The organism is Nostoc sp., assembly GCF_036917235.1.
In the GTDB taxonomy this organism is placed as follows: Bacteria; Cyanobacteriota; Cyanobacteriia; order Cyanobacteriales; family Nostocaceae; genus Nostoc.
In genome coordinates this window covers 1-55,620 of sequence record NZ_JBALDU010000032.1, presented here as the reverse complement: position 1 = coordinate 55,620, position 55,620 = coordinate 1, and the positions used below count along the sequence as shown (strand labels likewise).

General features: G+C 42.3%; 45 protein-coding genes and 1 pseudogene. 19 read left to right on the top strand and 27 right to left on the bottom strand.

Annotation, left to right across the window (positions count from 1 at the left end; all coding sequences use genetic code 11):
* Positions 1-209: 209 nt before the first annotated feature.
* From V7K44_RS10200 to V7K44_RS10190, 3 genes are read right to left on the bottom strand one after another with little or no spacing between them, the layout of a single operon-like run.
* Positions 210-956, bottom strand: a complete 747-nt coding sequence (locus V7K44_RS10200; RefSeq protein ID WP_196526974.1) for an NUDIX hydrolase — start codon at positions 954-956, stop codon at positions 210-212.
* Complete coding sequence (locus V7K44_RS10195) at positions 917-1,516, bottom strand: nicotinate-nucleotide adenylyltransferase (RefSeq protein WP_334931103.1); 600 nt, start codon at positions 1,514-1,516, stop codon at positions 917-919. Before V7K44_RS10195 ends, V7K44_RS10200 begins: the two co-directional genes overlap by 40 nt.
* 58 nt (positions 1,517-1,574) lie before the next feature.
* On the bottom strand, positions 1,575-2,990 hold the full coding sequence (locus V7K44_RS10190) for a nicotinate phosphoribosyltransferase (RefSeq protein ID WP_334931101.1): 1,416 nt from the start codon (positions 2,988-2,990) through the stop codon (positions 1,575-1,577).
* A 454-nt stretch (positions 2,991-3,444) separates the two neighbouring features.
* Here V7K44_RS10190 and V7K44_RS10185 point away from each other — a divergent pair, with 454 nt between their 5' ends.
* Positions 3,445-3,597, top strand: coding sequence for a hypothetical protein (locus V7K44_RS10185; protein ID WP_334931099.1), 153 nt, complete (start codon positions 3,445-3,447; stop codon positions 3,595-3,597).
* A 133-nt stretch (positions 3,598-3,730) separates the two neighbouring features.
* Here V7K44_RS10185 and V7K44_RS10180 read toward each other — a convergent pair whose 3' ends face one another.
* The 6 genes from V7K44_RS10180 to V7K44_RS10155 form a co-directional block, all read right to left on the bottom strand.
* Positions 3,731-4,351 carry a Uma2 family endonuclease gene (locus V7K44_RS10180; protein ID WP_334931097.1) on the bottom strand — a complete coding sequence of 207 codons (621 nt, stop codon included), beginning with the start codon at positions 4,349-4,351 and terminating at the stop codon, positions 3,731-3,733.
* 59 nt (positions 4,352-4,410) lie between these two features.
* On the bottom strand, positions 4,411-5,949 hold the full coding sequence (locus tag V7K44_RS10175; RefSeq protein WP_334931095.1) for a trehalase family glycosidase: 1,539 nt from the start codon (positions 5,947-5,949) through the stop codon (positions 4,411-4,413).
* 530 nt (positions 5,950-6,479) lie between these two features.
* Positions 6,480-9,269: a malto-oligosyltrehalose synthase gene (gene treY, locus V7K44_RS10170; RefSeq protein ID WP_334931093.1), complete on the bottom strand. Its 2,790-nt coding sequence runs from the start codon at positions 9,267-9,269 to the stop codon at positions 6,480-6,482.
* Positions 9,270-9,714: 445 nt separating this feature from the next.
* Positions 9,715-11,562: a malto-oligosyltrehalose trehalohydrolase gene (gene treZ / locus V7K44_RS10165; protein ID WP_334931091.1), complete on the bottom strand. Its 1,848-nt coding sequence runs from the start codon at positions 11,560-11,562 to the stop codon at positions 9,715-9,717.
* Positions 11,563-11,782: 220 nt separating this feature from the next.
* Positions 11,783-12,181, bottom strand: coding sequence for a thiol-disulfide oxidoreductase DCC family protein (locus V7K44_RS10160; RefSeq protein WP_334931089.1), 399 nt, complete (start codon positions 12,179-12,181; stop codon positions 11,783-11,785).
* 114 nt (positions 12,182-12,295) lie between these two features.
* On the bottom strand, positions 12,296-12,901 hold the full coding sequence (locus V7K44_RS10155) for a Uma2 family endonuclease (RefSeq protein ID WP_334931087.1): 606 nt from the start codon (positions 12,899-12,901) through the stop codon (positions 12,296-12,298).
* A gap of 387 nt (positions 12,902-13,288) precedes the next feature.
* Between V7K44_RS10155 and V7K44_RS10150 the strand changes: the two genes are divergently transcribed.
* The 4 genes from V7K44_RS10150 to V7K44_RS10135 all read left to right on the top strand — a co-directional run bounded on the left by V7K44_RS10150 (position 13,289) and on the right by V7K44_RS10135 (position 17,060).
* Entirely contained in the window at positions 13,289-13,813 is a 525-nt protein-coding gene (locus tag V7K44_RS10150; RefSeq protein ID WP_334931085.1) for a calcium-binding protein, read from the top strand.
* A gap of 382 nt (positions 13,814-14,195) precedes the next feature.
* Positions 14,196-15,245: an aldo/keto reductase gene (locus tag V7K44_RS10145; protein ID WP_334931082.1), complete on the top strand. Its 1,050-nt coding sequence runs from the start codon at positions 14,196-14,198 to the stop codon at positions 15,243-15,245.
* Between the two features lie 180 nt (positions 15,246-15,425).
* On the top strand, positions 15,426-16,004 hold the full coding sequence (dps, locus tag V7K44_RS10140; protein ID WP_334931080.1) for a DNA starvation/stationary phase protection protein Dps: 579 nt from the start codon (positions 15,426-15,428) through the stop codon (positions 16,002-16,004).
* A gap of 339 nt (positions 16,005-16,343) precedes the next feature.
* A complete protein-coding gene (locus V7K44_RS10135; protein ID WP_334931078.1) occupies positions 16,344-17,060 on the top strand; it encodes a pirin family protein in 717 nt (238 codons plus the stop codon).
* A gap of 343 nt (positions 17,061-17,403) precedes the next feature.
* Here V7K44_RS10135 and V7K44_RS10130 read toward each other — a convergent pair whose 3' ends face one another.
* The 6 genes from V7K44_RS10130 to V7K44_RS10105 form a co-directional block, all read right to left on the bottom strand.
* Positions 17,404-18,897: a catalase gene (locus tag V7K44_RS10130; protein WP_334931076.1), complete on the bottom strand. Its 1,494-nt coding sequence runs from the start codon at positions 18,895-18,897 to the stop codon at positions 17,404-17,406.
* Between the two features lie 202 nt (positions 18,898-19,099).
* Positions 19,100-20,473: an alkaline phosphatase family protein gene (locus V7K44_RS10125; protein ID WP_334931074.1), complete on the bottom strand. Its 1,374-nt coding sequence runs from the start codon at positions 20,471-20,473 to the stop codon at positions 19,100-19,102.
* 264 nt (positions 20,474-20,737) lie between these two features.
* Positions 20,738-21,967 (bottom strand): metabolite traffic protein EboE, encoded by a 1,230-nt coding sequence (eboE, locus tag V7K44_RS10120; protein WP_334931072.1) that lies wholly within the window; start codon positions 21,965-21,967, stop codon positions 20,738-20,740.
* A 143-nt stretch (positions 21,968-22,110) separates the two neighbouring features.
* Entirely contained in the window at positions 22,111-23,043 is a 933-nt protein-coding gene (gene eboC / locus V7K44_RS10115; RefSeq protein ID WP_334931070.1) for a UbiA-like protein EboC, read from the bottom strand.
* An 88-nt stretch (positions 23,044-23,131) separates the two neighbouring features.
* Positions 23,132-24,040 carry a TatD family hydrolase gene (locus V7K44_RS10110; protein ID WP_334931068.1) on the bottom strand — a complete coding sequence of 303 codons (909 nt, stop codon included), beginning with the start codon at positions 24,038-24,040 and terminating at the stop codon, positions 23,132-23,134.
* Between the two features lie 138 nt (positions 24,041-24,178).
* Entirely contained in the window at positions 24,179-25,060 is an 882-nt protein-coding gene (locus V7K44_RS10105; protein ID WP_334931066.1) for an EboA family metabolite traffic protein, read from the bottom strand.
* A gap of 475 nt (positions 25,061-25,535) precedes the next feature.
* Between V7K44_RS10105 and V7K44_RS10100 the strand changes: the two genes are divergently transcribed.
* The 4 genes and pseudogenes from V7K44_RS10100 to V7K44_RS10085 form a co-directional block, all read left to right on the top strand.
* The gene (locus V7K44_RS10100; RefSeq protein ID WP_334931063.1) at positions 25,536-26,738 is read left to right on the top strand and encodes a 3-dehydroquinate synthase; all 1,203 of its coding nucleotides are present in this window, start codon (positions 25,536-25,538) and stop codon (positions 26,736-26,738) included.
* A 96-nt stretch (positions 26,739-26,834) separates the two neighbouring features.
* Positions 26,835-27,755 carry a hypothetical protein gene (locus tag V7K44_RS10095; protein WP_334931061.1) on the top strand — a complete coding sequence of 307 codons (921 nt, stop codon included), beginning with the start codon at positions 26,835-26,837 and terminating at the stop codon, positions 27,753-27,755.
* A 283-nt stretch (positions 27,756-28,038) separates the two neighbouring features.
* Positions 28,039-28,284: a type II toxin-antitoxin system Phd/YefM family antitoxin gene (locus V7K44_RS10090; RefSeq protein ID WP_334931059.1), complete on the top strand. Its 246-nt coding sequence runs from the start codon at positions 28,039-28,041 to the stop codon at positions 28,282-28,284.
* An 89-nt stretch (positions 28,285-28,373) separates the two neighbouring features.
* A pseudogene (locus V7K44_RS10085) lies at positions 28,374-28,589 on the top strand (Txe/YoeB family addiction module toxin); the annotation flags it as partial.
* 1 nt (position 28,590) lies between these two features.
* Here V7K44_RS10085 and V7K44_RS10080 read toward each other — a convergent pair.
* Positions 28,591-29,289, bottom strand: coding sequence for a YdcF family protein (locus tag V7K44_RS10080; RefSeq protein WP_334931057.1), 699 nt, complete (start codon positions 29,287-29,289; stop codon positions 28,591-28,593).
* A 312-nt stretch (positions 29,290-29,601) separates the two neighbouring features.
* On the opposite strand from V7K44_RS10080, the gene ctpB reads away from it, so the two are divergent.
* A complete protein-coding gene (gene ctpB / locus V7K44_RS10075) occupies positions 29,602-30,942 on the top strand; it encodes a carboxyl-terminal processing protease CtpB (RefSeq protein WP_334931055.1) in 1,341 nt (446 codons plus the stop codon).
* A 148-nt stretch (positions 30,943-31,090) separates the two neighbouring features.
* Complete coding sequence (locus V7K44_RS10070; protein ID WP_334931053.1) at positions 31,091-32,059, top strand: glycosyltransferase; 969 nt, start codon at positions 31,091-31,093, stop codon at positions 32,057-32,059.
* A gap of 110 nt (positions 32,060-32,169) precedes the next feature.
* Here V7K44_RS10070 and V7K44_RS10065 read toward each other — a convergent pair whose 3' ends face one another.
* Positions 32,170-32,745, bottom strand: coding sequence for a Uma2 family endonuclease (locus V7K44_RS10065; RefSeq protein WP_334931052.1), 576 nt, complete (start codon positions 32,743-32,745; stop codon positions 32,170-32,172).
* A 45-nt stretch (positions 32,746-32,790) separates the two neighbouring features.
* A complete protein-coding gene (locus V7K44_RS10060) occupies positions 32,791-33,114 on the bottom strand; it encodes a hypothetical protein (protein ID WP_334931050.1) in 324 nt (107 codons plus the stop codon).
* A 153-nt stretch (positions 33,115-33,267) separates the two neighbouring features.
* Between V7K44_RS10060 and V7K44_RS10055 the strand changes: the two genes are divergently transcribed.
* A complete protein-coding gene (locus tag V7K44_RS10055; RefSeq protein ID WP_251959533.1) occupies positions 33,268-33,963 on the top strand; it encodes a response regulator transcription factor in 696 nt (231 codons plus the stop codon).
* 691 nt (positions 33,964-34,654) lie between these two features.
* On the opposite strand, the gene V7K44_RS10050 is transcribed toward V7K44_RS10055, so the two are convergent.
* The gene (locus V7K44_RS10050; protein WP_094350942.1) at positions 34,655-34,939 is read right to left on the bottom strand and encodes an Npun_R1517 family heterocyst differentiation transcriptional regulator; all 285 of its coding nucleotides are present in this window, start codon (positions 34,937-34,939) and stop codon (positions 34,655-34,657) included.
* Between the two features lie 866 nt (positions 34,940-35,805).
* Between V7K44_RS10050 and V7K44_RS10045 the strand changes: the two genes are divergently transcribed.
* The 4 genes from V7K44_RS10045 (at position 35,806) to V7K44_RS10030 (ending at position 41,735) form a co-directional block, all read left to right on the top strand.
* Entirely contained in the window at positions 35,806-36,162 is a 357-nt protein-coding gene (locus V7K44_RS10045) for an NAD(P)H-quinone oxidoreductase subunit M (RefSeq protein ID WP_334839779.1), read from the top strand.
* A 583-nt stretch (positions 36,163-36,745) separates the two neighbouring features.
* The gene (locus tag V7K44_RS10040; RefSeq protein WP_334931047.1) at positions 36,746-39,004 is read left to right on the top strand and encodes a protein phosphatase 2C domain-containing protein; all 2,259 of its coding nucleotides are present in this window, start codon (positions 36,746-36,748) and stop codon (positions 39,002-39,004) included.
* 361 nt (positions 39,005-39,365) lie between these two features.
* Positions 39,366-40,940 carry a CHAT domain-containing protein gene (locus tag V7K44_RS10035; RefSeq protein WP_334931045.1) on the top strand — a complete coding sequence of 525 codons (1,575 nt, stop codon included), beginning with the start codon at positions 39,366-39,368 and terminating at the stop codon, positions 40,938-40,940.
* A 147-nt stretch (positions 40,941-41,087) separates the two neighbouring features.
* Entirely contained in the window at positions 41,088-41,735 is a 648-nt protein-coding gene (locus tag V7K44_RS10030) for a hypothetical protein (protein WP_334931043.1), read from the top strand.
* A 316-nt stretch (positions 41,736-42,051) separates the two neighbouring features.
* Here the strand turns inward: V7K44_RS10030 and V7K44_RS10025 are convergent, their stop codons facing one another.
* From V7K44_RS10025 to V7K44_RS09990, 8 genes are all read right to left on the bottom strand, one after another.
* Complete coding sequence (locus tag V7K44_RS10025) at positions 42,052-43,434, bottom strand: PrsW family glutamic-type intramembrane protease (RefSeq protein ID WP_334931041.1); 1,383 nt, start codon at positions 43,432-43,434, stop codon at positions 42,052-42,054.
* A 123-nt stretch (positions 43,435-43,557) separates the two neighbouring features.
* Positions 43,558-43,683, bottom strand: coding sequence for a hypothetical protein (locus V7K44_RS10020; protein ID WP_334931039.1), 126 nt, complete (start codon positions 43,681-43,683; stop codon positions 43,558-43,560).
* A 187-nt stretch (positions 43,684-43,870) separates the two neighbouring features.
* Entirely contained in the window at positions 43,871-44,473 is a 603-nt protein-coding gene (locus V7K44_RS10015; protein WP_334931037.1) for a DJ-1/PfpI family protein, read from the bottom strand.
* A 218-nt stretch (positions 44,474-44,691) separates the two neighbouring features.
* Entirely contained in the window at positions 44,692-45,144 is a 453-nt protein-coding gene (locus V7K44_RS10010) for a nitrate reductase associated protein (RefSeq protein ID WP_334931035.1), read from the bottom strand.
* A gap of 81 nt (positions 45,145-45,225) precedes the next feature.
* Entirely contained in the window at positions 45,226-45,684 is a 459-nt protein-coding gene (locus V7K44_RS10005) for a phosphate-starvation-inducible PsiE family protein (protein ID WP_334931033.1), read from the bottom strand.
* Positions 45,685-45,980: 296 nt separating this feature from the next.
* Entirely contained in the window at positions 45,981-48,179 is a 2,199-nt protein-coding gene (locus tag V7K44_RS10000; protein WP_334931031.1) for a molybdopterin oxidoreductase family protein, read from the bottom strand.
* A gap of 337 nt (positions 48,180-48,516) precedes the next feature.
* Positions 48,517-50,019, bottom strand: a complete 1,503-nt coding sequence (locus V7K44_RS09995; protein ID WP_334931029.1) for a NarK family nitrate/nitrite MFS transporter — start codon at positions 50,017-50,019, stop codon at positions 48,517-48,519.
* 293 nt (positions 50,020-50,312) lie between these two features.
* On the bottom strand, positions 50,313-51,932 hold the full coding sequence (locus tag V7K44_RS09990) for a ferredoxin--nitrite reductase (protein WP_334931027.1): 1,620 nt from the start codon (positions 51,930-51,932) through the stop codon (positions 50,313-50,315).
* Positions 51,933-52,453: 521 nt separating this feature from the next.
* Between V7K44_RS09990 and V7K44_RS09985 the strand changes: the two genes are divergently transcribed.
* From V7K44_RS09985 to V7K44_RS09975, 3 genes are all read left to right on the top strand, one after another.
* Complete coding sequence (locus tag V7K44_RS09985; protein WP_334931025.1) at positions 52,454-52,867, top strand: QcrA and Rieske domain-containing protein; 414 nt, start codon at positions 52,454-52,456, stop codon at positions 52,865-52,867.
* Between the two features lie 363 nt (positions 52,868-53,230).
* Positions 53,231-54,532, top strand: a complete 1,302-nt coding sequence (locus V7K44_RS09980; RefSeq protein WP_334931107.1) for a HEAT repeat domain-containing protein — start codon at positions 53,231-53,233, stop codon at positions 54,530-54,532.
* Positions 54,533-55,285: 753 nt separating this feature from the next.
* Positions 55,286-55,620 (top strand): hypothetical protein (locus V7K44_RS09975; protein ID WP_334931024.1); only part of this gene is annotated, 335 nt, incomplete at its 3' end.

Here is a 55,620-nt window from a genome sequence, read left to right as displayed (position 1 = left end):
ACAAGCCGCAGTTGTTCAATCAGAGAACTACCCATAATTTTCCTCCCCTCAACACTTGCAATTTTACCTGTTTTAGGGAATGAATCAGCCCTGCCCTTAAAAAGGGGGACTTATAAACCTCTTTTACCCCCTTTTTAAGGGGGTCGCCGCAGGCGGGGGGATCTTAACCGAAGGGTATTGCAGAAATTTGGACTCTGTAAAGTGATTGGTTAAATAAACACCAAAGGTTTATCTTTTAAGGGAGCAAAAGCTTCAGCGTCAAACTTATACAAACTAGCTGGACGACCAGCACCCCGTGATACCTTAATTCCGGTATCGCATAAAAAACCTAACTTGAGTAGACGCGCCCGAAAATTAGAATAATCGGAAAAGTTATCACCTAAAACTGTGGCGTATAACTGATATAAATCATTCAAGGTGAACATTTCTGGCAAGACTTCAAAAGCCACCGGGCTATACTCTAATTTATTTCGCAACCGCCTATGTCCATAAGCCAGAATTTCATTATGGTCAAAAGCTAATTGCGGCACTTCTTTGACTGGATACCAAGCTATGCCAGTCATGCGATCGGCAATCAATTCGGCTTCTTCAAATCGCACTAGGGCAAAGTAACTAACTGATAGATAACGCACACCATAACTATCAGTTGCTTCCCGTGGATCGCGATTCGGCCCGCCAAATGTATAGAGTTGTTCTAAATAGAGATTGTTGACCTTAATTTTCTCTGCCATAATGCGATAGGCGGCATCTTCTAAAGACTCTCCTGGACGTACCAAAGTACCAGGAAGACTCCAATGATTTAAAAATGGTTCTTGCTGTCGCATTACTAAAAGAACTAACAGCCGATTTTGTACAGTATCTACAGAAAAAATTACATTATCAACACCAACCTTGAAATCGGCCAAAGGTTGTTGGTTTAACGGAGTTGGTATCTTTTTTTGTGAACGTCCTGGCATTCGTACAAATGCTCTCGATTAATATAGGCAACTACAGGGGCTGTGAGGGCTTGGGGATCTCCATGTTCGCGGTACGCTGTTGAGGAAACATCTAGACCGGTCAGACTAGCGATCGCAATTTTCCCTCCCAGCTTTTGCACTACCTCTGAACTAGATTCATCTATTGCATATCCGGGTCGCGGTACAATCAGTAGTTGTACTTGCTGTAACAAATCTTCAATGCGATACCAACGTGGTAGCTGACTCAGTAAATCTGAACCAACGATCATCGTTAATTCAGCGTCTTCACCCCAAGTAAGCTTCGCTTTTTCAACTGTTTCCAGCGTTCTGAAGCTACTCAATTCTTGTTCCAAAGCAATATTATGCCGTGGTGCGTCTATATCCGCAATCAACAGTCGCAACATTGCCGCCCGATGCTCTAAGGGTGTTTGATGGGACTTAAATGGATTATCCGCCGCCCAAACCGCTACCCAATCATAACGCTCAGACAACCAACTCAGAATTTTTTGATGTCCCGCAGTTGGTGGATCGGCACTAGTACCAAACAAAGCAACTCTCATAATAATTCGTAATTCGTAATTCGTAGTTCGTAATTAAGACATACCGAAAGAGTAATTATTACCTCTGTGTACTCAGCGCCTCTGCGGTTCGTTTCTTCGTTTCCTCTGTCAACTGTTGCAGTGCGGCAGAAATTTCCACTTCTACAGCCATCGGATGATCCAAACGCCGTGTTTCCTGTGGCAAACTGGCAACTGAGGCGGCGGTACGCTGACGAATTGTTGCCAACGACTCCAACGGCTGCACCCGTTCACCTTCTTGTACTACCAACTGCAACAAAGGTTCTTCATCCAGAGAACTTTCACCTAAGAGTCCCAATCTGTCTCCTTTTACCTTACCTCCCGTAAACGAACGAAAAATCTGCTTGCGCCCTGGATAAGTAACCTTACCACTCGACTGCTTCATCACTGGGATGCCATCAATGTCTACAAGTTTATAAACTCCATTAACAGGCGAACCTGTAACTAGTCGCGTTCCCAGTCCGTAACCATCAATTTGCGCCCCAGCAGCTTTTAATCTGGCAATTTCCCACTCGTCCAAGTCGCCACTAGCAAAAATTGGTACACCGGGAAGGAGCGATCGCACCTGTTTTGATAAGGTAACTAAATCTCCTGAGTCCAATCTCACTCCTGTCAATTGCATTTCCCCGGAATTTACTTTTTCGGCCAAGCGCTGGGCAGCAGCAATGGTATCGTAAGTATCAATTAGTAATGGCGCACCCGGAAAATAGCGATGAAATGCACTAAAAGCTTGTTCTTCAGTGCCTTCTATTGCTGATAACGCCATCACCAAGGCGTGTGCCATCGTACCACTTGGCTGTTGTCCCAGTTGTAGCGCTGCTAACACATTGGAAGTGGAATCTAACCCACCCGCCAACGCCGCTCGCGCCGCCCACAAAGACCCTTGGGGACTAAATGCCCGTCTTGTACCAAATTCTAAAAGTGTTGCTTTTTCCCCCGCTACATCCCGCAACCGTGCTGCTTTTGTGGCAATCAAAGTCTGGTAATTAATCGTATTCAGGAGATAAGTTTCCACTAGTTGGGCTTGCCAAAGGGGTGCTTCGATTCGCAACAGTGGTTGATTGGCAAACACAGCCGTCCCTTCCGGTACTGCCCAAACATCACCCGTAAATTTTCCCTCAGCTAAAAGTGACCAAAAGCGATCGCTTGCGTGAGCAAAAATTCCTGTTGTCTGTAATGCCGCAATTTGCGCAGCACTAAAGCGGATTTTGGCTAAATATTCCAATGCTTGCGTTAGCCCCATTGCAATCAAATAACCAAAACCCTCTGGCAATCGTCTGACAGACAATTCAAAGCTTGCCCGTCGTTGTTCTATACCTTCGCCTGTGTAACAAGCTGCCATTGTTAACTGGTAAAGGTCGGTCAGCAAGCTGTAGTCATCGGCAGAAAGGTTTAGTTCCTGGTTCTGCTGGCTTTGCTGTTTATATACATAGTCCAAATCTGGCAAAGTTGTCATGCAAGAGCTTCCTTACAAGATGCTTCTTTTATTTATGGTAAATATTACCATAAATAATGTCAACTCCCTGCAAGTATATTGTCTGAGATTGCCGCAGAACAGTAGGTTTATCGGTAGCTTAATACTAACTTCATAAAATACTTAATGTTTTTTAATAGTGATAGCGCGCAATAATGTTAATTAGAGCGGGTGGTAAATCAAGGAAAATAATATGCTGTCAGAGAAAGTTTGTTTTGCTTCGTTATTTTCCCAAATGGGTTGAAAGAAACAACTATGTTACAATTAGAATCAAAGAGAAAAGTTTGATTTTTTGACAAGCTAAAGTATTGCGAAGTTATCTGAATAAACATTGCATATATTCTCAATATATTGAGAATATGAGCAAGGCTTGAATATCAGTATTAGAGTATAGGTAGCACAATTAAAGCGACTCGAAAAGAAGGAGTCCAATATTATGGCTATTTCCAACATCATTGCGAACGTAACCAAGTATATTTCTGAAGCTGCAATGCGGATTTTTGGGCCTAATGATGACGCTTATCCTGCGACAGGCGTACAACCGTTTACAGGTGAACCTTACGATAAGCGTAAAGATGATAATAATTAGGTGCTGATACGGTCTGTGAAAAATATTTATGAACAAAAAGATTCCCGACTTCTTCAATAAGTCGGGGATTTGATTTTCTCGGTGGAGAACCAATCAAATAGGATTGCTATAGTTGCGTTGCAATTGACATAAACTACTTAGTAACAGATTGTCCAGCCGAAAATATTTGTTGTGCCGTTAGTTGTAAGTTGGGAAAGATTAAGGAGATAAGTCGATCGTTGTTTTGAAATAATTGTTTTTGATACTCATCCTCTCTTAGGTTGCAAATTGTCACCGTTGGCTGTTTGGGTTTGCCAATATATTCTCTGCCACCAATACCTAAATAATCAACAATCCAATATTCAGGAATTCCTAACAGGGCGTAGTCTTCGGCTTTACGGGCGTAATCGTTCTGCCAGTTTGTGCTGACAACTTCAGCAATCAGTTTTATTGAGTTTCCTGATGTAATTACAGGTTGTTGTTGCCATAATGGTTCATTAATTAATTGAGTTTGGTCTAACACAATCACATCGGGACGAAAAGCTGTTTCTGTTCCTAAGAGTTTAATTAGACAGCGATGGGGAATAAAGTAGCTTAGATCCTGACGATCAATTTCTACATTCAGCTTTCGCCCAATCAATGCAGATACTTGCTCGTGTGGCCCGGTTGGTTCCATCTCGATTAATTCACCATCAATTAGTTCATAGCGATCGCACTCACCGTAATGGTTAATAAATTCATCAACGGTTAGAATTTTTGAGGCTGATTGAACCATTGTGATTATTCCTCGCGATCAGAATTCAGGACGGGCTAAACCAGTCCTGAATTCTTACTTTAAACTTTTTTCTCTCCGAACGCTAAGAGTTCCAGAATCGCTCCATTTGTCCAGCCGAAACCAACTTCGTTAGAACTATATCCAAAGGAAATATCGTCGGAAACGTTTGCAGAACAGCGTTCAACATCATATTTCTCAACTAAGGTATTGTGACGCTCAAATTCTTTAACTACCATAGCCAGGAATTTATTGGCAATGCGATCGCCTTCTATATGATAACCATAGCGGTAAAGTCCCTGGACGGCTATTAACGTCAATGGTGCCCAGCCAAAAGGTGCATCCCACTGGTTTCCGGTGACATGAGTACTGGTAAGAATTCCGCCTGGGGCTTCAAACAAAGAGAGATTTTCTGCCACTCGCTGGGCTTGGGTTGGAGAAGCAATTCCCAGCCACAGGGGATAGAATGTGGTAGCAAATTCGTAGCAACGGCGTTTTCCACTCTGGAAGTGATAGTCGCAATAGAGTCCTCGTTCTTGATTCCAGAGAAATTGATCGATCCGATCGCGCCGATATGCACCGCGATCGCGCCATTGTTTTTCTAGTTGTTCGTTCCCTAAAATCGCGTTAATTTGCGCTAAGTCTTGTTCTACCTGATATAGCAAACTGTTGAGGCACACAGGGGCGTAATGGAGGATATCAGCACTGAAGGGGCCAAATCGGTTGGTGATATCAAAGCCGGACTCGCGCATGGTGCGATCGGCCTTGTAAAATAGGTGGGTCAGTTTGTCATTTTCCCGATCGTAGTAAAGATCAACGTCGTAATCTTCAATCTCAAAGGTTTGATAATATTCCTTGACGCGATCGTAGTGGCTTTTTCCCTCGTCATCTCGCTCGGAGAACACAACTTCTGGCGCGGGGCCTTCGCCAAAGGCATAAAATCTGGATAAGCCGGTTCCGGGATTCAAATGGGGCGGTACTACCCAGTAATAGTAAAATTGTTCTAGCAGTGGTACGGTTGATCTCAACCACTCTTCATCCTGAGTGTGCTGGAATAATGCCAAAACCATCATGCTAAGGACGGGGGGTTGCGATCGCGACAGCATATAAGTCCGGTTGGCATTGAGGATAGCGCCGTAATGCTTCACCTGGTACAATAATTGGTCAACCTGGTTTTGTGCTAGCTCCCATTCTTCATCGTGCAAAAGTCCCAGTAATATAAAGTAGCTGTCCCAGCCATACATTTCGTTAAATCGACCACCTGGTACGACATAAGGGCCTGGTAGGTATAGTAACCCATGCTCTTTAATCGCTTCGACTTCCGAGGGCAAAGTGCGAATTTCTAGCTGTTGCATATCTTTTGAAGATAGCGATCGCTCCAACACAGTCTGAATGTCGGGACAATCTTCTAAGGGTGAAATGTAGACGATCCAGGGAGTATCGGTTTTGTGGTCTAGCTTGGTGTCTTTTGCAGATTGTAATAAATGTTCGTGCGATCGCGTTAAAGTTTTCCACGTTTTTTTGATATGGAGGCGCACAGCCTCAATCTGCGCGGTGGTAAGTGCTGGTGGAGTGTCGATAGCTGGAGTTGGAGTAGTCATAATTCATCTCAAAATTCAAAATGGGGGCTGGGGAATAGAGGCTAAGGACTAAAAACAGGGAGTAGCGCTATCAAGGTGAGTCTGGATGAGACTGCAACTTCTATTTCATTACTAGCTCAGAACTCGCAACTTCGAGATCAGTAGTTGGAATCTTCAGAATTTTAAAAGAACATGAACAAATACGAAATTCAATCTACATATCACCTCGATCTGGCTAGATAGGGAGCAAGAGAGTAAGAGTTTGTTCTGAAGGTTTCGCTGTGATTTTAAGTACTTCCAGATCCCCCCTAGCCCCCCTTAAAAAGGGGGATTTAGGGGGATCTATAACGTTTTACTACCGACAAGAGGACTTTTCAAACACCCTTTCAGGCAGAAGAGTTTTCCCCTCTGCCCTCTACACTTTTCCCCTCTGCCTCTTTTGCCCAAGACCCCTCAATAGGGAAAAGGTTAAAGGGTAAAGGTTAAAGGTTTTTTCTTTCCCCTTTCCCCTTCCCCTTTTCCCCAAAACCCGACAAGTATTGCAATACCCCTTAATCACTGACTAACAACGCAACTGGAAAATGGGCTAGGGCTGCTGCGATAGATAAGGTTTCTGTAGACTTTAAGGATTGCTGAGTTAGGACGTTTTTCCAGGTGTGAGAAGTTCCAGAGGGTAGTTGCAGATGCGTATCTTGCCATGACTCGCCCAAGGGGTTTTCTCCTGGCTGGATGAGGCTAGTTAAAAAGCGGGGCGCGATCGCGATCGCTGTTTGATTCCCCTCGCGCCGTGCAAAGGCGATAATGTGATTGGCGTAGGTTCCCTGAACTTCTAACGGCAAGTAGTCGCCATCCTGGAATAATGAGACATAGTTTGTTCTAGCTTGGAGTAATTGAGCCGTTAAAAACAGTTTGATTCTACCGTCTGTTTTGTCGTTCAGTAACTCCTGAATTAGTCCGAGAATATCTGTTTTTGCCTGTTCGCGGATGGCGCTTAAGTAAGTACGTCGCTGTTCAAAATCCACGGGACGGCGATTGTCTGGATCGACTAGACTCAGTTCCCAAAGTTCCGTTCCCTGGTATAAGTCGGGTACGCCAGGGGCGGTAATCTTCAGTAGAGTTTGGGAAAGGGAATTGAAGATTCCATACTCTGCAATTCGCTGTTGAAAGGGACGAAAGGCTTCTAGAAATTCTTTGGAGATGGCGGGATCGAGTACTTTCTCAATAAAGGAAGTACAAGCTTCTTCATACTCGCTATCAGGTCGTAACCAAGCTGTATGCACCTTCGCTTCTCGAATTGCTTTAATTATATAGTCCTTCACTCGTTCCACGAAGGATGCGTGTTCGTGTTCGGCAAAAGGAAACGCCCCCACTAGGGTTTGATAGAGAAAATACTCATCGTTGCGATCGGGTATAGCGAACCCGTGGCGAACGCTACGATGTCCGCGATTAATGGCGCTCCAAGTATTTACCTGCTGATCCCACTCATCGGGGATTTCTGAAAGGACATTCAACCTGGCCCGCACATCTTCGCCGCGTTTGGTGTCGTGGGTGGCGGTAGTGTTCATGGTGTGGGGCCAAGTTGCTTGGTGCTGTTGGTTAAAGGCATGAAATTTGGTTACATCAATCCCAAAATGACCGGGATTTCCCCCGACTTCATTCAGCGACAGCAAGCGATTGTATACATATAATGTGGTGTCTTCTACACCTTTCGCCATTAGTGGGCCGCTGTATTGCTGCATTCGCAAGACAAAATATATCCACTGTTCGCGTTCTGTTTGAGTCAGAGAATCATCAAACTCTAGGAGCATTAACTTTTCAATAAAAGTCAGTTCGTGCTGCAACAGGGGCGTTTGTTCTTTGGCTTGGCTAATTACTTCTTGAATGGTAGCGCGATCGCTATCTCCAATTCCATCGGGCGTAATGTAAGTACGGTAAATCGGGAACAGCGTCAAAACTTCAGCGATCGCTCTTTTTAATCCATTTAACGTAAAATCATTGCCATAGCGATATTTGCTGGAGATATTTTTTAATAAAAGAGCCAAACTGTCAATATCACCTGCTAAATTCTTTTCTAGTATCAGGTGCTTTTTATCTTTGACTATTGATGCATAATCTACTCGCGAACCGATAAAGTTATAGTAAATTTTATCGAACTGCGATTGATTTTCTGTTTGGCAAAATACGCCATTTACATAGTTGAGAAAGTCATATCCAGATGTTCCTTCAATTTTCCAATCTTTTGGCAAATCTTCAGTAATTTCTAAAATTTTCTCAACAGTGATATAAACATCACCCATTTTTTCCCGCAGCCTTTCGAGATACTGAATTGGGTTATAAAGTCCATCAATATGATCGATGCGTAAACCTGTAAACTTGCCCTCCTCAACCAGTTTTTGAATTAGGCTATGAGTATTATTAAAAACCCGCACTTCTTCAACTTTCACAGAAATCAGTTCATTGACAGTAAAGAAACGGCGGTAATTCATTTCCTCCGCGCCAACCTTCCAAAAAGCCAGACGGTAAAACTGGTCATTCAGTAATTCATCTAGGAGGTTAAAGCTTTCGGAATTACCGGGTTCTCCGTTGAAAGTTTTGATATTTTCGTCAATGAACTCGTGGATGGCCTCGTTTGTGGTGTAGAGTTCCCAAACTAATCCTTTGATAAATGCAATCTGGTCTTGTCGCTGTTTACCCGCCACTTCTGAAGGCACATTTTTGAGAATGTAGAGAATCCCCAAAAGCTTAATAAAATCGGGGTGATTGCGTCCTAGTGTGCGGGTGAGTTTCCCTAAATTATGGGTGATAAATTTTGTGTAAGATTCTAAGCGGAGTGGCAATTTCAAGCTGTAATAGTTGACAGTTAAACCGTTCTGTTCGTATTGCAGTTGAATGTGTCCGTTTTCTAGGGATGCACCATAGAAATCTCCCAGCAAAGGAGCAAGAATTCGCTCTTGGCGATCGCCAAAGGGTGCATTCCAAGAAATGTCGAAGTAGTCGGTGTAGCTGGAATCTGGGCCGTGTTCCAATATGTCCATCAAGTAATCGTTTTCGCTACTATAGGCCATGTGGTTGGGCACAATATCTTGTAACCAGCCCATACCAAGGGATTGGATTTCATCAACTAATGCATCAAAGGATTCATTAGTTCCCAGTTCTGGATTGAGTTGAGTGGCATCTACTATATCGTAGCCGTGTGTACTCCCGGATCGTGCCTTGAAAATGGGGGAGGCATATAAATCAGAAATACCCAAATCTGCTAGATAAGCTGCGATCGCTTTGGCGTTGTCAAAGCCAAACTGGGGTGTAAACTGAATTCGATAAGTGGCGGTGGGAATTCGCATGAGTTTGTTCTAATGAGAGATGGGGGAATAGGTTCGGTTAAAATGTTTGTCTCTCGGAGATCCCCCCAACCCCCTTTAAAAAGGGGGGCTTTTTTTGATTTTGACCCCCTTTTTAAGGGGGTCGCCGCAGGCGGGGGGATCTTATCTGAAACCTATTGAGAGGTAGAGGAGTTTGAACCTTTTTGCTCGGACGTTGAGCCTTTTTGCTCGGACGTTGAGCCTTTTTACTCGAACGTTGAGCCTTTTTACTCGAACGTTGAGCCTTTTTACTCGAACGTTGAGCCTTTTTACTCGAACGTTGAGCCTTTTTACTCGGACGTTGAGCCTTTTTACTCGGACGTTGAGCCTTTTTACTCGGACGTTGAGCCTTTTTACTCGGACGTTGAGCCTTTTAGCTCGAACCTTGAGGTTATGAAGCTGAAACTTTAAGTTCTAACTCTCCCCCTCATCCTTTTTCATAGAGTACTAGACTAGTAGGTTGCAATTTCACTTCTTGACCCACAGACAGATGTTCAGCAGCTTCAGAACCATGCCCAGACCATGAGGTATCAGCAGAGTCCAACAATTTATTAGCATTATGCTCAAACGGCAGAGTTACCGTCACTGGCGACGAATTAAAATTCATCACAAATATTATTTCACTTGACTCGCACCAACGCCGCACAATGACCACTTCCTTCTCTTCATCGCTAGTCGCTTCAATGAAATTGCGGTCTTGGTTGAGAAGGGCTGGATGTGTCTTGCGTAAATTAATTAACTGTCGATACCAATCCCACAGAACTTTGTGCTTTCCTTCATTGCGTAATTCCCAATTAAGTTTAGACTTGAGGAAAGTTTCTGCCGATTCTGGATCTGGGGGATCGTCTGCATAGTGAAATGCTTCAAATTCTTGTTTGCGTCCGGCTCGAACTGCTTGAATCAAATCGGGATCAGAGTGACTGACAAAGTAAATGAAGGGTGCAGTTTCGCCGTATTCTTCTCCCATGAATAACAGGGGTAAGTTGGGCGATAGCAGCATAGCGCCAGCAGCTAACTTTAATCCTTCAAAAGAGATCCGCTGGGTGAGGCGTTCTCCTTTCATTTGATTGCCGATTTGATCGTGATTCTGAATGCAGACTGTAAACTGTGACAAAGGGCGATCGCGGCAAGATACGCCATGAAAACGTTTGCGATCGGGCGAGTATTTCCAATCGTAGACAAAAGTATCGCTATAAGCTTTTGCTAAATCAGCACATTTCCCAAAATCGTGATAATATCCTTGGCGATCGCCTGTCAATAGTGTGTGCAATGAATGGTGAAAATCATCACTCCACTGAGCATCAAGACCATATCCACCCAATTCTGCCGGACGAATTATTTGCGGATTATTCAAGTCACTTTCAGCAATTAGATGGCGTTTCCATTTTTGCCCTTGTTGTGAAAAATGATGAACTGCTTCCGCCAATTCCCATAAAAAATGCTTGGCTCCCAAGTCATAAATTGCTTGAATGGCATCCAACCGCAATGCATCAATATGGAATTCGCCCAACCAGTAAAGCGCATTTTCGATAAAATAATTTCGCACACCCTGACTATGGGCGTCGTCGAAATTCAGCGCTTCGCCCCACGGCGTTTTATAGGTTTTAGTAAAGTAGGGCGCGAACTGACTCATATAGTTGCCTTCTGGCCCAAAGTGGTTGTACACCACATCCAGCACAACGGCGATATTATTTTGATGGCAAGCATTTACCAGTTGCTTGAGTTCGGCTGGACTACCGTAGGAATTTTGGACAGCATAAGGATAAACGCCATCATAGCCCCAGTTCCGATATGCCAGAGTTGCCTCAACATGAGTGTCTCCAGGAAACTGGGAGATGGGCATGATTTCAATGGCGTTAATTCCCAGTTCTCTCAGTTCTGGTAAACGGGGAATGATGGCGGTGAAACTTCCTTCTGGGGTGAATGTCCCAACGTGAACTTCATAGAAAATCATCGACTCTACAGGAATCCCAGTCCACCCTTCATCAGTCCACTCAAAAGAAGGATCGACAATTTGCGACGGCCCATGCACCCCTTCCGGTTGATACTGCGATGCCGGATCGGCAAAGTTGTCTTGGCCATTCAAGACATACCGATAAAGCGTACCCGGATATACATCGTTGACTTTCGTGTGCCAGTATCCCTCAGATTGAGGCTTGAGAGGAATTAACTGCTCTTCTGGCGTCAAAATTTTTACCGTGACGCTATCTAATAGCGGAGACCAAACTGTAAATTCACACTCTCCGTTACCCAAGTATTGAGCACCAATTTTCACGCAGTATCCTCCCGTCAGTTCAGTTTGTTGTGCCAAATTGTGGCGCTATGGCGTACCCGCCCGCTTTATAGCGATCGCAAATGTCATTGATTGCACAATGTTTACAAACACGCCAGATAGCATAATGGTTGGTCTAGCAGACTTTTCGCTAGCACCGGAAGATTGAATTTCTTAACAAAGAACTCTGTCTAAAGTAGAGTTGCGGGAGTGGCTTTTGCAATTAGCAGCTACCATCTACACAGTACGATGATTGATATGTATTAAAACGTTTACCAAATATTGCGTAGCGGTTATCGCGGATTTGTTCGTAAAAGCGATCGCCTGTCCATTTCATCCCCGGTAATGCTCGATAAGCGTCTACAAATATACTTCCGGCTGGCAATAACCACCCAATTTTTTCTATTGCATTACTACCTTGCCAACGTCTCTCAGGTAGATTGCCATCAATTAAAATCACCCCCTGTTCGCAACCTTGGGCTGTAATTCCCCACTTTAAAAGTGTCTGTTCATCTTGCATAGGAGCATAGCGAAACAGCTTTCCCTTATCTAAGGTTTCTAGCAATTGTACGAGGCTAACGCAGAGATTACAATTTCCATCGTAGATTACGTAGTAATTCATAAAAATAACGGCTCTTTGGCAATTGAATTGTTGGATGTGTATAAATACAACTTTGGTATTCTAGCTTAGAAAACCGTAGCGATCGCTCTTGCCTCACCGAAACCAATCTCCAGTTCAAATATGCATAATGTCATCTAGCTTAAGTTGTAAATTTGGCAATACATCAGAAGAAATAGTATCTCCTAAACGATATTGTTGTTGTTGGTACACACCGTTAACTAACTGACAAACGGTAAAGGTTGGTTGTTTTGGATTGCCGATAAACTGCAAGCCACCCAAGCCACGAAAATCCACAATCCAATATTCTGGGATGTTAATAAAAGCGTATTCTTCTACCTTTCTGGCATAATCATCTTGCCAATTAGTACTCACAACCTCAGCAACAAGCTTAATAGTACTGCCGTTACAAATAATAGGTTCTTTTTGCCAAAGCGGTTCTTTACTAAGTTCGGCTTTATCTAAAACAATTACATCAGGACGCAGTACTGTGGCTTCAGCAGCAGGTGGTTTTATCAGACAAGTTTTTGGAACTAGCCAGTTGAAATTAGAATTAAAAATTTCGACATAGATTCTACCTGCAATACTACCTGCAACAGCTTCGTGTGGCCCTGTAGATTCCATGTCTCTTAGTTGTCCGTCGATTAATTCGTAACGTGTATTGTCACCATATTGGGCGATAAATTCCTCGAAAGTAAGTAGTTTGGGCGAGGTGTAGGTCATAAGTCTTGTTTTGACTTAACGTTGGCTTATTATACAGCCTTGCTATGCCCCTACAGCATGGTCTGCGATCGCAGGATAATTAAGAAAATCCTAAAGCAATCCATTTTTTAATCCACATCACGATGCCTTTGTACAGCATGAAAGTTTTACAATCATAATTTCAAACAAGGACTAGAGAATGTTTATATATAAATTACTCTCACCACAAAAAATAATTAGCATTCTTATTTTTTAATAAAAAAATCTTGTGCATTGATTCCTATTTAATATATAGTCTTTTTTTGTACACACATTGGCACTAGAAAATACTGGATGCTTGCGATATGTAAGTATATCCTTAATTTTCAAATTTTGTATCTGAAAACACCAATTTTCTAATAAATAAGTATGGCTAATATCACTGGAACCCCTCTAAACGATGTTCTTAACGCTACTAATGGCAACGATGTAATCTATGGACTGAATGGAAATGACCGCTTAACAGGGAATGCTGGAGTCAATACCCTCAACGGTGGTTCGGGTGATGACAACCTTGATGGGAGAGATGGTAATGATATTCTAATTGGCGGATTGGGTAGAGATATCTTAACTGGTGGAGCAGGAGCTGATATCTTCCGTTACAACAGTGCTTTAGAAGGTGGCGATATTATCAATGACTTAAACGCATCTCAAGGTGATAAAATCCAAGTTTCTGCATCTGGATTCGGAGGTGGACTCGTAGTAGGGCAATTACAACGTTCTCAATTAACTTTCGGTAGTGCTTTCACCAATCCTAACCAACGCTTTAGAGTTGACACCAGTAGCTCGATTCTATTCTTCGACAAAGATGGTAGCGGTTCGCAATTTGGCTCCGTCGAAATTGCTAAAATAAATGGCGTTAACGGCCCTCAAGTTATCGAAGTAATCGCCTAAAAGATTTTGGATTTTAGATGGTATCGGGTGCCGTAGCGAGATGGACTATGGCACCATTAGTAGAGATCAAAAAACTCAGAAGCCGAGTTTCATAAATTTAAAAACCTAATTCTAGAAAAATATTCAATTTCAGTGTTATCATATTATTAAAAGAACAGTATATTTAATAATTTATTTTTGGAGGTTGGGTAACGCTAAAGCTCAACCTACACATTTTTATTTTTTAGGCTTAATCGAATAGTATTGCAAAGCGACCATTGCATTTAAATACTACGACAATACAAATATTAAAAGGCTTGTCCTCAGACATCACTCCCGGTTTCCAGTCATCATACTTTTGGAATGATATTTGCTTAGTTTTTTCATTAATCAAAAAATATTCATGAAATACAAACTCTTGGGCAAAAGCGGATTAAGAGTCTCTGAACTCTCCTTAGGAACCATGACCTTTGGTGAAGATTGGGGTTGGGGTGCATCTGTTGACGAAAGTCGTAAGATTTTTGATAGCTATGTAGAAGCAGGGGGAAATTTCATTGACACCGCCAACGGTTATACCGATGGTAGCAGTGAAAAAATTGTTGGCGACTTGATCGCTAAAGAACGGGAACGCTTTGTAGTTGCGACAAAATATTCCTTTCCGTTGCAGATGAATGATAAAAAGGGCGACCCGAACGCCAGTGGAAACCATCGCAAGAATTTAATTCAATCTTTAGAAGGTAGCCTGAAACGCCTAAATACTGATTACATTGATTTATTCTGGTTGCACGCTTGGGATTTTACAACACCGATTGAAGAAGTCTTGCGATCGCTTGATGATGTAGTCCGTCAAGGTAAAGTACTTTACATCGGCATTTCTGACACACCCGCTTGGATTGTTTCTCAAGCAAATACCATCGCCCATTATCAAGGATGGACGCAGTTTGTCGCCCTGCAAATTGAGTATAGTTTGATTCAGCGGACACCAGAACGGGATTTGATTCCGATGGCTAAAGCCTTCGATTTGGCAGTAACACCGTGGTCGCCTTTGGGTGGTGGCGTGTTGACAGGTAAGTATAATCAGCCTCCTCAAGCAGGCGGTGAACAAGGGCGACTTAAAACTTTGGGGGGAGGGATTTCTGAGAAGAATTTAGCGATCGCTCAAGTTGTTAGCGAAGTTGCAGCAGAAATTGGCCATACACCTTCACAGGTAGCATTAGCTTGGTTACGCGCTCAAAGTGGTGTGATTATTCCCATCGTTGGGGCACGTAAATTAACGCAGTTTCAAGATAACTTAGCTTCAATAGAAGTCAGCCTCTCGCCAGAACATCTGCAACGCTTAGATGAAGTGAGTCAAATTGAACTGGGTTTTCCCCATGACTTTTTGCACAATGATGTAATTCGCGATCGCCTTTTCGGTGGTACATTTAATACTATAGAAAACCATCGTATTTAATATTATTTCTCATCTAACCCTTTCTGAGAAAAAATATCAATTCTAAATCTAAAATTCCAAATTGTATAAACCATAAACAGTAACACATTCAGCCGTTAATATAATCCATCGTCAGAGAGTTTCGCACAGCCAACTAATATCTGTAAAGTTAGATTTAAAAGGCATTAACAACGTAGACTCATGAGCGACAACACCATTACATCACGTCTGTACCCTACTCGCATTGACATTCCTGCCGAAGCGCGAGTGCAAATAGTGGTACTTCTCAACCAAAGCTTGGCAGCTACTTCGGATCTGAAAACCCAAGCCAAGCAAGCCCACTGGAATGTTAAAGGAACTGACTTCTACCAGCTACACCTATTATTTGATGAACTGGCTGGGGAATTGGAAGAGTACATCGATTTGGTAGCTGAACGCATTACAGCTTTAGGCGGATACGCTTTCGGAACAGCCCGCGCCGCAGCTAGTAATTCCATTTTGCCAGAATATGCCTTAGATATTTTGGATGGTAAAGACCATGTAACAGCCTTAGCAGATCGTTATGCCATCTATGCTAAACATCTTAGAGACGCGATCGCTAAAACTGATGAATTAGACGATCTCGATACCGCCGATCTTTACACCGAAATTTCTCGCACCATTGACAAACGTCTCTGGTTCTTAGAAGCTCATTTGCAAATAGCAGAAATTAAGGCAGAGAATGGCAATGGCAAAGCAAGTACTACTAAAACTCAAAAGATCCCTGCTGGTGTAAAATAAGCACTTCTGAGAAAAGTAGTTTTTCTTAAATCTAATAGTATCTTTTTGGTAAGTACGTCACTTTTAAGTGCGTACTTTTCATTTATATGTATATACTTTACTATTGAAATAGGTCAAAACGAAGTCAAGGAATTCTAAATATCTTCAACAAGTTATCCATCAAAATTAATACTTAAACTTGAAGAAGTTATTAGGTTAGTGAAAAGGTATGCTAATTCCATTTTGATTTCAAACTTTGCCAATTTTAGATTTTTCATGCAATCCAAAAGACGCTCCGATATCTAAAATCCAAAATTGAGTGCTTCCTAACTAAATACTCATTCACAACGAGGTAAATTTATGTCTCAAAATACAATTACCCACTTAATTCACGATCGCAATTCTCGTGGTCACGCTAAAATGGGCTGGCTCGATAGCTATCACACATTTTCTTTCGGTAGTTTTTACGATCCCAACCGGATGGGATTTCGCTCTCTGCGCGTGATTAACGACGATCGCATTGCCCCCGGTGCAGGATTCCCTACCCACAGCCATCGTGATATGGAAATCCTCACTTATGTCTTAGAAGGTGCTGTAGAGCATAAAGACAGCTTGGGTACAGGTTCAGTAATTCGCCCTGGTGATGCCCAGATTATGAGCGCTGGAACTGGAATCAGCCACAGTGAATTTAATCCTTCACCAACTGAACCACTACACTTGTTACAAATCTGGATTCTTCCCGATCGAGAAGGAATAACGCCAAGATATGAACAAAAAGCTTTTTCTCTCGAAGAAAAGCGCGGTAAACTCCGCTTAATTGCCTCTAAAGATGGGCGCGATGGTGCTGTGACAATTCACCAAGATGTTGAGTTATATACATCTGTTTTAGAGTCAGGCGATGTTGTTAATTATCAAGTCAAAAGCGATCGCTATGCTTGGTTACAAGTAGCCAAAGGCATAATTAACCTAAATGGCGAAGAACTCAGAGCTGGTGATGGTGTACAAATCAACGGCGAAGAACAGCTAGAAATTAGCACCAACATCGGCGGCGAAATCTTGCTTTTCGATTTAGGCTAATATCTCTTTTCTCTGTTAAAGGCTCATTTAGATGAGCCTTTAACTCAGAATATTACGTTTACGAATATCGTGGTTAATTGCACCATCTGTTACATCACATTCCACAGCATTTGAACCTAAATCCCAAATAGAAGATGTTTGTTTAATGCTAGTAATAATATTTTTTCCATTTTCTTGAATAATCTCAAACTCTTGGTTTTCTCCTAATAGTTCTTTAGGTATTAATGAGCTTTTTTATGTTGCTGTTAATTTCATGTTTAATTATCTCGATTAATTGTGTAAGTTAATCAAATAAATTTGCTTTAAGGCGGGCAAGATGCCCACCCCACAAAATTAGATAAGGCTACCAGTTACCTACAGGTTGAGCAGTAGCAGGAAGCATTGAGGGATCGATTGAAATGCCCAATCCTTCAGCTACACGACGACCATAAGAAATATCTGCCCGGAAGAAGTGGCAAAGTTGGCGCATTTGGATGTCCTCTCTCGCTTGAGAGAGACTACCGACAATATTTTTAGCCAGACGCTCCTGCTGTTCAGGAGTTAGTAACCGATACAGATTACCTGCTTGAGTGTAATCGTCGTTTCCTTCACGATGACTGTAACGATCGACTGTGACATCGCCCAAATGACTAGGTGGTTCTGCATAAGCTGGATTTTCTTTGGGCGTACCCTCAGCACTATTCGGTTCATAGTTAGGAACGCTACCGCCGTTGTTCCCTGGTGCCATAAAGCCATCTCGCTGATAATGCATCACTGGACATTTGGGCTGGTTAACGGGTAGTTGCTGATAGTTACCACCTAAACGATACCGTTGAGCATCTGGGTAAGAAAAGATGCGAGCTTGAAGCATTTTGTCTGGAGAGAAACTAACCCCAGGAACCACAGCACTAGGGCTAAAAGCAGCTTGCTCTACTTCGGCGAAATAATTTTCAGGGTTGCGATTTAGCTCTAATATCCCGACTTCAATTAAAGGATATTCGCCTTGTTTCCAAACTTTGGTCAAGTCAAAAGGATTATCAGGATGTTTTTCCGCTTGCTCCTCGGTCATCACCTGAATACACATCCGCCACTTGGGATAGTCACCTTGAGCGATCGCTTCAAACAAATCATGAGTCGCATGATCGGGATCTTCGCCCTTAATCTTGGCTGATTCTTCCTCTGTTAAGGTTTGATGCCCTTGCAGCGTCTTAAAGTGAAATTTACACCAAACGCGATCGCCTTCAGCATTAATTAAACTAAAGGTATGGCTACCAAAACCGTCCATGTGTCGATGGGTTTTCGGAATTCCCCGATCTGAAAACAGGATCGTCACTTGGTGAAGCGATTCTGGACTAAGTGACCAAAAATCCCACTTTGCATTCTGGTCTTTGCAATTGGTTTGGGGATTGCGCTTCTGGGTATGGATAAAATCAGGAAACTTCAAAGGGTCGCGGATAAAGAAAATAGGGGTATTGTTACCTACAAGATCCCAGTTACCCTCCTCTGTATAAAACTTGAGGGAAAAACCTCTAGGGTCGCGCTCGGCATCTGCTGAACCCTTTTCTCCCCCAACTGTAGAAAAGCGCAAGAGAAGTTCCGTTTTCTTGCCAATTTCAGAAAAAAGTTTGGCTTTACTGTAGCGGGTAATGTCATTGGTAATAGTCAAAGTGCCGTGAGCAGCAGCACCTTTAGCGTGGACAACTCTTTCAGGAATACGTTCTCTGTTGAAATGAGCCAGCTTTTCTATGAGGTGGAAATCCTGGATTAATACAGGGCCACGCGCTCCAGCTGTGAGTGAGTTCTGGTTATCACTAACAGGAATACCGTCAGCAGTTGTCAAGTTTTGGGGTTCAGTCATGGGTAAAGAAGCTCTCCATTAAGTTACTCAGATTGCTGACAGTACATTTTAGTCAGTAGATGGATACCTACTGATAGAACAATGTAATTCATAGTCATAACGAGTTTATATATAAAGCATACTCGATATGATTATGAATTACAAGGAATTTTTTTGTATTTTGGTAAGATATAGAGACGATATATCGCCTCTATACTGCCTTTCAGGTATTTAAATGTTTGAGAATCAATGAGCAAACATCTGTCGCCTCAATTTGATGTTCATCAACTAGGTGAGTTTGATGCGTGATAAATAGAGGCCCTTCATCTGGAGAAGTGGCAATGTTACCGTGAGAGCCACGCACCAGGGAAGCATCCAGAGGGATCACATCCATTAAGTAGCGAAAACCTAGTTGTTTCTTAAGTAACTTGAGAGCAACTTTGCCTTGAGGAAATTTTATTTGCGGATCGAGGAAAAGTTCTACAGGATCGTAACCAGGTTTGCGGTGGATATCTACAGTTCTAGCAAAATCAGGCGCTTTTGCATCATCGAGCCAATAATAATAGGTAAACCAAGCATCAGATTGAGCGATCGCTACCAACTCTCCCGATCTAGGATGATTCAGATGGTAGGCTTGTTTACCCTTTTCATCCAATACCTGCGCTACGCCTTCAGTCGCTTCTAAAAGCGATCGCACTTTTGGGATATACGCCGGATCGTTCACATATATATGAGCAATTTGGTGATCGGCGACAGCAAAGGCAATGCTAGCCCCAAAATCGAGCAGTTCTCGCCCTAATTCTTCTCGTATAGCAATTAAACCATTTTCCCGTAATACGCGGTTTAAATCCACAGCTTTCGAGACTGGCGTAATGCCATACTCAGAAAGAATAATTACCTGAATATTACGTGCTTGATAATATTCAATTAAATCGCCACAAACAGCATCAATTTCTCGTAAATCTGCTTTAATCTGTGTTTGATTATTACCAAATTTTTGCAGACAGTAATCTAAATGTGGTAGATAAACTAGTGATAATGTCGGGCTGTAGCGTTCCTCAATCCATTTTGCAGAATTGGCAATCCATCGGCTAGAACTAATGGAAGTTTTTGGCCCCCAAAAATCGAATAAAGGGAAGTTTCCTAAATCAGATTGAATTTGCGATCGCACATCACTAGTATGGGTATAAATATCAGGTAATTTTCTCCCATCTGCGGGATACATCGGGCGCGGCGTAATCGCATAATCTGCTGTAGAGTACATATTGTACCACCAAAAAAGGTTGGCACAAGTGAAGTTTGGATCGATTGATTTAGCTATTTCCCAAAGTTTGGGAGCTTGTACTAGCTTATTAGATTGCCGCCAAAATTTAACTTCACATTCATCTCTAAAATACCAACCATTAGCGACAATTCCATGTTCGTTAGGCAATTTTCCTGTTAAATAAGTAGCCTGAACCGAACAAGTCACAGCAGGTAAAACTTTTCCAATTGGCGCTACCTGACCTTTCGCAGCCCAAGAAGATAAAAACGGTGTGTTTTCTCCTAATAAACTGGGCGTTAATCCAACGACATTTAGAACAACTGTTTTCTGCATAAACTTAATCCTCTCTTAAAGGTTGTTTGAAAAATGTTTTGCTGTGACTTTAGGCATTTTTAGATCCCCCCTACCCCCTTAAAAAGGTGGAACCGGAATCAAAGTCCCCCTTATTAAGGGGGATTTAGGGGGATCTAAAATTTTTGATACTGACAAGAGGACTTTTCAAACATGCTCTTATAGCAATTTGAAAAAATAACTAGAAATGCACAATCACGCATCCCTACAGATTTAAACCATAAAACCCAGTTAAATCTTAATTCATTAATTACGAATTACGAATTCTTCCAATACCCACTCATATTCTCGCTGAATAGAAGTCAGTAAATCTATCTTCATTTCTGATGGCAATACATCCCAAGTGTAAGTCTCAATTTCTAAATGCGAACAAGCATTATTTGCCTGAAGTAGATGCAAAACGGTGGCGATATCATCTTGCGTAGACTGCAAAATTTGATAGTCATGAATAAAAATTGGGACGTGAAAATGAGTCCGCCATTCTTCAGCTAGAGATTGCTCTAAATGTGGTAATGCAGTTATTAAATCAGGATAGTGATGGAGTGTACCATCATTGCGACGTTCTATTACCTGGTGAAGATAAGTAGATTCGGCAAAAGGACGTAAGCGTTCAACTATCAAACTACGCTTCTCAATATCAGCAGGTATTTTTACTTTAATTGCGGCGCTGATTTGAATTTTGCCAATCTTAATTCCTGCCGATTGCAAACGTGTAAATACAAATTGTGGTTCCTCATATTCAACTGAAAAATGGCAGGTATCATAGCAAACTCGAACGTGTTCTAGCAATTTCGTTTCTGCTAAATCTTGCTCAATATTTAATTTATCTGATAAATAACTACCACCAATTGGCAATAACCAATTTTGATAGAAGTCAATTATTTCTGAGGTATTTTCAATTAAACCATCAGGCTCAGGTTCTAAATCAATATGAAGTATCTTGCCTGTTTCTTCACCGATGCGAATCATTTCTATAACAACAGATGCTATGTTCAAACAACTCTTTTTCAGAACTGTCTCGAAAGTTGTTTGGTCTTTTATCCACCAAGGCTTATAGGATAATGGTAGTGTAGAAATTCCGCCATCAAGTCCTTGGGGTAATAGACTAGCTAAAATGTGTGCCAAGTTTAATGTATAATTAACCCGTTCTTGTGTAGACCAATCTGGCGCATAAACTTGGTCTTTTACCACCTGTCGATGAAATCCGCCATAAGGGAATCCGTTTAAGGTGAAAACATATAAATCTTGTTGAGTTAGCCAAGCTTGGAATTGAGCTAAATTATTACTTTCTAAAAGTTCTTTTGCAGCAACATCTGCTAACCTCAAGCCAATACCAAAAGGTTCTGTAGGCGATAAACGTGACTTGAGTTCGGGAATATACTTCTCTAAATTAGCGAAAACCTCTAGCCAACTTTCACCAGGATGAATATTACTGCAATAAGTTAAGTGAAAATTATTGTTTTTTGTAATTTTCATTTTCTAGCTCGATCCTTTGTATATTTAATCTGTTTTATTTGGCTTAAACTATTTCACAAAATGCTTGATATTCATAGTTAGGGGCGCATAGATGTGCGCCCCTACAGCCGATTAATGTTATTACTGGGTGTATACATTCAAATTTAAGTAACAGCAAATACTTTTGCTAACTTCATCGAAATTGGTAGCAAGATTAGAACGAATAAACCGTAATACAAACCAGCAAAACCAGATGCAACCGTTGCATCTAAGACTATTAGAGATAAAACACCTATTTTTACAGCATTGCGGATATTTTCGGCTATCGGTTCTCGCGCCGCTTTGATAAAGTTAGGCAAGATTCTGATAGCTAATAAAATAGCAAATGGTAAGGCTGCGATCGCTGTATACTCTTCTAATAATCCTAAAGCTAAAACTGCTGTTAAAACTATTGCAATTAGCAGTAGTGCTAGTACTCCCGTAATCTTCTTACCTCCATGAACTTCACCCTGACTAATTGCGGTGATAGCAGCAATATAAATAACAGGAATCAACGCTAAATACCAACGTTCTCCGATTATTTCTGGTACAGCACTTACGCCTAATAATAAGTTACTGCCACGGCACAAACCCATATTTAAAGGGCCAAAAAAAGGGTGATGTTTGGCAAGTGAGTTATAGAGGAGGCATGAAAGAGTGATAAAAATAGCGATCGCAGCACTCAACAACGATACTTGAAAAGCAGCTAGAATTCCGATCGCAAACAGTATACTCCCCAATAAAGTAGCATTTTGACGAGATACGCGACCACTGGCAATTGCTCTATTTGGTCGCTCTTTTGCATCTAATTCAGCATCAAAAACATCGTTAAAAACTATACCGCCACCGTATAAACCAGTTGTCGCCAATAACAACCAAGCTAATGGAATTAAGATGGCAAAAGTTGCTTCGCCATTGATTAATTTTGTAAAAATAATTCCAGAACCAGAAGCAGCAAAACCTAGAAGAATATCCGCCCAAGCAGTAACAATATTAGCAGGACGCATCAATTCCAGATAACCCCGCCAGCTTTGAAAATTTAAGCTTGCAATATTCACTTATCTGCCTCCTTGCCTAGTAATTTTTCAAAATAAACTGCATATTACAGATTAACCAGATACTTATACACTCCTCACTGCCAATTTTCTACTCAATCAGCACAAAATCTGAAGCTGATTTGATTCCTGGTTCTTGTCCCCGTAGCACAGAATTACCACTGAACAACTGACGTTGATCGATAGATTGAGGATTGAGCCAGTCTGAAGCTTTCATTTGCCCAGTTTGACTGTAAGCAGCCAAGGCATTCTCATAACAAACTGCTCGCACGTGTTCTTCAGGAATGCCCCTATCTAACATCAACTGAGCCGTTTTTGGGACTGCTAAAGGATCGCTAATACCCCAATCAGCGCTACTATCTACAATGATGCGATCGCATCCATACTTACGGACAACCTCTACCATCCGGGCGTTACCCATCTTCGTCTGTGGGTAAATCGTGAAAGCCGCCCAAAAGCCCCGTCCTAATACTTCTTCAACGGTTTCTTCGTTGTTGTGATCGATAACTACTTGTGAGGGATCTAAACCATATTCAATACAGCGATCCATACTCCGACTAGCACCTGCCTTCTTATTGCGATGAGGAGTATGAATTAGTACCAACGTATCGAGTTCTTTGGCTAATTCTAACTGTTGACAAAAGTACTTATCTTCTGCTTCTGTCATATCGTCATAGCCAATTTCACCAATGGCAACAACTCCTTCTTTACAGGCATAAAGTGGTAGCAATTCCATAACTTCATTTGCTAGCGCTTCATTGTTAGCTTCTTTCGGATTTAGTCCGATTGTGCAGTAGTGTTGGATGCCAAACTGACTAGCACGAAAGCGTTCCCAGCCCACAAGACTACTGAAATAGTCTTTAAATGAGCCAGCGTTAGTTCGGGGTTGTCCTAACCAAAAGGCTGGTTCAATAACGGCGACAATTCCATATTCCCGCATTACTAAGTAATCGTAAGTAGTACGGGAACACATGTGAATGTGAGGATCGATAAACATCATGGTTTTAATAATTGGGCATTGGGAAAGAGGAGTCAGAAGGCAGGAGGTAGGAGGCAGGAGGCAGAAGTACTTGAATTTTGAATTGATTTCTTTCTCATCCCCACTCCCTACTCCCTTTTATTTGTAAACAAAGAGGTGTTAGCGCAGCTTGCCGCAGGCATCGCGGCTAAAACTGCTCCAAGTCAAATTACCTTGTTGAATGGATGACTGTAAATCTGGGTAATGAGAAAGTAATGCTTGCGCTTGGGGTAAAGGAGACTCAGCACAAGCTAAGGCTGCTGCTTTTTGCTCGTGTACATCCCCATTAGCTAGTACTTTTTCCAAATCTGTGATGATGGCGCTATCGGCAAACCGTCCTACAGACCGCCAAAGTTCTGGCGTAACTGAGCGTTTAGCTGCCCAACGTTCATGGGCATAGTCTGCCAACATCCTCGCCAATTCTGGGTTAGCACGCCGATCTAGACCCCAAATTAGATGCAACGGACTGCCGACAAACACAGCCTTTAGCACCATCTGATTCCAAGCAGCATCATCTAAATAATTCGCTGGATAAGGATTACGTAGTGCTATAGCTTGGAATACATTACTCATATTGCTGCGGATTCCCTCAGCAGTACGATGGCGATGTAACTCTGGATGTGGTAGCAGCGGCAAACTTTGATAAAGGACAACTAACTCCCCCATATCGGCAGTGGAGAAGACTCGATCGAGAGTTTGTACATAGCCCTCAGCATCATCATGGGGCAAAGCTAAAAGCAAAAGTGTCCGACCTGCTTGATCTACACTCCAATTACCAGGATACCAGCCGGGAATCAGATCCTCTGCTACTTCCAAGTCCTGAAATGTCAGCTGTAAATCCTGTTTACCTAGATAACGCGGCACAGCACTAAAAGCCGTAAAAAACACTCGTTCAGCAGCGCCGCTAGCAATCTGTGCCTGCTTTTGTTCCAACCAAGTAAAAGCTTTCTCTGAAACAGACTTTAACAACCAGTGATGCAATAATTTGTTTACTTTACTCATGATAAATTCAGCATAAGTTGCCCAACTTCTTTGTGACAACCAAGTATAAAATATAGCACTAGACTTGATTTTTTGGGTTTGAAGCAGTTAGATAATATACTACTAGAATTATAACTTCACTGAATCTATAAAAATCTCCTGACTTTAAAGAAGATACTGTAAAGATACCATTTTGATTAGATAAATCCTAAAATTATCTTACGGAAAAAAATTAGAATTTTATGTAATAATGATCTCCATTACTAACCTCAGATATCAATCATAGGCATTAATATAAATTGTAAATTCATGTCAATTTGAACTTTATCTGTTAGACAAAGATACTTCAAAAGTATGATTAATTTATTAAATAGATTTACCTAGTAATTTATTTCAAAATTGAATTAGATAATGGATCTGTTTTGTCTATATTGCTGTTAACCTTAATTGCAATAGTGTATATATTTACATATAGTTAGAAAGTAATAATATTCAAATGGCTATTCAACAAAAAAGCGCTCTTAATCTACAACCCATTAACCAATGTGTCCGTGTTACCTTCAATTATGATGTTCACTTCACTAGAGGTCTGTTTCAGTTAGATAATCCTTTACTTGCACAAGCGATCGCCGGAGATGGGGAGACAACCCCAAAACAAGTACTAGCAGTGGTAGATGGAGGATTTTTACAATATCAAGATGGGCTATTAAAAAAATTATCAGCCTATGCCCAATGTTATGAAGATATATTAACACTGAGCGGTGAACCGATAGTAGTTCCCGGTGGAGAAGCAGTCAAAAACGATTCTAGATTTATAGAACAAATTCATCAGCGGATCAATGCAGCTGGATTATGCCGTCACTCCTACGTCTTAGCAATTGGAGGTGGAGCCGTCCTAGACATGGCAGGATATGCAGCAACAACGGCTCACCGAGGAATTCGGCTACTACGAGTACCGACAACAGTATTAGGGCAAAATGATTCGGGTGTAGGAGTCAAAAACGGAATCAATGCCTTCGGTAAGAAAAACTTTTTGGGTACATTCATGCCACCTTATGCTGTCTTGAATGACTTTGATTTTCTTACTAGCCTCGACGATCGAGATTGGCGATCGGGTATTGCAGAAGCAGTGAAAGTAGCGCTGATTAAAGATGCAGATTTCTTCGATTTCATTATGACTAATGCCGATAAATTGGCTAATCGAGACATGGACATAATGGAAAGGCTAATCTATCGCTGTTCTCAGTTGCACTTAGAGCATATTGCTGGTAGTGGCGATCCCTTTGAAATGGGTTCATCGCGTCCTTTAGACTTTGGACACTGGGCTGCTCATAAACTGGAACATTTAACTAATTACAGCCTACGTCACGGTGAAGCTGTAGCGATCGGCATCGCTTTGGATACAACCTATTCATATTTAACAGGGCAACTCTTGCAATCAGAGTGGCAAAGGGTTCTAACTACACTTAAAAAATTAGGCTTTACTTTGTACGTATCGGCATTGACAGAGCAATTAGATCAACTAGATCATCCGCATTGTCTGTTTAGGGGGCTTACCGAATTCCGCGAACATTTGGGAGGAAAATTGACAATTACCCTTTTACAAGGAATCGGAGAGGGAATAGAAGTTAATCAGGCGGATTTGTCTTTGTATAGAGATGCTATTTTGATGCTGCAAGATTGGGAACTTTTGCATTGATTCTCCATTGGGTGCAATTAGCAGAAGCGATGTTTAACAACAAGCCGCTACGCTGAAAGATGCTTGTTAATGCACCAATTTACACTCGGATGATTTATGCACCCAGAAACGCAAGACCTTATTAGTCGGCTTAGAAATTATACAGAAAATCGTCAGCCGTTTGTCTGGAGTATAGAGAATAGGGGAGAACTGAATTGCTGGAATTTATTATTGTCAGAAGGCTTTGTTCAAACTGCTGATTTCGATCAAGCGATCGCAACATGGAAAGGGATAGCACGTCGGGGGATGCCAACAGACCCAAAAGAGTATCCTGGATACAAGTACGCTTCTTCTCGGCGTGAGCGTAAAGATGATTCCTGGAGTCCTTATTTGCAATCAGAGCAAAATCAGTACTACAACGCTCTAGCTTATTTTCTCAAAAGCAGCTTACAAAACCTTAGAGCCTACAGTCTTTGCAGCATTAATCGGAGCCTTAACGTTTCTAGGGCACAAGAATTTAAGATTTTTATCATAGTTGGTCAAACTTCAGATTTAGAGTGGATCTGCCTTGCACCTACGGTTCCCGATCAGTTTTGGGATCGATACACAAACTCTTTCCATCCAGAACTTGCTTCATTAACTGCCTGTGAATCGACGAAGCCAGTCGCACGAGACATACATGAAAAAATCAGTAAGGTGCTAGTAAAGTTAAAGCCGATAGAGTGTTACGGGTATTACGATTACTTCATCTACAACCACCAAATTTTTTGTACAATCTCCTCTGAGGAAGCGATCGCAATCGAACTTGCTTTAAAAGCAGGAAAGATGTTTGATGACGATCCTTACTATTTCAAGCTGAAGTATGATGGAGGTTCATCAGAAAAACCTGTTACCCAATTCATGCGTAACAATTTCCAACAAATTCAACGATATATGTTTTGCTTTTGTGATGTTGGATATGGGTACAAGTTTGGTCTTACTGAACATGGAGATTGGGTTGGCTTGAAGTATTTGAGTTACATGGACTATAACCCTTGATAGCAGCCTAATAACCAAATTCACTATTTGATATGAAGTCTGCGAAGTGTCCCATTTCATGCAGAGCGATCGCTAAATTATTGTTATAAAAGTGAGATTTTATTAAACTACACCTAATTGCGATTCTTTTATTCTGCAAAAATATAGCTGAATTTTTACGGCGATCGCAACTTCGTGGTTCTGAATTGCAAAATACTTTTTACTTCCTCTTCTTATTGTTTGAGAACGTGGTAAAGTTCTCAACTTTTATACTAAATTAAAGTTATCGTGAGCTAAAAAAGTTATGATGTCCTCCCTTCCCGTCAACGACGCTCAAAATAATTTGCAAGAGATCATCGACCAAGTTGCAGAGCAGGGTAAACCTGTGATCATTCGAGGAAATAGCGGTAATGCGATTCTGCTGGCGGAAAAAGATTGGTCTGCAATTCAAGAGACTCTTTACTTATTATCTGTCCCTGGAATGCGAGAATCTATAAAAGAAGGACTAACAACCCCGACGGAAGAATGTGATGGGGAGTTGGATTGGTGAGTCAGCAAGCTTCTGAGGAGCCACTTGCAAACCCCGAAGGAGCGAGTTGGAGGTTGATTTACACAAAACAAGCGTAAAAAGACGCGAAGAAATTACCTTCTAGTAACTTAAAGGAAAAGGCCGAGGAATTACTCGTAGTCCTTAAAGAAAATCCTTTTCAAAATCCTCCACCTTATGAAAAGCTGGTTGGTGACTTATCAGGTGCTTATTCTCGGAGGATAAATATACAGCATCGGTTGGTATATGAGGTCATCGAATCCGAGCAAGTAGTCAAAATAATTCGTATGTGGACGCATTACGAGTAAGTTATCTCCTCAACCCTCCTTGGTGTTCACAATGAAAACCTCTATTCTCCCAAGCTTGCATATCTACATCAGTAAGTTTTGTCACATTTGAGCATTGCGGTTGAATAATTTGACTTAAAATCGCCCACAAGAAGCTGCGGGTTACATCTAATCCAGTTTTAGTCCAAGATTCCTGATTACCAGGAATACCCAATTCTTGAACAATTTCTGGCTCTACCCAAATACCATGAGCGCCCAAAAGAATCTGTGCCATCCATTTAGCTCTGGGTAAATGAGTGGGCGAAGTAATCAACATGACTTTATGCACTCCCCAACGGCGCAGAATTGGAATACTATAATAAAAATTTTCAAAGGTAGAATTCGCGCAGTTTTCTAACCAAACGTTTTGTAACTCTGCTAATTCCGCCTCAAAAATTAACCTTATACAGGGGTCTGGGGAACCATGAGAAATTAAAATTGGGGTTTGCGGGTATTGTTTTGCTAGTTGGGCAACATAAGTTTCTCGACGAATACTGCCACCCAGCACAAAGAAGGCATCTATTGGCTGCGAAGAAGCAAAAAGTAAGGTTATAGTAGTGAAAATCAGCCAAACACCCAGGACAACATAGAATCCACCACTGAGTTTTTGTAACAATTGCCACAGATTAACAGATTTTTTTTTAATAGAAATTAATGATTTGATGGTAAATTTGCGTTTCATGACTTAAGTAAGAAAAACTGATTTTATTGCTGTATAACAGTACTGCAATTCAGCGAGCAAAGTGCTATCTTATAAAAGTAATCTAGAATGCAAAGATGACGCTAATTAAAGTGTCACATACTTAGTATAGCCTTCCGGAGAAGACTAACAAACTGAGAAATGATTGTTAATAACTAATGCGGCATTTTTGGCATCATTTAAGGATAAAAATGATGGAAAAGCATGGTTGATTCTGGGGTATAAAAACTTAAAAATTTCTGGAAAGCCTGATTGCTAAACTGTCAACAACACAATTATTCCATCTAAGTATACATGAACCAATCTGCGAAAAGTTACTCACCGCTCCAAGTAGCCTTGATTGGTGGAGCGATCGCCACAACTGCTACCATATCCGTGTTCGGCCCCGCTTGGACTCGTGGTGTCCGTGCTGCTCTAGCCCTACAAGACAGCCCAAAAGTGATAGTTGACCAAGTTTGGCAACTGGTAAATCATGAATATGTTGATGGTAAATTTAATCAACAAGATTGGCAAGCAACCAGGCAAAGCCTGTTGAGCAAAGACTACTCTTCTAAGGAAGAAGCATACACTGCCATCCGCGAAGCTTTACAAAAATTGGGAGATCCTTACACTCGGTTCATGGACCCCCAACAGTTTGAAGCTCTGACTAGCCAAACATCAGGGGAAGTCTCTGGTATCGGCGTTCGGATGGAAGTGAACGAAAAAACTCAGCGTCTCACTGTTGTCGAAGCCATAGAAAATTCTCCGGCGCTGAAAGCTGGGGTAAAAGCAGGCGATGAAATTTTGGCAATTGACGGCAAACCCACTCTCAAAATGAAAGTGGATGATGCTTCTAAGCTAATCCGTGGCAAAGCGGGTACTCCCATCAAGCTACGGCTGGGGCGCGCAGGACAAAATGCCTTTGAATTGAAACTGACAAGAGCAAGTATTGAAGTCCCAACGGTACGCTATACCCTTAGACAAGAAGGGAATCGCCGCGTTGGCTATATCCGTTTGCGGGAATTTAGCGCCCACGCCGCAGACCAAATGCAACGAGCTATCCGCGATTTGAACACTAAGAAAGTTGATTCTTATGTCTTGGATTTGCGGGGAAATCCTGGCGGTTTGTTACAGGCGAGCATTGAAATTGCTCGAATGTGGTATAATGACGGCGGAATTGTCAAGACAGTAGACCGTGTGGGCGGCACTGAGGAAACTAAAGCTAATCGCACTGCTTTGACAAATCGTCCTTTGGCGGTCTTAGTGGATGGCAATTCAGCTAGTGCTAGCGAAATCCTTACAGGGGCACTCAAGGATAATAAGCGGGCGGTAGTCGTAGGTGGTCAAACTTTTGGCAAAGCCCTAGTGCAGTCAGTTCATGAACTCGCAGATGGTTCCGGCTTGGCTGTCACTATAGCCCATTACTACACCCCGGCGGGAACAGATATTAACCATAAAGGGATTGCCCCAGATATCAAGCTAGACCTGACAGAAGCACAAGAGCGCCAATTGGCTTCTAATCCAAATTTAATCGGAACTAAGAGCGATCCCCAATATGCTCGAGCGATCGCAATTCTATCAAATAACAACTTTGCCCAGCCGCCAGCAAATCAACCGACTCGACCCATGAGCCGCGCCGATAACCTGAAATTTTAAATTGACGCGAATGATTTGTTGCTAGGTGTTTATATAGTAGTATTCCCAAATCCAAATTTTTGGAGTTATGAAAACTGCTTGATATGCCGTTCCAGGATTTTGGTTTGGGAATACTAGCTACTAATCCCATCTCCAAAATCTCAGATTTATGAATCATCAGCCAGTTGATGCAACCGCTGTCACCAGATTTTTACCAATGGTGTCGGTGGTTGTTCCTATTTATAACGGCGAGGCAGATTTACCAGAGTTAATCAATTGTCTGTTGTCTCAAACTTACCCAAAAGACCGGGTAGAATACTTGTTGGTAGACAATAACAGTAGCGATCGCACTCTGACCATCCTGAAAACATCTGCCGAAAATTGCCCAATTACAATTCGCCCCTTAAGCGAAACCCAAATTCAAAGCTCTTACGCTGCTCGTAATACTGGGATTCGCGCTGCTACGGGTGAAATTATGGTTTTTACCGATGCAGATTGTCGCCCACAACCGCAATGGTTAGATACACTAATTCAGCCTTTTGTCAACCCAGAAGTGACAATCGTCGCTGGTGAAATTTTGGCACTACCAGGCACAACTCTGCTAGAACAACACGCAGAGCGTGAACAAACTTTATCGCAAAAGCATACCCTTAACCATTCCTTTCGTCCCTATGGTCAAACCGCTAATTTGGCGATTCGGCACATTGCCTTTAAAAAAGTGGGTTTATTTCGTCCTTATCTAACTACTGGTGGTGATGCTGATATTTGTTGGCGGATTTTGGGGGAAAACATCAGGCGTTTGGAATTTGCCCCAAATGCGATCGTTCAGCACCGCCACCGCGCTACACTTCAAGAACTGCAAAGTCAATGGCGGCGTTATGGACGCTCAAATCACTATCTGCACGAACTGCACGGTGTAGATTTAATGCGAGAGATGACACCTAAAGAATACGGCTATCGTTTGGCACGTTGGTTATTGAAGGAAGTACCAAGAGATATTAAAAAGGCGTTGGTGCAGCAAGCCACCCTTGTAGATTTATTAAATACTCCTATTGGTTTGTTCACAGCTAGAGCGCGTACTGCTGGACAAAGAGACGCCAAGCTGCCAGAGAATGCCAAGATAATTGCTCGACTGTAAGTAAGAAAAAGGGCGTTGCTGACTTAGATGTATAAATCATGGATTGTGCGCGATGAGCTACGCTCCGCCGGAGGCGATCGCACGGCTATTTTCGCTAAAGGGTAAAATTATTAAAGAATTCCTTGTAAATCCAAAACAAAACCTGGCAGTACCTCCTCCCCCGATAACTGATTTGGTGAAAGTAGCACTTCCTTTTCTTTTCCTTGGCGATAAATTTCTACCTGCTTTCCTTTAGGGTCAATCAGCCAGCCCAAGCGCGTACCATTCTCCATATACTCTTGCATTTTGTCTTGGAGGGACTTGAGCGTATCAGATTCAGAGCGCAGTTCTACTACGAAGTCAGGACAGATGGGTGAAAAAGTTCTTCGTTGTTCAGGAGCCAGTGCTTCCCATCTCTCTAAATAAACCCAAGCCGCATCAGGCGAACGTAAAGCTCCATTGGGAAGCTGAAACATCGTTGAAGAGTCAAAAGCTTCTCCAGTCCCGTCTTCATCTGTCCAAGTTCCCAAGCGTTGAGTTAGTCTGCGGTTTCGACTACCAGTTTCTCCACCAGTTGGTGCCATTACAACTAATTCTCCTAATGCAGTGCGCTCTAATTTAGCATCAGGGTTGACTTGACATAGCTGATAAAACTGCTCAGAAGTGAGATTGATTAATGGTTCTAAGTTTAGGGTAATAGCATTCATCTTGCAGTTTCTCCTGTCTTGATTATCACTATTATGGTTAACCTGCTACCAGATTGGAGTCCAACCTTCCCTAAGTGCGGCTGCAAAGTATCTGTGAGTATGGGTTTCACTTTCAAAACCATACTTTGCACGTTGCAGCGTTCGGATGATGGCATCCTCTAAACAAATGGCATACTTGATTGCTTCTATCAACTCCCAGTCAAGGAGATTAATTCCAAGTTGCTCTAATTGCTCATCATACTTTGCTAAGATTTCGGACTGTATTTCATCCCACAGTTCACTCTGAGGTGGTTCTTTTCTAGAAATCTCCCCTAAATATTCTTTGGCTATTCGGCTATCTCTGGCAATTTCTTCTAGTGACCATACCATAGTGTTTTTGTGAAGAAAGTTACAATTAGTGTACCTTTATATATTGGTACTTATAGACAGGGCAATATCTTCTTCATCTTCCCTTCTATCCTTTTGTTCAATGCCTGTCAACTTTCGCTAAATTGGAAAAAGGAAAACTCAAGGGAATTTTAAATGTCAGCACAATTGTTACTGGTGGATGATGAACCAGGGATACGGGAAGCCGTGAAAGACTATTTGCAAGAGAGCGGTTTCAGCGTTCAAGTCGCCAGTAACGCCCTTGAAGGTTGGGAATGGATGCAGCTGAATACACCTGACTTAGTGATTTCCGATGTGATGATGCCTCAAGTGGATGGCTATCAGTTTCTGAAGCAACTACGAGAAGACCCCCGTTTTCAAGCACTCCCAGTAGTATTTTTAACTGCTAAAGGTATGACAGGCGATCGCATTCAAGGTTATCACGCTGGTGTTGATGCCTATCTACCCAAACCCTTCGATCCAGATGAGTTAGTGGCTATAGTCGAAAATTTGCTAGCCCGTCGCGCTGCTAAGGCTGCGAGTACGGGAGATGACGCTGAAACCCCCGATCTTGCTGAACTAGCCAATCAGATTGCCCAAATAAAGGCATTGTTAACTCAAAGAAATGCCATTTCCCAATCGCCAGCCCCTTTTAAAATTGATTTGACTCCCAGAGAACAAAGTGTTTTAAATTTGGTCGCTGAAGGGTTGATGAACAAAGAAATCGCCCGTCGCTTAGAAACCAGCGTCCGTAATGTAGAAAAATACGTCAGCCGTTTGTTTAGTAAAACCGGTACCAATAGCCGTACAGAGTTAGTTCGTTTTGCTTTGGAACACGGTCTTGCTAAATAGGGATTGGGAATTCTTGTACTGCCCTTCCCTGCGGGACGCTACGCGTAGCTTGCTTCCACGAAGTGGTACGACTAAGCTCAGTAACCGCGTTCGTATCGTAGCTTCCCGTAGAGAAGCCGTTGGCGCAGCCTCTCCAAGAGTTGTATTGGGTATGGAGAAGATAATAAGGTAGACAAGGTGGACAAGGAAGAAGGGAGAGACTTGTCCCCTTGTCTCCCTTGCCTCTGGGGAATTGATAATAGCTAACTGGCTGCTAAATCATGATCTATTACTAGTAATAGATAAAACATAAGTATTTCAGCAAATCAGGCACTTAGCTTAAGTAAAAAGCTAAAAGAAAGGTTATTTATTTTACTTTGGTCTTTTAGATTTTCATTTGATTTGCGCCTGTTATCCGATTCCCCATCTGTAAAGACACAGGGTTTTATTATTCTGCAATGTTTTGATAAAAACTCGGTAAAATGCACCCGGCTGAATTTGCTTTCAGATTTTACCAGTACCCTTTGCTACAAAGTTTTTAATAGCGGAAACTGTTCCTGGGACTTTGTGCTGCTAAATAAGACTTTCACAAGGTAGAAATCAAAATATTTTATGAAATCTACTGACTGCTTAGTTTTTATGGCAACGGGGGTATGGGATCAACATTTGATTTGATGCCCAATTCACGTTTTTCATTACTTAAATTACACCTTTAGGTTGGAGAATTTTCCGCTACATTACGCAAGCGCATTAGCTGACGCCGCATTTGAGGCGAGGCTTTAAACTCAGATACTTCCTGGGCTTTAACGGACGCTTGGAGCGTTTCTAGAAAGTCATCAGAACCTTCGGTTAAAGCATCAAGTAGCACCTGTAACAGTTGCTCGCGATCGCTCAATAGACTCTTTTCCTCAATCAACCGGAATTTGAGATGTATTTCACACTCATAAACACCTACTTCGAGATTATTTATCTGGCGTGGTAATGCTTTGGAGTTCATAACTATTGAGATTCCTTTACTTGGTTGTCATGAGGGTAAGGAGGTAGATGTCCAGCAAAATTCTTTATATCTCTTTTGAATCCAAAGTGCTTGAATTAAGAATTTTTCTTCATCAATCACCTTTGTATTCCATTTCACTCTCCTGTGGTGTATTTTCAAGCTAGATTTTCAGTGTCTAGATTTTGACGTTTCTGTGCCAGATGTAACTTATGGTAAGCCATAACTATTATTCAGTTTTTAAGATTCTACACAATAAAGTTTCTGTAAGAAGTTGTTCAACCTTTTTAAAGGTTTTTACATCAACTTTATGTGAACGTCAATAACAGTTTGACTTGTTACTTTAATTTTGGTGTTTATACGTAAGTAAAACCGCTTAACTTTTTTGAGTTTCTTAAAGCCAGCAGTCGATGTAGCGCTATTCAGTGAAATTACTTGATGTACGTTTTTTGCAATAGAAAATTCAGGATAAATTGCTCGGCATAATTATTAATGTCAAAACTTTTGTTCTCTATAAAAAAAGCACACAGAGCAAATTATTCCTGCTGAGTACCCTGCCCTACCGTCTTTTGGGATTGATTGAGTCCAAAAATCTTAGCAGTAAGTCAGATTCGTAGACTAAATGAAAATACTCTAACAATTAATTTTTACAGAAAAATAATTCGACTACTGTCAGTACTAGCAGTTAAATATATCTTCAACTCATAACAGTAGTAGCAAACTCATCAGTAAAGGTGATATTTTTACTTATGCCCATTCAATATACCCTTTTAAAACAGCATTCAAAGCTTTTAAATTAGGAGCATTCAAGCTCGGATATAAGGTCTACAATAATTTCAGTGTAATCCACGCAAATCTTACACCTTTTTATGGATAACCCGATGCTGCTCAAGTCCACAACCCGGCACATCCGCATTTTTGCAGGTGAAATTGACCGGGATGGCGATCTAGTTCCTAGTCAACAAGTCTTAACCTTAGATGTTGACCCAGATAACGAATTTAATTGGAATGAAGATGCACTGCAAAAAATTTATCGAAAATTTGATGAACTAGTAGAAGCATCTAGTGGCGCAGACCTCACGGACTATAACTTGCGCCGTGTGGGGTCAGACTTAGAGCATTATCTGCGATCGCTTCTGCAACTCGGCGAAGTCAGCTACAATCTTTCTGCCCGTGTTACTAATTACAGCATGGGAGTCCCTCAAGTTGCCATTGACGACAAATAAGCCAATGAGTTGGTAGCGGGCTGCCCAAACCCTTCTGTACAAAGAGTGCTGAGTTAAAAGTGTTTCAGCTTAGAGTGGAAAAATTCATAAGTCTACTTCTTAACTCAGCACTGACTAACCCCCCCTACCACTAACAGCAGTCCTCAAGAGATTCTTAGAGTCACTGGATTTATCAGGTACTTTTGCCAAAATTAATATTTGCTATTTTTAATTCTTAATTAAAGTTAATTCTTGCTATCCTACTTATAAACTAAATAAATACCAATATTCTCTGCCTGTTAATGATGGGGTAATTTAGCAAAAATAAATCGTGCAGTTATGCTTGGGTTATGCTGTGGTGACAGGGTTGGAGTTAGTTGCTTTGGCGATGGAGAGTCACAGGGCAATAAAAGCTATGATTAGGCTGTAGGGTTGACTTGGGAGCGTATTTTTTGGATAAGTAAGTATTAGCACCTGCTGATATCCGCCAGCTAAAATCATCATCTAAAGTCTGGGTATGTCAAGTTTAAGAAAGATGAGCGGTCTAGATTGTCCCTACTAATGCTATTAAAGAAATTGCCAATCGCTGATCGGTGCGAAAACTATGGAAAATGACGCGGCAACGCTCTACTGTCCAAACGAAAATTGTCAGGCTGCCAACCCCCTGACTCACAAGTTTTGCCAGCGATGTTCCACGCCTCTACCGAAAAATTATCTCTGGGCTGTGGTAGATAGCCCAAGTGTGGGTAGCCCTGGAGAAATATTAGCCGATCGCTATTTAATCCTTGATAAATTTCTTCTTTTAGATACGAAGCCCGGTTTCTTATCGCTAACGCCTGAGTTAGATAATTTGCAGCCTCTAAAAGCGTACCTGAGACTGATTCCCTACCGTCTACACGTACCGCAGGTATATGGAGTGCTTTTTGTTGCTGACGGGTCTTCCCACCGAGAAATATTACTCTTAGAAAAACCGCCACTATTAGTAGATGACACTATCCAACAAGTACATTTGGGCAGTGAGTTAACCACCGCTTGGCGTGATGCAACATCAATGCGCCAACTAAATTGGTTATGGCAAATAGCTCATCTGTGGCAACCTCTAGTAAGTGAAGGTGTCGCCTCTAGCTTACTTGACTCTGATGTATTACGGGTAGAAGGATCGTTAGTCCGGTTGTTGGAATTGCGTTTTGACAGCGCCACATCACCAGAATTGCCCCAATTAGGTGAATTTTGGCAGCAGTTGATCAGCACTGCCAAACCAGCGATCGCAGAATTTGTCGATCGCGTTAGCCTTGCTTTAATTCAGGGAGAAATTAATTCCACCGATCAATTAATCGGAGTTTTAGATCGGGGACTGGCTGGGTTAGGGCGATCGCAAACACCCACGATCCAAATTATCACCAAAACCGACACCGGGCCCAGTCGTCAACGTAACGAAGATGCCTGTAGTCCCCCCAGTGGAACTCCAGTGAGCAAACCACCCCAGCCAACAGCCTTAGCAATTGTCTGTGATGGCATCGGTGGACACGAGGGTGGCAATGTCGCCTCAAATCTAGCCATTGAAACAATCCAACAGCAGGTACAGCAACTAACAAAGGTTCCTTACGACCACATAGACCCGGAAATGCTGCTGAATGACCTAGATAAGGCAGTGGCAATGGCTAATGACAAAATCAGTCAGCGCAATGACAGTGAAAATCGCCAAGGGCGTCAACGCATGGGTACGACTTTAGTCATGGCATTGCCTGTTGCTCATGAAATGTACATCACCCACGTCGGTGATAGTCGTGCCTACTGGATTACACGCCACGGCTGTTATCAAGTTACCCTTGATGATGATGTCGCCTCCCGTGAAGTGCGACTAGGTTATGCCATTTACCGCGAGGCAGTGCAACAGAGTGCCGCTGGCTCTCTCGTCCAAGCTTTGGGGATGGGTTCTAGCACTTCATTGCATCCCACATCGGGAAGGTTTATGCTCGATGAAGATGCTGTTTTTCTGCTCACATCCGATGGTTTGAGTGACTTCGATCGGGTAGAGGAATACTGGGAAACAGAAATCTTGCCGATTTTAGTTGGGGAAGCAAATATAGCAACTGTTGCCGATCGATTAGTCGAAATTGCTAATACTAAAAATGGACACGATAATGTCACCGTCGCTTTAGTTCACTATCAAGTCCAATATTGGGAACCAGAAATCACCATCCAAGCAATAATTCCCCAGAGTCATTCTGCCAAAACAGTTGATTTAGCATCCAGGGCGACAGATGCGACAGTTTTAGGCAGTCCAAACCACAAGACTCAGGTGATTCCAGACACTGAACCGGCTAAAAGCCGTCAATTCCCCTTACAGTGGATAGTTCCATTAATATTTGTGGTGGCAGCAGGTTTTTTAGGATTGTTCGTTAGGCAACTGCGAGGAACCTCTCCAATTTTTTCCAATCCCTTACAAACTCAAAATCCGATCGTCGAAGCGACACCTACACCGCGATCGCTGGCTAATCTTTCTCCTGGTTGGGTAATTCAAACCAACAATGACATCTCCTTGGGAAACAACCAATCACTTCCCCGTGGGACTTTTTTAGAAGTTATTAATAAAACATCAAATCCCAAACCTGCTTCTGGGAGTTTTTTGGTGTCTATGCGAGTCTGTGCTAATAAAAGTACACAAACTCCAGCTAATACTAATAACCCCGCTGTAACTACCTCAGTTCCACCAAATTCAAAACCTTTGCCAGCAACAGTATTGCTAAACTCCTCCCAAGTCAACCGTTTTGGCATTGTTTTACAATCAGACGCACCAAATCCATGTAGAACTGTCACGCAACCGCCAGTTACCGAACCAGCTGACACCAGTCCAACTTAATCAAATACTCGATAAACTGGTAAAAACCTGGAATAATAACAGGTAACAATCAGAGTAAAAAACTTACAAGGTCAAAAAAGTAGGAAATTTTCACCTTGGAGAATTGTTATCAAAACAGAACTCAGGAGTCAGGAGTCAGAATTCAGAATGAATTAATTATGTACGACTGGTAGACTTCGGCGTGAGCGCTCAGTCGAACGCTGAATAACCGAGTTCAAAACCCCCACCATATCTATAATTTAGTGCAAAACAATTAATGTCGGGTTTAAATCCCGCACTCCTGAATTCTGACTCCTGAATTCTGGCTTCTGAATTCTTCTTCTCTTGAAATTATTTTTTTAGCTTTTAATTTAATGAATCCATGCCATCCCTGAATTTGGCGATCGCCCGTCTCTTAAACACTGGCACTGACAACTTCGCCATCTGGGTGGTCAAGGCTCCGTATCCCAGTGGCTACGTTTTACGTGACTGTGTATGGCCTGTTGAACTTACCCAAGTGTGGCACGAATGGCAGCAGATGTTTGCTGGTCATGGTCGCCTAGATATTTCCCCCAACTCAACATTTCAAAAGGCCAACCCATTCCCCATAGATTGGATTTCATCCCCTTCAGGTCAAGCTACTGGCCCCTACAGCAGTCGTCTGATGCAATACTTGGGAATGAATTTATGGCGCTGGGTATTCGACGGGCAAATTCTTGGTAGTCTAGAACGCAGTCGCGGTATTGCTATGGGTCAGCATACACGTTTGCGCTTTCGACTAGAAATTCGCGACCCGGATCTGATCGCTTTCCCTTGGGAAATTATGCAGCGTGAGCCTGGCCAATCGGCGATGTCTCTCTCGCAAGATTTGTTATTTAGTCGCACCAGCACTGAAGTTGAGCCTTTACCGCATTTGCGAACTGACCAAGCTTTAAGTATCTTGCTGGTTTTAGGTCATAATGACAAACTGCAACTAGAACAAGAAGCCGCTATCTTACAGCAAGCTCTTGCAGATACGCCTAATAATTCCCAAAGATATGCACCTTGTGTAGTGAATCAACTCATTCAACCAACTCCACAACAGTTAATTGATGAATTAGAAACCAAAGAATACAACGTTTTCTTTTACGCTGGACATGGTTTGCCAGACCCAGACGGAGGGTTACTGTTTTTGCGAGCAGATATGCCCCTCAATGGGATAGAATTGGCGCAAGTATTGACCCGTACAGGTGTGAAATTAGCGGTTCTCAACGCCTGTTGGGGCGCACAACCAGCTGCCGTCAATCATCAAGCTATCCCTGCCAGTAGTTTAGCAGAAGTATTGATTCGTCATGGTGTGCCTGGGGTTTTGGGGATGCGCGATGAAATAGCTGACCATGAAAGCCACAGTTTTATTCAAGCCTTTACCGAAGCTTTGCGATCGCACAAGCCAATTGATGAAGCCGTAGCACAGGCTAGGCAAGAGTTGTTAACACTGTATAAATTTAATCAACCTGCTTGGACTTTGCCTGTTCTCTACCTGCATCCAGATTTTAATGGCGAACTGATTAAAAATCTGGATGAAGGTATTACCGAACTACCAGATACAGCCATTCCTGAGGTCGGTTCCTCGCTTCCGACTGCAAGTTTGCGATCGCTCACTCCAAAAGGTAAAACCTGGTTACTGCGTTATGGAGTTACCCGCATCGGCCGCACGAAAGATAATGATATTGTCATCCCCGAACCATCTGTATCCAAACGCCACGCCGAAATCTTCTGCCGCAACACTCTTACAGATGCTACACTAATGCGAACTTATTACTTGCAAGATTTTTCCACCTACGGGACAACCTGGTTTTTAGGCCCTAATGGCTGGCAACAAATCCTCCGGGAGGAAGTCCCTTTGAAATCGGGAATGCAGTTAAAGTTTGGAAGTGCTAGAGGTGAAACCTGGGAGTTTGTGATTGAAGACTCCTAGCGGAGCTATTGCATAAATGAATTTAAGTCTTTAGCATTAGCTTTTAAAATCTGTTTTTTTTAGAGAAAAAATCAACAGTTTTTGCGGAAATCTCCTCTTAGAACTTGTAGCTGTCAATACCACCAAATAATCATGAGGGAAGAAAATATGGCTCACAAAATTAACGGCTCAGACACTTTCCCATCTTTGCCATCTCAAGTAGATTTAGAGTTATTAGAAGCGTTACTAGAACCAGAGGATGCTAACTATCCCTGGAATCCAGGTGATGAGGAATCAGAAGCTTATTTTCAAGAACTAGAACAACAGTTCGGAATGGAAGATTTGGAGGGCGTTGAAATAATGAGGCGATCGCAAGATTTTTACGGGCATCTAGATACACTTTGGTCTAGTATTACTCCTACATCCGAGCACAATCATAACCTACAACAGGCAGTAGTGCTTAACCTTCAAGAAGCATTACGTACAAATTTTTCTGCCTGTGTCCCCCAAATATTGCTCAACACCATCGCCACCAAAGCTGCCGAGATATTTGCGGCTCGCCAATTAATCAGCGAGCAACTGGTTGAGTGCGTTCAGACTGTACTACCAACTTGGGGAACTGAGGATCTGATCGTTTTGGCTCGTCCTTTTGCTTACGCTATGCGAAGTAGCGAATCGCAAAATGCGGCATCTGCACTCAGTAATCTTCAAAATAGCGAGTGGACAGCTTTATCAGAAGTAGATAAAGCAAAGGTTAGTTTAGCGATCGCTTCTTATGCTTTTACTGAACTTAACAAGTCTCAGCCTGAAGTATGAATGGGGAGTAGGGAGTAGGGGATAGCAAAAGTTTTCATTAGTTTTCATTATGCATTGTGTTCGTGTAACCCGCGCTTTGCTGTTTACTCTATTTTGAAGTGTCTTTTGCAAAGATGTTGGTTTAACTTACGCAAAGGAAGAGTTGAAAATCAAGACTTTGTGCAAGAAGTTTAATGATTTTTATTTTTGTAAGTATATTTACTCCACAATAGGTTAATAATACGCTGATTTTAAAATTAGGCCATCTATCCCAAGAGGTAAATACTCAAGCAATTGGTCATTTGTCATTTGTCAAGAATTATTCTCCCCTGCTCCCCTATTTTGGGCCAAGAAATCGGGTAGCAAAATTTTGCGATCGCGTTGGTGATAGCGCCCGTGCCTTGAGAATTGCCGCCATCAGAAAGGCGTAAGATAACACTCCAACAACTACCAACAGCAAGGCATTGATCGACCCTGTAGCATTCCAGAGAGCGTGGAGCGCAGAGGCGCTCAGATAACCAATAGACAGAATTTGCCAACTTCTACTAGGTTTGAGGACAGCCAACCCAATAAAATAACCCAAGTAGCCACTATAAGCCATGTGTCCGGCTACAGAGCCTAAAATTCGCGGAATTAGCAGTTGTAAACCTGCCAGTTGACCAGCAGCCCCTATACCCACCTGTTGTGTGACATTTTGAGTGATATCAGGCACATACTGACCGAGGGTTTCCAAGAGAGTAAAACCAACGGCAGAAGCCGTTCCCAGGAGAATACCATCTAGAGGTTCCCAGATACCGATGCGTTCTCGCCAAGGTGAAGACAACATTCTACCGATGGCAAAAGCCCCTAATACAGGTAATGCCTTGAGTAATTCCTCCATCAACCCAGCGCCAAAAAACATCCGCACCAGTAACTCTGTGAAGGTGATAGATTCTTGGGGTGTGGGCAAGCTTCCAGGCAAGATGCCACGAAATACGAAAATAAATAGATCCAACAGCGGACTGAGCAAAATCAGGATTGTACCCAATGAGGTAGCCATTAGCACCCACCAAGGCTTCTGTTTCCCGCAAAGCTGGTAAACAAAATAGTAGGCTGCGAAGGCGATGTAACTTGCGACGATCACTTGATTAGCTTGGGGGCGACCGACTGTAGCGAACATCAGCACCACAAAAATTACGGTCAGTATTCCCGGTACGAGGTAAGCTTTAGTAGTTAAATCTTTACCAGTGGAAATAATTGGAAAAAGCTGAGTGAAGCTAACAGAATCTGGCTGCTTTAATTGCGTGTGGTTGTGGTAGTTAGTCGCCGAAGGGAGTGGTGTAATTTGGTTGAGTGTCGTCGCCGGGGTCAGTGAGGTATACTCGTATTCAAAAATGTATTGCGGCCCATCAGCACCTAGAGAAATGCGATCGCCTGGGTGCAATTCTTGACATTCATATAAGCGTTGTCCATTCAAATAGGTGCCATTAGCACTATTCAAGTCACAAAGCACCCAGCTAAATTTGCTATCTGGGGATGGAGAGAGGGGACGAACCACTGCATGACGACGAGATACCATTCGGTACATCATGGCATCCAAGACAACTTGGCAGCTGGGGTCGCGTCCAATTACCATCTCTTTACTGGGGGGCAGCGAGTAGCGAGATTCTGCTCCCAAAGCTGCCCCATTACCAGACACTAGCCGCAGAAATGCATTATGTCTTGCGTTTTTGCCTGTCATCGATAAGAAGTGCGTTTCTAAACTAATTCTTCACATAATTTGGCGGCAGGACTAACCTTAGCCACATTAGCAGCAGCATTGCTAAATCCACTATAGCTTCACTTACTGCTAAGAAATTTAAAATTATTGGTGCAAAATTTCAAATTGTTTCGCCTCATGTAAAGAAGTATTCCATCTGCTGAGAGTTTGCCCTAAAACTGACTTGTTAGGCGGATAAATCAGATTGTCTCGATGCTGTACTTTTGACATCGTAGCTGCAAATTAAACCCACTGCAATTTATTAAAAAATAGTATTTTTTACTGCATTTAGTTCCATTTCAAAAATATATAATTTTTAGTCGTCTGTTGTCAGTTGTTTTTGCCAAAGCTCTTTTGGAGTAGGGAGTAGGGGAAGAAACTGTTATGAAGTGAACTAAAATATTTCTGGTATCTTATCTCAAACAACTGTAGTCAATTCTGGGTGTTCAATCTTAGTTCCAAGTACTGTGAGGAATTCTGCTAGCCAATGTGGGTGAGCGGGCCAAGCTGGTGCTGTCACCAAGTTACCATCAACTATTGCCCGATCGACAGGGATATTAACATAGATTCCTCCAGCACTCTTGATATCTGGGCTACAAGCAGGGTAGCCAGTACATCTTTTGCCTTGCAGTACATCAGCAGCCGCTAATATCTGTAAGCCGTGACAGATGGCAGCAATCGGTTTATTCCCTTGGGCAAAGTGACGGGTGATTTCTAGTACCTGCTGATTGAGGCGGATATATTCTGGTGCCCTTCCTCCAGGAATGACTAAGGCATCGTAGGTTGTGGCTTCTACTTCTGCGAAGGTAGCATTTAAAGTAAAATTGTGTCCGGGTTTTTCGCTGTAAGTCTGGTCTCCTTCAAAGTCATGAATTGCTGTCCGCACCATATCGCCAGCTTTTTTGTCGGGGCAAACTGCGTGGACAGTGTGTCCCACCATTTGCAATGCCTGGAAAGGAACCATCACTTCATAGTCTTCTACATAGTCGCCAACAAGCATCAAAAGTTTCTTTGCAGCCATATATTTGTTACCCTCACCTATTAGTCATCAAATAGTTGTTTATAAAGTAAATATTAATTTAGAGTCAGCTTTTTTCTGCGTTAGTTTATATACGAGTTTTTGATACCTAACATCAATCACTGTGCTGTAATGTATCATTTCAGAGTGGCAATTTAACAAAAATTAATACAGTTTACAGGAACACGACCATAATTCAACGATTACGATCGAATGGTAAATTAAAGCAGATGAAATTCTGCGATCGCTCTCGGAAAATTTTTGTTTTCATGTCCTGGCTGGCTGAGTTTAATCAAGGCAAAACGCTGTAATGGCGTTAAAGCTACCCAATTTTGCTCTGTCAGGGTTATACCTATTTCTTGAGCTTTTTCCTGAATGTTGACTGGTACAATGGCAGAGTCTAGCCATGCCGGATGAGGCTCAATGGGCAATTTTTTAGCTGGTATACCATTACGTTGTATAATTAATTGCTCGATATGTTCGCGGTAAGACTGAATTTCCGTTTCTGTAGTGCAAGGTAATTCGACTAAAGCTTGACGCTCGGCTGTAGTCATTTGGTTCCAATCAGACAATTTTAGCTTGATGCCACAGGTATCTAATTTGTAACGTACCTGCATAGGGATGCAACGTAGGGAATCAACAAATTCTGCTTCAAATTGAAAGAAATTTGTCATTGCTCGAAAAACCCAAAGTTGATGAGAGTGGGGAATGGAAAAATATTTTTTTAATCCACAACAGTTTGTTGGGATTTTTATTTAACTTGCATCTTTTGAATTACTGAGACGAATTATCAAATAACTAATTGATAAAGCAAGAATAGCTATACCTAGACCAATTATATCAATACCCGCGACTTTTTCTAAGTCAAGAATAATAATTTTTCTAGCAACAGCAATTAAAGACGTGACAATAACTAATTCAACTTGAAAAACGTGTCTTCGTAGATATGCCGTAATATTTTCTAAAATTTCTAAAGCAATTAAAATATTTAAAAATAAACCGAAAATCTTATATAGTGTTGTGTTAGCCTCTCCATAAGGTATGGTAAATAACTCTTTAAAAATAAAGGTTCCTAAATCTGCGATCGCTACCAAAATTACAATTACCATAAAAATAGATAGAACTTTAGAAACCAGCACTTCTATGTTTTCAATGAAGTGCATAAAGTTCTTATCTGTGGTAGCTCCTAGAATTCGCCTCAATAGCTTTTTCATCTGCTGCACCTGATTCTAAAATAAAAGAAAATCCTATAGATAAATCTAAAGGATTGAAAAAAGTTTACTTGTTAATGGTTTGGAAGTTTTCTATCGTTTTTTGATTATTTATCCATAGCTAAAATTAACTCTAGTGAAACCTCTGTATTACTATAAATTTACCCTTTAGATATAGTAATTGGTAACAGTCAAAATTAGAAAGTCATAAAAAATGATAATAACTATTGACTATTGATTATTGACTAAATTACCTATTGCTGATTATAAATTACCACTGTCGAGCTACACTTTGCAGCTTACCATTGTGAAGACTGGAGTTGATGGTTTTTGATTGGAACTTCCACGGAAATTGGTATCAACTGTACTGCACAGGCTTTTAATTCTGGTTGCAATGAATCGGGGCACGCTTCTGGATGGGTGAGGGCGTTAGCTTCGGCATTGTCTGCCCATAGCGAACCCCAGTGCATGGGGACAAAAACTGTACCAGGCGCGATCGCTTTTGTCACTTTAGCAGGAAACTTCGCTTTACCTCGACGCGATCGCACTTCTATATACATACTATCGACAATACCTAGCCGAGCAGCATCACGGGGATGAATTTCGATAAACGGTTCGGGATGCATTTTGCAAATTTTTTCAATTCGACCGGTGCGTGTCTGCGTATGCCAGTGTCCGTAAAGTCGTCCATTAGTTAACACAAAGGGATAATCTGGGTCTGGTGGTTCTGCCAATCCTTTGGAGTAATATGCCCCAAATCGAGCGCGTCCGTCAGGGGTGTGAAAGCGCAAATCGGTATATAATCGCTTTCGAGAGATTTCTCCTCCCCTGCTCCCCCTGCTCTCTTCAGGATGAGGCCATTGAGTCGGGCCTTCTGCTTGTAATTGCGCGTGACTGATACCTGTCATATCGCAGGGGCGATTTTTAGTTAGTTGGACAAACTCAGCATAAACTTCAGCAGAGTTTGCAAAGGCAAATTCTTTCTCAAAACCTAATCTCCGTCCAACTTCGGCGAAAATTTCCCAATCGGCTTTAGCTTCTCTTGGCGGTTGGCGAAATGCTTGACACAGAGTTACTACTCGTTCAGAATTTGTCATCACACCAGTTTTTTCACCCCACTGGGCTGCTGGTAGCAAAACGTGAGCGTAAGCAGAAGTTTCTGTGGGATAATATGCGTCTTGGTAAATGGTAAAAGGCGATCGCAACAACGCCTTTTTAGTCCGCTCTAAATCTGGCATACTCACAGCTGGGTTGGTAGCTGCAATCCACAGTAACTCTACAGCATCATTTTCCAACCCAGTAATCATATCCCAAGCAGTCAAGCCGGGATTAGGCGAAATCTGTCCCGACTCAAATCCCCAAAACTCCTCAACTTCGGCACGGTGCTGCGGATTTTTCACCGCCCGATAACCCGGTAATAAATGCGCTAAACCTCCGGCTTCCCGTCCTCCCATTGCGTTCGGCTGACCAGTGAGGGAAAAAGGGCCAGCCCCAGGTTTGCCAATCTGTCCAGTCATCAGGTGCAGGTTAATAATCGTTCTTACCTTAGCCGTCCCTTCTGAGGATTGATTTACACCCATTGACCACAAAGACAATACCCGCTCAGATTGACCCCAGTAGCGAGCTGCTGTTTCTAAATCTTCAATGCTGATTCCACATTGACGAGCCACCACTTCTGGCGAATAGTGGCGAATGACTTCAGCATAAGCGGGAAAGTTGCTGGTGCAGTCGTCCATGAACATGGTGTCAATGTAGTTCCAGCGCATCAACAAGTGAGCGATGCCGTTTAACAAGTCGATATCTGTACCGGGACGAATGGCTAAATGTAAGTCGGCGGCTTCTGCGGTTGGTGTGCGACGGGGATCAACCACAATCATTTTGACTTTGCGGTTCTTTTTGTGATATTTTTCTAGACGGTTGAAAACGATGGGATGACATTCGGCTGTATTAGTGCCAATTAAAAATGCACAGTCGGTTAACTCCAAGTCTTCGTAACAACATGGGGGGCCATCTGCGCCAAAGCTTTGAATGTACCCAGCCACAGCACTAGACATACATAAACGGGAGTTGGCATCAAAATTATTCGTACCAAGGCAGCCTTTCATCAGTTTCTGGGCGATGTAATAATCCTCAGTTTGAAACTGACCGGAACCATACATACATAAGGCTTCTGACCCTTGGGTGAAGCGGACTGTTTGAATGCGTTGCGTAATAAGATTAAAAGCTTCATCCCAACTAACGCGCCGAAACTCTCGATCTAAAGAGTCTCGCACCATTGGGTAATGTAATCTATTTTTATCTAAAGATTCTGCGATCGTTGCACCTTTGACGCAAACCATTCCCTGACTGGATGGATGGGTTTTATCGCCGCGCACCCGCCAAGTTGGATTTCCTTGGCTATCTCGATTAGTTGCTTTGCCAAGTTGGGCTGGGGGTGAAACTTCTAGTCCACAGCCAACACCACAGTAGGGACAGAGAGTTTTGGTAAATTCACTCATGGCAGTTGTACATTTTGTTATTTTGATTGTGCAACCTCAGATGTAGCGCCAGGTTGAGAAATTTGTGTGTTATACAAAAACTCTTTGAAACGAATGGCACTAAGAAAAGCCCAAAGGTTTTGTCGTCTTGTTCCCAGCCTCCAGGCTGGGAATATATTTAAAGTGGGCTTCTGCCTCTTATCAAGCTACTGGAGGCGGAGCCTCCCAGAATGGGTTTCCAGCCTCTAGGCTGGGAACCAGTCATGTATCTTTTCTTAGTGCCATTCGACTAAAGTCCTTACTACTAACTATGAGAATTTATTTGTCTTACTGCCTACTCTCTATTTTCAAGACAGGTCTATTCTTCAGTTAAGAAGATAGGGTTTTTCGTTGCGGTTTCTGGTAATTCACCCTCAAATGTAGCGGCAAAAGAACCTTTTGGTTCTTTGAGGAAGAAGGCGCACATGAAAGCACAGACTAGTGCAGCTAAACCCATTGTGGAAAATAGTGTGGGAGCGTCGGTTAAGCTAAAAATTGTCAGGTAAACTACGCCGCCAAAATTACCGTAAGCTCCGACATTACCAGCAATTTGTCCAGTGGCTTCTTTTTTAATTAGGGGAACAATGCTGTAGGTTGCACCGCAGCCAGCTTGGGCAAAGTAGGCGGCAAACATTGTGACTGCGATCGCGACTGGAATCGGCCAGCTACTATTAATAAAATGTGCCATCAAATAACTAACACCAATGCCAGCACTGATAATTGTCATTGTCCACTTCCGGGAGTTAAACTTATCAGAAATTAAGCCACCACTAGGACGAGAAATCAAATTTAAGAACGGATAGGTAGCGGCAATCATCCCAGCGACAACGTGTTCTAAAGCAAAGGTTTTTTCAAAAAACGCTGGGAGCATGGAAACGACTGCTAGTTCGCTACCAAAACTTGTTATATAAGTGAATTCAAGTAAGGCTACTTGACCAAATTGGAAACGTTCAGATGGAGCGTAAGTTTTCTTGCCAATTAGTAGTTCTCGGTTGACTTCCCAACCTTTGTAACTTTGGTAAGCAAATAATCCTGCTAATAGTAACCAAGTCAGATACATTTGGCTCACAGTTAGGAAGTGAATATTCTTTTGTTCTAAACGCCAAGCCAATAAACCCAAGGCGAAAATCAAACCAAAGTTCGAGAGAATCATCGCCCAAAAGCTTTTAACACTGGTTACTTCTAGAGAACCATTTTTCTTGGGTTTTTTGTAGACTTTACCTGTGGGTGTATCTTGGACGTTGTTGTAATAAATTACCCCGTAGATAGCTGCAATAATTCCTGTAAATGCGATCGCAAATCGCCAGTTAGAAGCACCACCAGCGAAAAAGCTCGTAGAAACTGCAAGTATCGGCAAAACAAATTCTGCGCCAAAAGCCCCAAAGTTGCCCCAACCTCCATAAATACCTTGAGCAATTCCCATCTCCTTCGGCTGGAACCATTCGGACACCATGCGGATACCCACAACAAACCCAGATCCGACAATCCCCATCAGCAAACGACTGATGACTAGTTGATTAAAATCTTGCGCTAGCGCCGTCGCCAAACAAGGAACTACCGCAAATATCAGCAGCATTGAGTAGGTGATTCTGGGGCCAAAACGATCCAAAAGCATCCCAATAATTAGCCGTGCGGGAATTGTAAGGGCGAGGTTACAGATGCCTAAAGTTTTGATTTGTTCTGGTGCTAAATCTAGTTCTCTACCAATGGTTGTAGCGAAGGGAGCAAAGTTAAACCAACAAACAAAGGTGAGAAAGAAAGCAAACCAAGTCTGATGTAAAATGCGGTAGCGATCGCTAAATGAAAATAATTGTTTAAGCATTCCAATCTTTCTAATTAAATAAAATACGGAGAGGAGGTAGAAGAAAATGAGCCTTTAAGGTCGAGGGTTAAGCCTTTAAGGTTGAGGGTTAAGTCTTTAAGGTCGAGGGTTAAGTCTTTAAGGTCGAGGGTTAAGTCTTTAAGGTCGAGGGTTAAGTCTTTAAGGTCGAAGATTAAGTCTTTAAGGTCGAAGGTTGAGCCTTTAAGGTCGAAGGTTGAGCCTTTAAGGTTGAAGGTTAAGCCTTTAAGGTCGAAGTATGAGTTTTACCCAATGCCGAATACCCCTAATAAGTACTAGCAGTTACCAACTAGTAAGGCTTCTTGCTTGAGTTTCGCCCCAAACTTTTGGATGAGTAAATCTTGCAATATTGGCTGCAAGTCTTCGCATGGTATGCCTTTGATGATGCAAGTTCCCAAATGGGCATCTTTGCCAACTTTGCCGCCCATATAGATGTCAACACCTTCCAAGGTTTTGCCATTTTTACGAGTTTTAGTTCCCATCAAGCCAATGTCTGCAACTTGGGGCTGTCCGCAGGAGTTGGGGCAACCTGTCCAGTGAATTCGCACTGGGTTAGTGAAGGTTAACTCTTCTTCTAAGACTTTAATCATTGCCAGGGCGCGATTTTTGGTTTCGATGAGGGCAAAGTTGCAGAATTGTGCGCCTGTGCAAGATACTAGCGATCGCGCCAGTAAACCAGGATTAACTGAAAATCTTTCTAGCAACGTTTCTGTTAAAAATGTTGCTAAACGCGACTCAGCAATATTGGGGATAACAATGTTTTGCTCAACTGTAAAACGGATTTCGCCAGTGCCGTAAACTTCTGCTATACGAGCAATTTCAAACATATCTTCGGCATACAACCGACCGACAGGAATGTGCAACCCTGCGTAATTTAATCCGGCTTGCTTTTGTTTATATACCCCAATATGGTCGCGTTTTTCCCAGTCGATTTCGTCTTTTGCGGCTGCGGGTAATAATGATTTACCCAAACGGCTTTCTACTTCTGCTCGAAACTTATCTAAACCCCATTCATCAATTAGCCACATCAAGCGTGATTTTTGCCGATTAGCACGTGGCCCACAATCGCGAAATACTTCCAAAACCGCTCTACATACAGTTACCACATCTTCTGGAGCCACCCAAGCATTCAGAGGAATCGCTGCCTCACAACGTTTAGCTGAGAAAAATCCACCGACTAAAACGTTAAACCCAAAAATTTTGTGCTGAGAATCAGCAGAGGGGAAATTTTGCTCCCCTGCTCCCCTGCTCCCCTGCTCCCCTGCTTCTTGAAATGCTGGCACAAAAGCTAAATCGTTAATTTCAGCATGAACCGAATTGTCTCGTCCACCTGCGATCGCAATATTAAATTTCCGTGGTAAGTTGCTAAATTCTGGGTTTCCTTCCCCTTTGTTGGTGAGCATATCTTGAATTTGCTGTACCAACTCTCGCGTGTCGTACAACTCATCTGCATCTAACCCCGCCACAGGATCGCCTGTAATATTGCGGACGTTATCCATTCCTGACTGCACAGTGGTTAAACCAACTGCGTGAAATCTATTAAAGATATCTGGTAAATCTTCAATCCTAATCCCCCGTAATTGAATATTCTGTCTGGTAGTAATATCAGCGCAACCATCATCACCGTAACGCTGCACTACTTGGGCCAAAACACGCATCTGGTTGCTGGTAAGAATACCGTTAGGCATCCGCAACCGCATCATAAACTTGCCTGGAGTAACTGGGCGAAAAAACACGCCTACCCATTTGAGCCGATGATCGCGATCTGTTTCGTTCATCGCCTCCCAACCCAGGGCGGCAAATTTCTCTATCTCACTCTTGATTGCGAGTCCATCTTTTTCTGCTTTTAATTTCTCGAACTTATTAAGGCTAGTGGTAGTTGCTGTGTCTGTCATGAGGCTGAATCTCGTTGCAAATTACTGATACGATCGGGAACTGTGGTCGTAATTTCCCAATACCAATCAATCCGTAGTTACATCAGGTGCTGTATCTACGAGGGTTAGGGAATAAAAACTCAATCAATATTTAATTACGGGTGATTATTTTTACTCGAAAGCATTCCAACGCGAAACTTAAAATCCGTGGTTAGTTAAGGAGAATTTGTCACCATTTACATCTTCGGAATTTGTCAAGCAGGTTTAGATAATGTTCATGTAACAATTTCGATACTCATAACTTAAGGCGAGATTTTTGTTAGAATCGTATAAATTGTTACGTTTTTTGGGAAACTTTCCCAAGAACGCATGAATATTATGTATTTTTTACATTAAAGTCATCAATGAACGATGTAGAACGCTTAATCAACGGTATTTGAGATGACTAAAGCAATTTTGGATCGCCATAGATTAATCCCAAATCTAAAATCCACAATTGAGTGGCAGATGTTAGCTAAAACTTAGATATTATTTCAACAGCTATGAAACGTCGTGATTTTATTAATTGGGTAGGTTTGGGTTTGATTGCGAGTTCTCTACCTGTAGCGATAGCAGCTTGTTCTTCTCAAACAACTCCAGTATCTAAAGATTGGCAAACAGTAGGTACATCGGCAGAATTAGATAAAACAGGTCAATTGCTGGCGAAAGACTCACCTGCTGGGCCTGTGCTGGTAGTGGGCACATCTAAAGCCGGAACTCTAACTGCTGTTAACCCTACTTGTACTCACGCAGGTTGCACCGTAGCATGGAAAGCTGATGCCAAAAAATTCACTTGTCCCTGTCATGGTTCGGAATATGGAGCCGATGGTAAAGTACAAAAAGGCCCAGCGACAGAAGCGCTCAAAACTTATGCCGCTAAGATTGAGGGTAATTCTGTTGTAGTTAAGCCAACTTAGAGGATGTTTTAAAAGTGGTCAGATGTAATTTTAGGTACTTCTAGATCCCCCTTAACCCCCCTTAAAAAGGGGGGAACCGGAATCAAAGTCCCCCTTTTTAAGGGGAGCCACTGCGGTCTTCTCCCTTGGCGCTAGCCTCTCCCTTTGGGAGAAGGGGAGACGCCAAGGGCGATAGCGCAGCGTTAGCGAGTCTGCGTTCGCTTTTAGCGTCTCGTAGAGAGCGTCTGGGGTCTCCCCAAGTGAAGCAAGTGGCGTGGATTTAGGGGGATCTAAAACGTTTTATTACCGACCAAAGAACTTTTAAAACATCCTCTTAGTGGAGACAGGGGTGCAAGGGGCAGAAGATGATAATTAAAGCAAGATATTGTGAGTAACATCAAACAGCTTTTGGTACAAGCCGAGGCAGCACATAATGCGGCTGATTGGTCATCACTAATTCAATATTTGCAACAGTTAATTTTAGGCGCAGACTCGGAACATCCAGAGATAGTTAAAAATCGAGAATATCTCCTGAAATTAACACTTTCCATCTTAGAAATGGGGGATTTTCAACAACGCTGGGAAATCACCAAAGTATTGACTAACTTAGGAAATATTGCCATCCCACCTCTGGTTGAAATATTAGAAGATGAAGACGCAGAAGAAGAGTTGCGCTGGTATGCAGCCAGGACTTTGGGCGAATTTAAACACCCAGAAGTCATCGCGTCAATAGTTGAATTGTTGAAAAATGATGAGGATGAAGAACTCAAAGCGATCGCAGCTACAGCACTGGGACAAATGGGTACTGTTGCCATTGCTTCACTAACTGAACTTCTATTAGACGAAAATACACGATTGTTAGCAGTGCGATCGCTTTGTTGTATTCGGCAACCAGAAACCATCACGCCGCTGTTAAGTGTAGTGCAAGATCCACAAGCAGCAATCCGCGCCGCCGCAATTGAAGCCCTCAGCAGTTTTCATGACGAACGCGTACCGCCAGTATTATTAAAAGCTTTGGATGATACAGCCGCTACAGTCAGGCGTGCAGCAGTGGTTGGTTTAGGTTTTCGCCCCGACTTACACCAAGCATTAGATTTAATAACGAGACTGCAACCCAAACTTTACGACTTTAACCTTGATGTTTGTTGTGCAGGCGCAGTTACCCTTTCTCGCATAGGTAGTGATGACGCTGCCAAACACTTATTTGATTTGCTGATTTCACCCCAGACACCGATAACGCTGCAATTAGAAACTATCCGCGCTTTAAGTTGGGTGGGGACGTTATCCAGTTTGGAATATTTGCAAACAGCACTGAATCAAAGTACATCAGAAACAGTATGGCAAGAAATTGTCACAGTTTTGGGACGAGTCCAAAAACCGCAGTTAACTACACCATCTGCTGAAATCCTACTGCAAATACTGCAATCGCCACATCCAGCCACAGAGATTGCCAGTGTCAAAAGTGCGATCGCCTTGTCTTTAGGACAGTTAGGCGAAATGCAAGCAATTGAACCATTGATTTCGCTGCTAGGAGATTCTAATGCATCGGTGAGACTACACGCGATCGCCGCCCTGAAAAATCTGGATGGAGAAGCTACATATCAACAATTGCAGCAGTTAGCAAAAAATGACGCAATCACACCAGATTTAAAACAGGGGATCGCGATCGCTTTAGCCGAATGGTAAATTTCGGTGTCAACTTTTAATCGCGTAGCGTCTCGTTAGCGCAGCCTTTCGTAGAGAAGAGAGGACTAAAATCCTTGCTACAAACCTTTAATTATTTACGTCGGCCTACTTAACTGACAATAAAAGTATTCCTTAAGTCTAAAGCAAGACACATCTGGAGTATGAAGTTATAAGTTCTCAGGTGAAATAATATTGTGAAGTATTCTTAATAGAATCTCAACTGCTAGCAGCATCTGGCTGTATAAAGTTTTTAGTTAAGTATAAGTCCGGCAAAAAACTAACACTCATGCTATCTAACAGGAACAAAATAATTCACAATAAGTAATTAAATCAATAAAATAAATGGAATGGATAGAAGTAAATACAATATTTAGTTTCTATTTTTCAGAACAAGCGAATTTGTCCGTAGGTTCTTAATCCTGAAATAGTAATTACTGATTATGAGTTATTTTGCTTAATGTGACGAATAGTAAGTTGTTATGGTATTTTCAAATTCTTTCGACTTTTCCAGAAGAAGCTAAGTAAAACACTCCTTCAATCTATCTTGTCAGAATTTACCTAATTTAGCAGTGGATTGAAGAGACAATATTGCTTTTGTAAATCAATTAACCACACAAATCTAGAACATAAAAGGAACCATAAGCATGAAGCCTTTCGATTTATCTAAAGCTGTTTTAGCTACTGTCTTTGCCATCAGTTTCGCTTCTGTATCCTTACCTCCTTCAGTTTCTGCCCAAAGTGGAGGTTCTGGTAGTGGAGGCTCCGGTAGCGGAAGCTCCGGTAGTGGAGGCTCCGGTAGCGGAAGCTCCAGTGGTAGCACTGGCTCAGGCACTGGAACAACAGGTACTGGCTCAGGCACTGGAACAACAGGCACTGGCTCAAGCACTGGAACAACAGGCACTGGCTCAAGCACTGGAACAACAGGTACTGGCTCTGGCTCAAGCACTGGAACAACAGGTACTGGCTCTGGCTCAAGCACTGGAACAACAGGTACTGGCTCAAGCACTGGAACAACAGGTACTGGCTCAAGCACTGGAACAACAGGTACTGGCTCAAGCACTGGAACAACAGGTACTGGCTCAAGCACT

Bases quoted from the DNA above. Each gene is read 5' to 3' on its own strand.
- V7K44_RS10200 (WP_196526974.1), bottom strand. From the start codon at position 956: ATGCCAGGACGTTCACAAAAAAAGATACCAACTCCGTTAAACCAACAA.
- V7K44_RS10195 (WP_334931103.1), bottom strand. From the start codon at position 1,516: ATGAGAGTTGCTTTGTTTGGTACTAGTGCCGATCCACCAACTGCGGGA.
- V7K44_RS10190 (WP_334931101.1), bottom strand. From the start codon at position 2,990: ATGACAACTTTGCCAGATTTGGACTATGTATATAAACAGCAAAGCCAG.
- V7K44_RS10185 (WP_334931099.1), top strand. From the start codon at position 3,445: ATGGCTATTTCCAACATCATTGCGAACGTAACCAAGTATATTTCTGAA.
- V7K44_RS10180 (WP_334931097.1), bottom strand. From the start codon at position 4,351: ATGGTTCAATCAGCCTCAAAAATTCTAACCGTTGATGAATTTATTAAC.
- V7K44_RS10175 (WP_334931095.1), bottom strand. From the start codon at position 5,949: ATGACTACTCCAACTCCAGCTATCGACACTCCACCAGCACTTACCACC.
- treY (WP_334931093.1), bottom strand. From the start codon at position 9,269: ATGCGAATTCCCACCGCCACTTATCGAATTCAGTTTACACCCCAGTTT.
- V7K44_RS10160 (WP_334931089.1), bottom strand. From the start codon at position 12,181: ATGAATTACTACGTAATCTACGATGGAAATTGTAATCTCTGCGTTAGC.
- V7K44_RS10155 (WP_334931087.1), bottom strand. From the start codon at position 12,901: ATGACCTACACCTCGCCCAAACTACTTACTTTCGAGGAATTTATCGCC.
- V7K44_RS10150 (WP_334931085.1), top strand. From the start codon at position 13,289: ATGGCTAATATCACTGGAACCCCTCTAAACGATGTTCTTAACGCTACT.
- V7K44_RS10145 (WP_334931082.1), top strand. From the start codon at position 14,196: ATGAAATACAAACTCTTGGGCAAAAGCGGATTAAGAGTCTCTGAACTC.
- dps (WP_334931080.1), top strand. From the start codon at position 15,426: ATGAGCGACAACACCATTACATCACGTCTGTACCCTACTCGCATTGAC.
- V7K44_RS10135 (WP_334931078.1), top strand. From the start codon at position 16,344: ATGTCTCAAAATACAATTACCCACTTAATTCACGATCGCAATTCTCGT.
- V7K44_RS10130 (WP_334931076.1), bottom strand. From the start codon at position 18,897: ATGACTGAACCCCAAAACTTGACAACTGCTGACGGTATTCCTGTTAGT.
- V7K44_RS10125 (WP_334931074.1), bottom strand. From the start codon at position 20,473: ATGCAGAAAACAGTTGTTCTAAATGTCGTTGGATTAACGCCCAGTTTA.
- eboE (WP_334931072.1), bottom strand. From the start codon at position 21,967: ATGAAAATTACAAAAAACAATAATTTTCACTTAACTTATTGCAGTAAT.
- V7K44_RS10110 (WP_334931068.1), bottom strand. From the start codon at position 24,040: ATGATGTTTATCGATCCTCACATTCACATGTGTTCCCGTACTACTTAC.
- V7K44_RS10105 (WP_334931066.1), bottom strand. From the start codon at position 25,060: ATGAGTAAAGTAAACAAATTATTGCATCACTGGTTGTTAAAGTCTGTT.
- V7K44_RS10100 (WP_334931063.1), top strand. From the start codon at position 25,536: ATGGCTATTCAACAAAAAAGCGCTCTTAATCTACAACCCATTAACCAA.
- V7K44_RS10095 (WP_334931061.1), top strand. From the start codon at position 26,835: ATGCACCCAGAAACGCAAGACCTTATTAGTCGGCTTAGAAATTATACA.
- V7K44_RS10090 (WP_334931059.1), top strand. From the start codon at position 28,039: ATGATGTCCTCCCTTCCCGTCAACGACGCTCAAAATAATTTGCAAGAG.
- V7K44_RS10080 (WP_334931057.1), bottom strand. From the start codon at position 29,289: ATGAAACGCAAATTTACCATCAAATCATTAATTTCTATTAAAAAAAAA.
- ctpB (WP_334931055.1), top strand. From the start codon at position 29,602: ATGAACCAATCTGCGAAAAGTTACTCACCGCTCCAAGTAGCCTTGATT.
- V7K44_RS10070 (WP_334931053.1), top strand. From the start codon at position 31,091: ATGAATCATCAGCCAGTTGATGCAACCGCTGTCACCAGATTTTTACCA.
- V7K44_RS10065 (WP_334931052.1), bottom strand. From the start codon at position 32,745: ATGAATGCTATTACCCTAAACTTAGAACCATTAATCAATCTCACTTCT.
- V7K44_RS10060 (WP_334931050.1), bottom strand. From the start codon at position 33,114: ATGGTATGGTCACTAGAAGAAATTGCCAGAGATAGCCGAATAGCCAAA.
- V7K44_RS10055 (WP_251959533.1), top strand. From the start codon at position 33,268: ATGTCAGCACAATTGTTACTGGTGGATGATGAACCAGGGATACGGGAA.
- V7K44_RS10050 (WP_094350942.1), bottom strand. From the start codon at position 34,939: ATGAACTCCAAAGCATTACCACGCCAGATAAATAATCTCGAAGTAGGT.
- V7K44_RS10045 (WP_334839779.1), top strand. From the start codon at position 35,806: ATGGATAACCCGATGCTGCTCAAGTCCACAACCCGGCACATCCGCATT.
- V7K44_RS10040 (WP_334931047.1), top strand. From the start codon at position 36,746: ATGGAAAATGACGCGGCAACGCTCTACTGTCCAAACGAAAATTGTCAG.
- V7K44_RS10035 (WP_334931045.1), top strand. From the start codon at position 39,366: ATGCCATCCCTGAATTTGGCGATCGCCCGTCTCTTAAACACTGGCACT.
- V7K44_RS10030 (WP_334931043.1), top strand. From the start codon at position 41,088: ATGGCTCACAAAATTAACGGCTCAGACACTTTCCCATCTTTGCCATCT.
- V7K44_RS10025 (WP_334931041.1), bottom strand. From the start codon at position 43,434: ATGACAGGCAAAAACGCAAGACATAATGCATTTCTGCGGCTAGTGTCT.
- V7K44_RS10020 (WP_334931039.1), bottom strand. From the start codon at position 43,683: ATGTCAAAAGTACAGCATCGAGACAATCTGATTTATCCGCCTAACAAG.
- V7K44_RS10015 (WP_334931037.1), bottom strand. From the start codon at position 44,473: ATGGCTGCAAAGAAACTTTTGATGCTTGTTGGCGACTATGTAGAAGAC.
- V7K44_RS10010 (WP_334931035.1), bottom strand. From the start codon at position 45,144: ATGACAAATTTCTTTCAATTTGAAGCAGAATTTGTTGATTCCCTACGT.
- V7K44_RS10005 (WP_334931033.1), bottom strand. From the start codon at position 45,684: ATGAAAAAGCTATTGAGGCGAATTCTAGGAGCTACCACAGATAAGAAC.
- V7K44_RS10000 (WP_334931031.1), bottom strand. From the start codon at position 48,179: ATGAGTGAATTTACCAAAACTCTCTGTCCCTACTGTGGTGTTGGCTGT.
- V7K44_RS09995 (WP_334931029.1), bottom strand. From the start codon at position 50,019: ATGCTTAAACAATTATTTTCATTTAGCGATCGCTACCGCATTTTACAT.
- V7K44_RS09990 (WP_334931027.1), bottom strand. From the start codon at position 51,932: ATGACAGACACAGCAACTACCACTAGCCTTAATAAGTTCGAGAAATTA.
- V7K44_RS09985 (WP_334931025.1), top strand. From the start codon at position 52,454: ATGAAACGTCGTGATTTTATTAATTGGGTAGGTTTGGGTTTGATTGCG.